The sequence below is a fragment of the Actinomadura sp. 1N219 genome (assembly GCF_044326405.1).
GTDB lineage: Bacteria > Actinomycetota > Actinomycetes > Streptosporangiales > Streptosporangiaceae > Spirillospora.
On record NZ_JBIRAY010000003.1, the window covers coordinates 1 to 56,883 of the forward strand.

The window sequence follows — 56,883 nt, forward strand, 5'->3', positions numbered from 1 at the left end:
GCGACGGGAAGCCCGTGACCGACACCCCTGAGCACCCCTCTGAACACGCCTCTGAACACGCCTCCGAACACGATGGCGCGCCGTCCGCGGCCGAGCGGGCGGCGCGCGCCGCGGAGGCGATGCGCGCCGCCGAGGCCGCCGCCGCTGCCCCGCCCGCCCCGCCCGGCGGGCCTGCGCAGGAACCGCCGCCGGTCCGGGCGGAGCCGACCGCGCAGGAGGGGCTGCGCGCCCTCACCGACCTGTTCTCCGAGACCGGCGTCCCCGCGCCGCTCACGGCCCGCACGGCGGCCCGCCTCGGACCCGGCGCCGCCGGGCGGCTGCGCGAGGACCCGTGGCGGCTGCTGCGCGTCCCCGGCGTCCGGCCGCGGCAGGCCGACCACTTCGCCCGCGCGCTGCTCGGCCCGGACGCGCGGCCCGACGACCCGCGGCGCGGGCGGGCCCTCGTCCTGCACGTGCTGACCGAGGCGGCGCGCGGCGGCCACACGGTCACGCCCGCCGCCGACGTGGTGTCGGCGCTGGAACGCGTCCAGGTCGCCGACCCGCAGGGCGCCGTGGAGGCCGCGCTGGACGAGGCGGAGGTCCTCACGCTCACCGAGGAGCCCGAGTTCGGCGAGGAGTCGTTCGAGGAGGACGCCGAGCCGCCCGAGCCGGAGGAGACGCTCGGCCCGGCGCGGTGGGCGCTCGCGGAGGAGGCCGCGGCCGAGGGGTTCCAGCGGCTGACGCTCACGGCCGTGCCGCTGCTGGACGACGCGGCGATCAAGGACCTGCGCGACGGCCTGCCCGAGGACCGCTCCCTCGCCCTCACCGCCGCGCTGCGCACCGGCGTGAGCGTCCTGCGCGGGACGCCCGGCGACCTCGCGGGCGCCGCGCTCGTGATCGCGTCGGCCGCCGCCGGCGAGGGCGTCCGCACCGCCGTCGCCGCGCCCACCGACCGCGCCGCCGCCGGCCTCGGCGCCGGTGACGGCGTCGCGGTGACGAGCCTGCACCGGCTGCTGGAGCCGCGGGACGACCCGTCCGCCGCGCCGGGCGCCGTCGTCTACGGGCGCGGCGAACAGAACCCCCTCGAACTCGACCTGATCCTGGTGACGGACGCGTCCGCGCTCGACGTCGAGCTGTGCGCCGTGCTGGTCGAAGCGTGCCCCGACGGCGCCCACCTGGTGCTGTGCGCCGAGCCGGACGCGCCGCCGCCCGCCGGGCCCGGCCGGCCGCTGGACGATCTGGAGGCGTCCGAGACGGTGCCCGTCGTGATGCTGGACGCGGCGCCGCCGTCCGAGCCGCTCGGCGAGCTGACCGAGGCGGTGCGCGGCGGCGAGCTCGTCGCCGTGGACGCGCCCGGACGCGAGGTCGTCATCGTGCCCGCCGAGGGCCCGGGCGAGGCGGTGCACCGCGCCGTCCAGCTCGTCACCGACTCGATTCCCCGCGCGCTCGGGATCCCGGTCGAGGACGTCCAGGTCGTCGCGCCCGCCTCCGGCGGCGACGCGGGCGCCACCGCCCTGAACGCGGCGCTGAAGGCGCGCCTGAACCCCGGCCCCGGGAAGTTCGGCGGGATGGACCCGGGCGACCGGGTGGTCGTCGCCGCGGCGCTGCCGCACGCCCCGCTCGGCGAGACGGGGACGGTCACCGGCGGCGGCGCGCACGGCCTGGACGTCGAGTTCCCCGGCGGCCCCGCCGTCGTCGCCCCGGCGGACGCGTCCCGGCTGCGGCACGGCTGGGCGCTGACGGTCGCGCAGGCCCGCGGGACGCGCCGTCCCGCCGTGGTCGCGGTCATGTCGCCCGAGGGCCTGTCCCGTTCGGTGGTGGCCACCGCGTTCGGGCTGGCCGGGCGGCACCTGTCGGTCGTGCAGGCGGCCGGGCCGGGGCTGGCGAAGGCCGTCCGCGAAGGCGGGACGCCCGCGCGGCGCACCAGGCTCGCGAGGCTCGTGATCCAGTGAGGGTCGCGACGGGGTAAAGAAACCGTCGTTTCACGGTTTAGGGACCCATCCGTATGGGACACGATGTCAACAACGGTGAGGACCGGCATCGGGTGGAGGAGCGACATGCCCCATCGGCTCAGGCGGCTCGGTTCGGCGTCAGCGGCGGTCACGGCGGGCGCGCTCGTCCTGCTCCTGCCCGCGCCCGCGGCGGACGCCGCCGCGGCGGACACCTGCAAGAAGGGCACGGACCCGGCGAGCACCATCGAGAACTGGACGTGCAACCTCGGCAACCTGCGCGAGGCGCTGCTCCCGACGAGCCCCGCCCCGAAACCGGAGCCCACCCCGCCGAAGACGCCCGACAAACCGGATAAGCCCGCGCCAGGGTCCGGGAACAAGGGCGCGAAGGCGCCGGAGAAGGCGCCCCGCGAGGCCCCTGCGGCTCCGGGCGGCCAGGTGTCGTTCGGGCCGTCCGGTTCCAGGGAGTTCACGCCGTACGCGGGCGGCCCGCCGCCCGAGTCGTCCCTGCCGCCCGGCACCCTGCCCGCACCCGAACTCGCCACCGCTCCGGACGCCCACGGGCCGCCGGGGACGGCCGCCGGGCCGCAGACGCGGCTCGTCTCCCCCGTCGCGGCGTCGGGGAGCGACAGCGGTCAAATGCTGTGGGTCGCCGCCGCGGCCGGCGCAGCGGGGGCCGTGGCCGCCCTCAACCTCAACATCGCCGCCCGCGCCCTCCGCCGCAGAGTCCGCTGACCGGCCCTTCCGGAGCGAGAGGCCCCTCCCGCGCGGTGGGACGGGCCTCTCCAAATGTCCGGGGAGGACGCGCTCAGCCCGCGGCCCCGACGGCATGCAGTCCGCCGTCGACGTGGACGATCTCGCCCGTCGTCGCCGGGAACCAGTCCGACAGCAGCGCCGCGCACGCCCGCGCGGTCGGCTCGCTGTCCTTGATGTCCCAGCCGAGCGGCGCCGCCTTCGGCCACATCTCCGTCATGCCCTCGAACCCGGGGATGCTCTTGGCCGCCATCGTGGCGAGCGGGCCCGCGGCGACGAGGTTGACCCGGATGCCCTGCGGGCCCAGGTACTTGGCGAGGTAGCGGGCGCACGACTCCAGGCCGGCCTTCGCCACGCCCATCCAGTCGTACACCGGCCACGCCTTGGTGGCGTCGAAGTCGAGGCCGACGACGGAGCCGCCGTCCTTCATCAGCGGCAGGCACGCCATCGTCAAGGACTTCAGCGAGTACGTCGAGGCGTGCACGGCGGTCGCGACGTCCTCCCACGGCGTCTCCAGGAACGTGCCGCCGAGCGCGGTCTGCGGCGCGAACGCGATCGCGTGGACGACGCCGTCCAGGTGGTCGAAGCCGTTGTCGCGGAGGTTCCCGGCGAGCGCGTCGAGCTGCGCGGTGTCCGTCACGTCCAGCTCGATCACCGGCGGCGGCGAGTCGGGACCTGACGGGAGCCGCTTCGCGGTCCGCGCCGTCAGCGACGGGCGCGGGTAGGCGGTCAGCGCCACCTCGGCGCCCTGCTCCTGCGCGACCCGCGCGATGTGGAAGCCGATGGAGGCGTCGGTGAGGACGCCGGTGACCAGGATCCGCTTGCCTTCGAGAATGCCCATGACCGTCAGTGCCCCATTCCCAGTCCGCCGTCCACGGGGATCACGGCCCCGGTGATGTAGGCGGCGTCCTCGCTCGCCACGAACCGCACCGCCTTCGCGACCTCCTCCGGCCTGGCGATCCGGCCGAGCGGGATCGAGGCGGTGATGGCCTTCTGCTGGTCCTCGGTCAGCACCGCCGTCATGTCGGTGTCGACGAACCCCGGCGCGACGACGTTCACGGTGACGCCGCGGGATCCGAGCTCGCGGGCCAGCGACCGGGCGAACCCGACCATGCCCGCCTTGGACGCGGCGTAGTTCGCCTGCCCCGCCGAGCCGGACAGGCCCACCACGGACGAGACCAGCACGATCCGCCCGGTCCGCTTGCGCATCATGCTCTTCACCGCGCGCTTGGCGACGCGGAACGAGCCCGTCAGGTTCGTGTCGATGACGGACGTGAACGACTCCTCGCTCATGATCGCCAGCAGGGTGTCCTTGGTGATCCCGGCGTTGGCGACGACCACCTCGACCGGGCCCTGCTCCGCCTCGACCTTGCCGAACGCGGCGTCGACGTCCTCGGCGCTCGTCACGTCGCACCGGACGCCGAACAGGCCGTCCGGGGGCTCGCCGGACCGGTAGGTGACCGCCACGGCGTCGCCCGCCGCGGCGAGCTCGCGGGCGATGGCCAGGCCGATGCCCCGGTTACCCCCGGTCACGAGGACAGAGCGACTCATCAGGACCCTCTCGTTCAGGCTGCGCGTTCCCGTTCAGGCTGCCGCGTTGGCTGCGGCACGACACTAGCGGCCGGGCGCCGCCCTGCGGATGTGCCGAACCGACAACTTCCGCCGACCCCGCTTTGTTCACGCGCGATGTTCACGCGTGATCGATCCGGCGTGTTCCGCGCGCGGAACCGGGGGCGGAACGCGGGCGGCGGCGGCGGTAGGTTGCGGAGGGTGCATGACATCGATCCCGCCTTCACCGCGCTGCCGCTCCGCGCGCTGGCCGACGCGGCCCTCACCCGGGCCCGGGAGCTGGGCGCCGAGCACGCCGACTTCCGCCTCGAACGCATCCGCAGCCAGACGCTCAACCTCCGCGACGCCGCGCTGGAGACCGCGCTGGACGCCGACGACGTCGGCCTGTCCGTCCGCGTCGTCAAGGACGGCACCTGGGGCTTCGCCGCCGGCATCGACCTGACCGCCGGCGGCGCCGCCCGCGTCGCCGCGCAGGCCGTGGAGGTCGCCGCCGTCGCCGAGCCCGTCAACCGCGAACCCATCGAGCTGGCCCCCGAACCCGTCCACGGAGAGCGCACCTGGGTCTCCGCCTACGAGATCGACCCGTTCGACGTCCCGACCGGCGAGAAGATCGCGCTGCTGGCCGGGTGGAGCCGCCGCCTCCTGGACGACGACCGCGTCGACCACGTGGACGCCACCCTCATGCAGGTCAAGGAGAACAAGTTCTTCGCCGACCTGGCCGGGACCGTCACCACCCAGCAGCGCGTCCGCCTGTACCCCGCGGTGGACGCCGTCGGCATCTCCGGCCCGCTGTTCGACACGATGCGGACGCTCGCGCCGCCCGCCGGGTACGGCTGGGAATGGCTGACCGGCGACCACTGGGACTGGGACGGCGAGCTGGCGCGGATCCCCGAGCTGCTGGCGGAGAAGCTCGCGGCGCCGTCCGTCGACCCGGGCGTGTACGACGTCGTCGTCGACCCGTCCAACCTGTGGCTGACGATCCACGAGTCGATCGGGCACGCGACGGAGCTGGACCGGGCGCTCGGATACGAGGCCGCCTACGCGGGCACCTCGTTCGCCACGCCCGACAAGCTCGGCGAGCTGCAGTACGGCTCGAAGGTCATGAACGTCACCGGGGACCGCACCGCCGAGCACGGCCTCGCCACCATCGGCTACGACGACGAGGGCGTCGAGGCCCAGGCGTTCGACATCATCGCCGAGGGACGCTTTACCGGGTACCAGACCGACCGGCGCATCGCCCGCCTCACCGGCGCCGGCCGCTCCAACGGGTGCGCGTTCGCGGACGCGGCGTCCAGCATGCCGATCCAGCGGATGGCGAACGTGTCGCTCCAGCCCGCCGAGGACGGCCCGTCCACCGACGAGCTCATCTCCGGCGTCGACCGCGGCGTCTACATCGTCGGCAACAAGAGCTGGTCGATCGACATGCAGCGCTACAACTTCCAGTTCACCGGGCAGCGGTTCTACCGCATCGAGAACGGGCGGCTCGCCGGGCAGCTCCGCGACGTCGCCTACCAGGCCACCACCACCGACTTCTGGAACTCGATGGAAGCCGTCGGCGGCCCGCAGACGTACGTGCTCGGCGGCGCGTTCAACTGCGGGAAGGGCCAGCCGGGCCAGATCGCGCCGGTCAGCCACGGCTGCCCGTCGGCGCTGTTCCGCGGCGTCAACATCCTCAACGCGCTGAAGGAGGCCGGGCAGTGACCGGGATGAGGCCGAACGAGGCCGTGGAGCGGGCGCTGGAGCTGTCCCGCGCGGACGACTGCGTCGTCATCGCCGACGAGGCGAGCACCGCGAACCTGCGGTGGGCGGGCAACACCCTCACCACCAACGGCGTGACGCGCTCCAGCCGCCTCACCGTCATCGCGCTGCGGAACACCGCGGGCGGCGTCGCCGCGGGCGTCGTGTCGCGGTCGGCGGTGGACGCCGGCGGCATCGAGGACCTGGTGCGCGCCGCCGAGGCCGACGCCGCCGGGAGCGAGCCCGCCGAGGACGCCCGTCCCCTCGTCGCCGAGGGCCCGGCCGCCGCGTCGGCGGCGTGGGACGAAGACCCGGCCGAGACCGGCATCGGCGTGTACGAGGGGTTCGCGCCCGCGCTGGGCGAGGCGTTCGCCGCCGCGGAGTCCGCCGACCGGCGCCTGTACGGGTTCGCCAACCACGTCGTGACCTCGACGTTCGTCGGGAACTCGGCCGGGCTGCGGGCGCGGCACGTCCAGCCGACCGGGCTGCTGGAGCTGAACGCCAAGGGCGCGGGCGGCTCGGCGTGGGCGGGCGTCGCCACCCGCGACTTCGCCGACGTGGACGTCCACGCGCTGACCGCCGACCTGGACCGGCGGCTGACGTGGGGCGAGCGGCGCGTGGACCTGCCCGCCGGGCGGTACGAGACGATCCTGCCGCCGTCCGCCGTCGCCGACCTGATGATCTACCTGTACTGGTCGGCGGGCGCGCAGGACGCCCTGGACGGCCGCACCGTGTTCAGCGCGCCCGGCGGCGGCACCCGCGTCGGCGAGAAGCTCGCGAGCCTGCCCGTCAGCCTGTCCAGCGACCCGGCCGCGGCGGGCCTGCAGTGCGCGCCGTTCGTGGTCGCGCACGCGTCCAGCCGCGAGGAGTCGGTGTTCGACAACGGCCTCGCGCTCGGCGCCACCGACTGGATCCGCGACGGCGACCTCGCCTCGCTGACCCAGACGCGGCACTCGGCGGAGCGCACCGGGCTGCCGCTCACCCCGCCCATCGACAACCTCGCGATGACGGGGCCGGACGGCGGCGCGTCCCTGGAGGAGATGATCGCCCGCACCGAGCGCGGGCTGCTGCTGACGTGCCTGTGGTACATCCGGACGGTCGACCCGCAGAGCCTGCTGCTGACCGGCCTCACCCGCGACGGCGTCTACCTCGTCGAGGACGGCGAGGTCGTCGGGGCCGTGAACAACTTCCGGTTCAACGAGAGCCCGGTCGACCTGCTGTCACGCCTCACCGAGGTCGGCGGGACCGTCCCGACGCTGCCGCGCGAGTGGTCGGACTACTTCACGCGCGCCGCGATGCCCGCCCTGCGCGTCCCCGACTTCCACATGTCGACGGTGAGCAAGGCGACGTGAGCCGTGCGGCACGGCCGCGCGCGTCACGCCGGCGCGCGGCCGTGCCGCTCAGGTGTCTTCCAGGCGGAAGCCGACCTTCATGGTGACCTGGATGTGGGCGACCTCACCGTCCTCGATCTGGCCGCGGACCTCGGTCACCTCGAACCAGTCCAGGTGCCGCAGCGTCTGCGCGGCGCGCCTGACGCCGTTGCGGATGGCGGCCTCGACCGACTCCGGCGAGGTCCCGACGATCTCCGTCACCCGGTACGTGCGATCGGTCATCTCGTTCCTCCCGAGCGTGCACGAGTCCCTGCCTTCTGACCCGTGCTGCCTTTTGACCCGTACTGCTGTCGCCTGCCGGTCCCCTTGGGCTTACCGTGGAAACGTGAGGGTCAATCACCATCGGGCGCCGGCGGTCTACACGGTCACCGACGCGCCGCTCCCACTGTCGGACGACATCGGGCACCGGCAGCGGCGCTATCTGATGTCCATGGGCGTCCGGACGGGCTGTTTCGTCGGCGCGGTGCTGGCCGCGGTGGCCGGCGCGCCGGTGTGGGTGGTGATCCTTCTCATCGTCGGGGCGCTCTTCCTGCCCTACATCGCGGTCGTCTTCGCCAACGGCGGACGGGAGCCGACCCCCTCCGCGACCTTCGGCGACCCGCAAGGGCGCGAACAGAAGCCGGTTTCCGGACAGCGACCAGAAATCGGGTCGTGACATTCTCTTGACTAACCGCGGGGGGTTTCGGTGTACGATTTGTACCGGCGCTCTGGTCCCCCGTCGGAGCGCCCGTGCCGGTGTTCCGGGCCCCCGTCGGAACACCGATGATGCGGCGCCGGGTGGATTGCCCCCGTATCCACCCGGCGCCGCTTTTCAATGTCCGGGGTATCTCCTGGGACTTCCACGGGTCGCGGATGACCCGCCCGTGACGCGTCCTTGAACGCCCCACCTCGGCCGTAGCGCATCCGCGGGAGAAGGCAAGCCCCGGCGGTGGCCTGGTCCGGCCAGGGCCCGAAATCCGGAACCGTCCGTCAGGACGGGACGCTCCTGGACCGATCCGATCCGGCCCGCGCTGCGTACTCCTGGGCACCGGCACCCGCAGTCCCCCGCCCGAGGGGAGGTCTCGTGGACCCAGGATTCCGGCTGGACGACCGCTACCGCCTGGAGCGCCGCCTCGAGCGGCGCGGCCCGGCGCAGGTGTGGGCCGCCCGCGACGATCTGCTCGCCCGCCGCGTCGCCGTGACGGTCGTCGGCGTCCGGCGGACCAGGCGGGACCTGCGGCGGCGGCTCAGGGACGCGGCCCGCGCCGCCGCCGCGCTCGCCCACCCCAACATCGTGACCACCTACGACTACGGCGAGGCGGAGGGCTCCGAAGGAGACGCGCTGGCGTACGCGGTGACGGAGTACCTCGGCGGCGAGTCCCTCGCGGAGCGCCTCACGCGGGGGCTGCCGGGCGCTCAGGAGGCCGTGGACGTGTGCGCGCAGCTCGCCGACGCACTGACCGCCGTCCACGCCTGCGGGATCGTGCACGGCGATCTGAGGCCCGCCCAGGTGTTCCTCACCGCGGACGGCGTGAAGCTCCTCGGCCTCGGCCTCACCGGCGCCCTCACCGAGGAAGCCGCGGAGGCCGGGGAGGCTGCGGACGCGCCGTCCGGGCGGGCTCAGGACGTGGTGGCATTCGGGCGGATCCTCGCCGAATGCCTCACCGGCGACCCGGAGGCCGCAGCGCCTGCCATCGACGCCGGGGACGTGCAGGCCGACCTGGTCGGCCTGGCCGCACGCTGCCGCGCCGGCGCCCCTGCCGAGCGGCCCGGCGCCGCCGACATCGCCCGGATCCTGACGGCCGAGGCCACGGACACGGCGTTTCTTCCAGCGGTGGAAATGCCCGGCTCCCCCGCCGCCGGACGAGGCGGATCGCGGTGGCGCGGGCTGGGACGGGCCGGGCGGGCGGCGGCGCTCGGCGGCGCGGCCGCGGCGGTGCTCGCGCTGGTCCTCGCCCCGCTCGGGGTGATCACGTCGCTGCCGGACGCACCGCGCGGCGTGGCGCTGCCGCCGCTGCCGAACCGGTCCGGCGCGGCGCCGCCGTCCGGTTCCGCGGGAGATCCGGGCGGACGCTCGCCCGCGCCGTCCGCACCGGCGGTCCCGCCCGGCCCGGCCGTCCCGGCGGCTGAGACGCGCGCCGTGACGGTCGGCGCGCTCGCGCGGATGCGGCGCGCGATCGACGTGGGCATCGCGGCCGGCGAGGTCGGGACGCGGTTCGGCGCCGACCTGGCCCGCGAGGTCAGCACGCTGCTGAACCAGGTGGACGGCGGCGAGCCGGTGGACCTCGGCGGGCGGGTGGAGCGGATCCGCGCGGCCATCGCCGGCCGGGCCCCCGGCGAGGTCTCCCCCGGACGCGCGGCGGGCCTCACCGCGCTGCTCGAAGAAGTCCCCGTCCGGTCCTGAACCGCCGGACCCCTTGACGGACGACACCGATGAGACGAACATCACACCTGCCCCTACTGAGACAGATCATCAATGTGTCTCATGGAGATCGGCGATGAACGGACGCGACGACATGCCCGAGTGGGCGCCCCGAAACCCGCCGGGAACGGGCGGGACCAGCAGCACTTACACCTTCCTGGGCACCTCCTACCTGGGCGGCTTCCCGTCGGGCACGGCAGTGGGCGGTGCGGGCGTGGCTGCGGGCGACACGTCCACCGCCGCTGGGGGCGCCGGGCGGACCGGCAGGCGGCCGGGGCCGGCGCACGCGGCCGCCAAATCGGCCTGGTGGCGCCGGCGCTCGTTCCGTCCGCCGAAGCGGGTCGGCGGCGAGCTGCTGGGGCCGCTCGCGGGGGCCGCGGGGCTGATGCTGCTGGCGGGCCTCGGCGTGTACGCGCTCGCGTCCCGCGCGGGCGAGTGCTCGGGCGACGGCGCGCTCACCGTCGAGGTGGCCGCGGCCCCGGACGTCGCGCCCGCGGTGATCCGGGCCGCGCGGCGGTTCAACGACGACCGCCACGAGGTCGCTGGCCGGTGCGCCCGCGCCCTGGTGCGGCCGGCCGAACCGGCCGCGGTCGCGACGCTGCTGTCCGGCCGGGGCAGCGCCGGGGTCACCGAGCCGCCGGACGTCTGGATCCCCGACTCGTCCCTCTGGACGAAGCTCGTCGAGGGCACCGGCCGGGACGGGACCGCCACCGGGCCGATCGGCACGGCGCCGACCGCCACGGGGCCGTTCGTCCGGCTCGGCGGGATGGCGTCGGCCCCGATCGTCCTGGCGATGCCGCGCGGGCTGGCGGCGCAGCTGCGGAACCTCGGGGCGCCGGCGCGGCCGACCTGGCGGGAGCTGCTGGCGGCGGCCGGGACGGCCGGGAACTCCGACCGGGGGCCCGGCGTCGGCGGGGGCGGCGGCGTGATCCCGCCGCGGCTGCTGCGGCTCCAGGTCCCCGACCCCGACCGCGACGCCACCGGGATGGGCGCGCTGCTCCTGGCCAGCGCGCTGCTGTCGGGCGACGCCGAGGGCCGGGCGCTGTTCACCGGCGTGGTGCGGACGTTCCGCGAGGGGGTCGTGGCGTCGGTGAAGGCGGAGTTCGACGCGTTCCGGAAGGCGGGCGGCGACGACCGCTATCCCGTCGCGCTCGCGCCGGAGCAAGCCGTGTTCGCCTACAACGCGCGGCGTCCGCCCGAGCCCGCGACCGCGGTGTATCCGGCCGAGGGGACCGTGTTCCTCGACCATCCCGTCACCGTCCTGTCGAAGGACCCGGCGACGGTGAGCGCGGGCAGGCTGCTGTGGGAGGCGCTCTCGTCCGGGGAGACGCGCGACGACGTCCGGAGCCTCGGGTTCCGGACGCCCGACGGCGCCGCGCCCGCCGCGTTCTCCGAGCGGACCGGCCTGAACCCGGGCGCGCCGAAGGCGCTGCCGCCCGCGCCGGCGGCGGAGGTGCGGCGCACCATGCAGCAGTGGGCGCAGCTGTCGCTGAGCATCCGGATGCTGAGCGTCATCGACGTCTCCGGGTCCATGAACGAGCGGGTCGCGCCGGGCGTGACGCGGCTGCAGTCGACGGTCCGCACCGCGCAGGGCGGGCTGTCGCTGCTGCCGGGCGACAGCGAGCTCGGCCAGTGGGTGTTCTCCACGAAGCTGGGCGGCGGACGCGACTGGCGGGAACTGGTGAGCGTCGGCCCCCTGGACGAGCGGCTCGGCTCCGCCACCCGCCGCCAGCTCGTGCTCAGCGCGTTCGCGCAGATCAGGGTCAAGAGGGGCGGCGGGACGGGCCTGTACGACACGGTCATGGCCGCGTTCGACCACATGAAGCGGACCTACAAGCCGGAGTACGTGAACTCCGTCCTCCTCTGGACGGACGGCAGGAACGAGGACCCGGAGGGCCCCTCGCTCGCCGAGGCCCTGGACCACATTCGCCGCGGGCACGACCCGGAGCGTCCCGTCCTGATCAACATGTTCGGGTACGGCCCGGACGTCGACGTCCGGGAGCTGAGGCGGATCGCGCGGCTGACGAACGGCGACGCCTACGTGGCCGAGACGCCGGGCCAGGTCCAGGACCTCTTCCTCAAGGCGCTGTCCAGGCGCGTCTGCGAACCGGAGTGCTGACCGACGAATCCGCCGGGTTCCCATCCGCGCCGCGATTGATTCTAGAATATGGTTCGAGTTAGGTTGTGCGTTCTGCCAGGCCAGGGAGCGAAAGGGGACCCGCGTGCGCCGCACCCTGTTCAACGAGGACCACGAGGCGTTCCGGGAGATGATCCGGGCGTTCGTCGAGGCCGAGGTCGCGCCGGTCTACGGCGAGTGGGAGGACGCGGGCCACCCGCCGCGCGACTTCTACCGGCGGCTCGGCGAACTCGGCGTGCTCGGCATCCAGGTCCCCGAGGAGTACGGCGGCGCGGGCGAGACCAGCTTCAAGTACCAGGCGGTGGTGTCCGAGGAGTGCGCCCGCGCCGGGGTGGGCTTCGGCGGCTACGCGGTGCACGTCAACCTCGTCCTGCCCTACCTGCTGAAATACGGCTCCGACGAGCAGAAGAAGCGGTGGCTGCCGCCGTTCGCGTCCGGCGAGATGATGACGGCCATCGCGATGACCGAGCCCGGCACCGGCTCCGACCTCGCCGGGATGCGGACGACCGCGCGCCGCGACGGCGACCACTACGTCCTGAACGGCGCCAAGACGTTCATCACCGGCGGCGTCCTCGCCGACCGGGTGCTCGTCGTCGCCCGCACCTCCCCCGCCGCGCCGGAGAACCGCCGCGCGGGCCTGTCGATCCTGGCCGTGGACACCGGGAGCGAGGGCTACTCCGTCGGCCGCAAGCTGGAGAAGATCGGGCTGCGCAGCTCCGACACCGCCGAGCTGTCGTTCACCGACGTCCGGGTGCCGGTGGACGACCTCCTCGGCGAGGAGGGCCGCGGGTTCGAGTACCTGGCGCACAACCTGGCCGAAGAGCGTCTCGGCATCGCGACCAGCTCCTACGCGTCCGCGGCGGCCGCCGTGGAGTTCGCCCGCAGGTACGTGCAGGACCGGACGGTCTTCGGCAAGACCGTCTCGTCGTTCCAGAACACCAAGTTCGTCCTCGCCGAGTGCGCCACCGAGGTCGAGGCCGCGCGGTCGCTGGTGGACCGCTGCATCGAGGCCCTCGACGCCGGGGAGCTGACGCCCGCCGACGCCGCCGTCGCCAAGCTGTTCTGCACCGAGGTGCAGGGCCGCGTGGTCGACAAGTGCCTGCAGCTGCACGGCGGCTACGGCTACATCCTGGAGTACCCGATCGCGCGGCTGTACGCGGACGCCCGCGTCACCCGCATCTACGGTGGCACCAGCGAGGTCCTCAAGACCATCATCGCCAAGGACCTCCAGGTCTGACCCGGGCCAGGACCTCCAGGTCCGACTCAGTAGGTCCGGGCGGCGGCCAGCTCCCGGGCCAGGGCGTCCGGGGCGTCGGCGAGGGACGGCCCGTACCAGGTGAGGCACCGTCCGTCGACGAGCGCGACGTCGACGCCCGGGAACGACTCGGGGCCGTCGTCCGCGGTGAACCGGTAGGGCTCGTCCGGCAGGACGACCAGGTCGGCGCCGGACGCGTTCAGCTCGCCGAGCGGGACCTTCGGGTACCGGTCGGCGTGGCCGGCGTAGACGTTGGACACGCCCAGGCGGGACAGGACGTCGCCGGTGAAGGTGTCGCGTCCGACGACCATCCACGGCCGCCGCCAGATCGCGATCACCGCGCTTCGCCGCTTGCCGGGCGTGACGCCGGACCAGGCGCGGGACGCCTCGTCCAGCCAGCCCGGCGCCGGGACGCGGCACGCCTCGGCGAGCATCCGGCGCAGCGACGCCAGCGCCTCGTCCACGGTGCGGATCTCCGTCATCCACACCGCGATCCCGGCGGCGCGCATCGCCTCGACGTCGGCCGGACGGTTCTCCTCGGTGTTGCCGAGGACGACGTCCGGCCGCAGCTCCGCGATCCTCTCCAGGTCGGGGTTCTTGGTGCCCCGGACGCGCGGCACGTCCAGGCCGGCGGGGTGGGTGCACCAGTCGGTGGCGCCCGCCAGCAGGCCGGGAGCGGTGACCGCGACCGTCTCCGTCAGCGACGGGACGATCGACACCACCCGGCGCACCCGGTCCGGAACCGGGACCGGGGCGCCGGTGTCGTCGAGCGGAGTCACACGTTGCGGCGGTATTGACCGCCGACCTCGAAGAACGCGTCGGTGATCTGCTGGAGGCTGCAGACGCGGGCGGCGTCCATCAGCACCGCGAACACGTTCTCGCCGGCCTGCGCCGCGTCCTTCAGCGCGTCGAGGGCCGTCCGCGCCTCGTCGCGGCGCGCGTCCTGGTAGCCGCGGACGCGGTCGAGCTGGGACCGCTTCTCGTCCTCGGTGGCGCGGGCCAGCTCGATCGTGTCGGGCGTCCCGTCGCCGGAGTCCGGGCTGCGGAACGTGTTGACGCCGACGATCGGCAGGGAGCCGTCGTGCTTGCGCTGCTCGTACAGCATCGACTCGTCCTGGATGCGGCCGCGCTGGTAGCCGGTCTCCATCGCGCCGAGGACGCCGCCGCGCTCGCTGATGCGGTCGAACTCCGCCAGCACCGCCTCTTCGACGAGGTCGGTCAGGTCGTCGATGATGTACGACCCCTGCAGCGGGTTCTCGTTCATCGCCAAACCCCACTCGCGGTTGATGATGAGCTGGATCGCCAGGGCGCGGCGCACCGATTCGGCCGTCGGGGTCGTGACGGCCTCGTCGTAGGCGTTGGTGTGGAGGCTGTTGCAGTTGTCGTAGATGGCGATGAGGGCCTGCAGCGTCGTGCGGATGTCGTTGAAGTCCATCTCCTGCGCGTGCAGGGAGCGCCCGGACGTCTGCACGTGGTACTTCAGCTTCTGGCTGCGCTCGTTGGCGCCGTACCGGTCGCGCATGGCGACGGCCCAGATGCGGCGGGCGACGCGTCCGAGGACGCTGTACTCGGGGTCCATGCCGTTGGAGAAGAAGAACGACAGGTTGGGCGCGAAGTCGTCCACGTCCATGCCGCGCGCCAGGTACGACTCGACGTAGGTGAACCCGTTGGCGAGGGTGAACGCGAGCTGGCTGATGGGGTTCGCGCCCGCTTCGGCGATGTGGTAGCCGGAGATGGACACCGAGTAGAAGTTGCGGACCTTGTTGGCGATGAACCATTCCTGGATGTCGCCCATCATCCGCAGCGAGAACTCGGTGGAGAAGATGCAGGTGTTCTGCCCCTGGTCCTCCTTGAGGATGTCGGCCTGGACGGTGCCGCGCACGGTGGACAGCACGCGCGCGCGGATCGCGGCGGCCTCCTCCCCGGACGGCGCGCGCCCGTGCTCCTCGTAGAAGGCGTCGAGGCCCTGGTCTATGGCGGTGTTGAGGAAGAACGCCAGGATCGTCGGGGCGGGGCCGTTGATGGTCATCGACACCGACGTCGTCGGCGAGGACAGGTCGAACCCGTCGTAGAGGGCCTTCATGTCGTCCAGCGTCGCGATCGACACGCCGGACGTGCCGACCTTGCCGTACACGTCGGGACGCTCGTCCGGGTCGCGCCCGTACAGGGTGACGGAGTCGAACGCGGTGGACAGGCGCGTCGCGGGCTGCCCTTCCGAGAGCAGCTTGAAGCGGCGGTTGGTGCGGAACGGGTCGCCCTCCCCCGCGAACATGCGCGCCGGGTCCTCGTTGTCGCGCTTGAAGGGGAACACGCCCGCGGTGTACGGGAACCGTCCGGGGAGGTTCTCGTTGCGCAGGAAGCGCAGCAGTTCGCCGTGTTCGGTGTAGCGCGGCAGCGCGACGCGCGGGATGCGGCTGCCCGACAGCGACTCGCGGGTCAGCTTGGTGTGCAGCTCCTTGTCGCGGATCCGCACGACCTGCTCGTCGCCGGAGTACGACTCCACGACCGCGGGCCAGCCCTCGATCAGGTCGGCGTTCTCCGGCGCCACGTCCCGGCGCGCCCCGGCCAGCAGCTCTTCGACCTCGGACGCGTCGGTCAGCTCGGCGCGGACCTCGTCCAGCCGCTGGACGCGCCGCACCGCCTCGATCTGCTTCACCGTGTCGGCGTGGTAGCCGCGGACGGTTTCGGAGATGTCCGACAGGTACCGCACCCGGCCGGGCGGGATGACGGTCGCCGCGCCGGTCGACACCTTCGACGTGATCTCGGGGAGGACGCCGTCCGCCAGCTCCAGCCCGTGCTCGCCGAGCAGCCCGCCCAGATGCTGGTAGAGCGCGGTGACGCCGTCGTCGTTGAACGTGGCGGCGCTGGTGCCGAACACGGGCATGTCCTCGGGCCGCTGCCCGAACGCCTCCCTGTTGCGGACGAGCTGCCGCGACACGTCCCGCAGCGCGTCGGCCGCGCCGCGCCGCTCGAACTTGTTGATCGCGACGACGTCTGCGAAGTCGAGCATGTCGATCTTCTCGAGCTGGGTCGCGGCGCCGAACTCGGGCGTCATCACGTACAGCGACACGTCGACCAGCGGGACGATCGCGGCGTCGCCCTGCCCGATGCCGGGCGTCTCCAGGATGACGAGGTCGTATCCGGCGGCCTTGCAGGCGCCGACGATGTCCTCGATGTTGTCGGGCAGCTCCCGCGCGCCGCGGGTCGCCAGCGAGCGGAAGAAGACGTGGTCGCCGTCCAGGGCGTTCATCCGGATCCGGTCGCCGAGCAGCGCGCCGCCGCCGCGCCGCCGCGTCGGGTCGACGGCCAGGACCGCGACGCGCAGCTTGTCCTGCTGGTCGACGCGGAGCCGCCGCACCAGCTCGTCGGTGAGGGACGACTTGCCGGAGCCGCCCGTCCCGGTGATCCCGAGCACGGGGACGGGCCGCTTGCCCGCCGCCTCGGCGAGCAGCGCCCGGTCGTCATCGGGCAGCTTCCCGGCCTGGAGGCAGGTGATGGCCCGCGCCAAGGCGTGCCGCTCCCCCGCCACGACGGCCTCGGCCGGGGCGGGCTCGGCGGCGAGGTCGACGTCGCAGTCGCGCACCAGCTCGTTGATCATTCCCGGCAGGCCGAGCCGCTGGCCGTCCTCCGGCGAGAAGATCCGCACCCCGGCGTCGGACAGCCGCGCGATCTCCTCGTGGACGATCACGCCGCCGCCCCCGCCGAACACCTTCACGTGCTCGGCGCCGGCCTCCTTCAGGCTGCGCGACAGGAACTCGAAGTACTCGACGTGGCCGCCCTGGTAGGAGCTGATCGCGACGCCCTGCGCGTCCTCCTCCAGGACGGCGTCGACGACCTCGCGGACCGAGCGGTCGTGCCCGAGGTGCACCACCTCGGCGCCCTGGGACTGCAGGATGCGCCGCATGATGTTGATCGCCGCGTCGTGGCCGTCGAACAGGGCCGCCGCCGTCACGAACCGCACCGGGTGCTCGGGCTTGTGCAGGTCCCCCGTCACCGCTCTCACCTCAACCCTTGGACATCCAATATTTGGAAGTTAAAGTAGTTTCCATGCGCGAGCCAGTCAAGACCACGTACGGTGGCCCGATGCCCGACATGCCCGACCCGATCGCGGAGGCCCGCCGGCAGTGGAGCCTCCGGTGGCCCGAGCACGCCGACCACATGGCGGCCGTCACGTCGGTCATGCGGGCCCAGCAGCTCCTGCTGAGCCGCATCGAGGCCGTCCTCAAACCGTACGCGCTGACGTTCGCCGCCTACGAGGCCCTGCGGCTGCTCGCCTTCACGCGCACCGGCACGCTCCCGATGGGCAAGATGGGCGCCCGCCTCATGGTCCACCCCGCCTCGGTCACCAACGTGATCGGACGCCTGGAGCAGCGCGGCCTCGTCGGCCGCGGCCCCTCCCCCGACGACCGCCGCGTCGTCCTCGCCACGATCACGCCCGCCGGACGCGAGCTCGCCGAGGAGGCGACCCTGGCGCTCAACGAGTCCGGCTTCGGCATCGCCGGGCTCCCCGCCGCGCAGGCCGCCGAGATCACGACCGCGCTCCACCCCGTCCGCCTCGCCGCCGGCGACGTCGACGTCGATTAACAAGGGCGTCCCATATGCTGCGGTTCTGTATCCGGTGTGCCGCGAGGAGGCTCAATGACGGATTCGCCGACGATGACGTACGGCGGCTATCTCCGGCTCGATGATCTCCTGTCCTGCCAGGAGCCCAGGACGACCGCCCACGACGAGCTGCTGTTCGTGATCATCCATCAGGTGTACGAGCTGTGGTTCAAGCAGATCCTGCACGAGTCGGCGCTGCTGCAGCGCCGGCTGGAGGAGGGCAACAGCGCGGGCTCGCTGCACACGGCGCGCCGCATCGCCAAGATCCTCAAGACGGTGGTCGGGCAGCTGGACGTCCTGGAGACGATGACGCCCCGCCAGTTCGCCGCGTTCCGCGGCGAGCTCGGCACGTCCAGCGGGTTCCAGAGCGAGCAGTTCCGCGAGATCGAGGCCGTCCTCGGGCGGCGCGCGTTCCCCGCCTCCGACCTGCGCGACGACGAGCGGCTCCAGGCGGCGGTGGCGCGGCCGTCGATGTTCGACTCGCTGCTGCGCTACCTGGACGGGCTCGGGTTCCCCGTCCCGCCAGCCGCGCTCGACCGCGACACGTCCCGCCCGTGGGAGCCGGACGCCGGGGTGCAGAAGGCGCTGGTCGCGGTCTACGCGGACGAGTCCGGGCCCGGCATGGAGGTCTGCGAGGCGCTCGTCGACGTGGACGAGGGCATCCAGGAATGGCGGTACCGGCACCTGAAGATGGTCGAGCGGACCATCGGCGCGAAGATCGGCACCGGCGGGTCGGCCGGGGCCGACTACCTGCGCAGCACGCTGTTCGCCCCCGCGTTCCCCGATCTCTGGGAGGTCAGATCCCAGACAGAGCCGGAAAGTGCAGGGGAGGTCCCCGTCCATGGGGCGTGATGAAGGCGGCGAGGAGCGGGTCGCGATCGTCGGCGCGGGACTGGCGGGCTGCCTGCTGGCCGTCCTGCTCGGACGCCGGGGCGTCCCCGTGACGGTGTACGAGCGGCGTCCCGACCCGAGGGTCGCGGGCGCCGAGCGCGGGCGCTCGATCAACCTGGCGATCTCGGCGCGCGGCCTTGCGGCGCTGGAGCAGGTGGGGCTGCGCGACCAGTTGCTCAAACAGGCGCTTCCCATGCACGGCCGGATGGTGCACCCGCTGCCGGGCGGGCAGAACTTCCAGCCGTACAGCGCGGACGGCGAGCGCGCGATCAACTCCGTCAGCCGGGCCGAGCTGAACCGGTCGCTGCTGGACACGGCCGAGGCCACGCCCGGCGTCACCCTGCGGTTCTCCCAGCGCGTCACCGGCGTGGACGCCGACGCCGGGACGATCCTCCTAGACGACACGGACTCCGAGCCAGCCGACGTCGTCCTCGCCGGGGACGGCGCCTACAGCGCGGTCCGCAAGTCCCTGGCCCTGGACGGCGACGACGCCGACTTCCTGGAGCACGGCTACAAGGAGCTGACCGTCCCGCCGAAGGACGGCGAGTTCGCGCTCGACCCGGACGCGCTGCACATCTGGCCGCGCGGCACCTCGATGATGATCGCGCTGCCGAACCTCGACCGGTCGTTCACATGCACGCTGTTCTGGCCCAAGGACGACTTCGCCGCGCTCGACACCCCCGAGAAAGTCGCCGCCTACTTCGAGCTCCACTATCCCGACGTCGCGCAACTCATGCCCGATCTGGCCGACGACTACGAGCACAACCCGGTCGGGTCGCTGGTGACCGTCCGGTGCTGGCCGTGGACGCGGTACGGGGACGGCGCGCTCGTGGCGCTGCTCGGCGACGCCGCGCACGCGATCGTCCCGTTCTTCGGGCAGGGCGCCAACTGCGCGTTCGAGGACTGCATCGAGATCGACCGCTGCCTGACCGAGGCGGGCGGCGACTGGGCCCGCGCGCTGTCGCTCTACCAGGAGCGGCGCAAGGCCAACACCGACGCGATCGCCGAGATGGCCCTCGACAACTTCGTCGAGATGCGCGACCGCGTGTCGTCGCCGGTGTACCGGGCGAAGCAGGCGGCGACGCACGCGCTGGAGCGGCGGCTGGCGGGACGCTACGTGTCCCGCTACGAGCTGGTGTCGTTCTCGACGCTGCCGTACGCGGAGATCCCGGCCCGGATCAGGCGGCAGAACCGCGTCCTCGCGGCGTGCGTGCTCGGCGGCGCGGCCGTCGTCGCCCTGGCCGCCCGCGCGCTCCGCCGCCGCTAGCTCAGCCGCGGCGGCGGGCAGCCTCGCGGACGGCGCGGCGGCCCGCGACGAGGTCGGCGACGGCCGCCGCCAGCGCCGCCAGGACGAACACCAGGATGACGATCAGCCCGTGCCGGAACGCCGCCGCCCAGTCCCCGCCCGCCCCGGCGACGGTGGCGAAGAACACCGACCCGACCGCGGCGATGCCCGTCGCGGTGCCGACCCGCTGGCCCGTCTGCAGGACGCCCGCCGCGCTGCCGCCCTCGGTGTAGTGCACCTCCGACAGGGTGATCGTCTGGTTCGGCGCGATGACCAGGCCGCTGCCGAGGCCCGCGATCAGCAGCGGCGCCGCCGTCCACCAGGCCACGCCGGACCCCGGATGCACCTCGACCGCCACCCACGCCGCGCCGAGACCGACCAGGACCACGCCGAGCCCCGCGGCGACCAGCGGGCGCCCGTACCGCGCCACGACCTGGCCGCCCGCCGCGGACGCGATGCCGGACCCGACCGCGAACGGGGTGATCGCCAGTCCCGCGCCGAGCGCGCTGTAGCCGAGGCCGTTCTGCAGGTAGAGCGTGAAGATGAAGAAGATCGCGGTGAACCCGGCGAAGTACAGCAGCGCGATCGCGGAGCCGAGCGCGTACGAGCGGAGCCGGAACAGGCCGAGGTCCACCATCGGCGTCCCCGCGCGGCGCTCCCACACGGTGAACAGCGCGATCAGGGCCGCGCCCGCGAGCACGAGCAGCCATTTCAGGTCGCTCTTCCACTGCTGCTCCTGGACGAGCGGCAGCAGCACGCACACCACGCCCGCGCCGAGCAGGATGACGCCGAGCGGGTCCAGGCCCTGCCGTTCCCCGTAGACGGGCGCGGGCAGGAGCCGCCACGCCAGCATCAGCGCCGCCACGCCTACCGGGACGTTGACGTAGAACACCCAGCGCCACCCCTCCTCGGACCCGGCGACGGCGATCAGCCCGCCGCCGAGCAGCGGCCCGACGGCCGTGGCGATGCCGATCACGGCGCCGAGCGCGCCGAACGCCCGCCCCCGCTCCGCGCCGTGGAACAGCTGCTGGATCAGCCCGGCGACCTGCGGGTTCAGGATCCCGCCCGCGACGCCCTGGACGAGCCGCGCCAGGACGAGGAGCGAGATCGTCGGCGCGATCCCCGCCGCCGCGCTCGCCAGCGTGAACAGCGCCAGCCCGAAAAGGAACACGGCGCGGCGGCTGCGGGCGTCGCCGAGCCGCCCGGCCGGGACGAGGACGAGCCCGAACGTCAGCGCGTACCCCGACAGGATCCACTGCAGCTCGGCGGCGGAGGCGTGCAGGCCCTCCCGGATCGACGGGAGCGCCACGTTGACGATGCTGACGTCCAGCAGCGTCATGAACGCCGCGACCAGGCAGACCGAGAGCGCCTTCCAGCGGCGCCGCCGCTCCGCCGCCCGGCCGCCGGCGTCCGCAGGCTCCGTCCGCACGGCAGGGTCCTATCCGGGGATCACCCGGCGAAACGCGCGTCACCGGCCGGAACGCGAGCCGGGCGCGCCGCGTCCGGCGGGCTGTGCCAGAGTTGCCGGATGACCGACTCCGCTCAGGGAACCGGCCCCGGCCCCGAGGAACTGCAGTGCTCCGCCAAGGGCTGCCGCGCCGACGCCGTGTGGGCGCTGCGGTGGAACAACCCGAAGATCCACACCCCGGACCGGCGGAAGATCTGGTTCGCGTGCGACGAGCACCGCGAGAGCCTGTCGGTGTTCCTCGACCGCCGCGACTTCCTGAAGGACGTCGTCCCCGTCGCCGAGCGGGACGCGCCCGCGAAAGAGGAGGGCTAGAGGGCTAGGCGTCGTCGAGGACCGTCTCGCCCGCCTGCCCCGGGACCTCGGGGGCGGGCGCGGGGACGTCGGAGGCGGGCGCGGAGAGGTCGGGGGCGGGCGCTGGGACGTCGGGCACGTCGGCGGCCGCGTTCCAGCCCTCGGCCATCTCGGTCAGACGGGCGGCGGCGTCCCGCGCGGGCGCGCCGCGCCCGACCGCGAGGCCGAGCAGGTACGCGGTGACCGGCGCGCCGGGCCGCGCGACGCCGTGCGCGACGTCGCGGGCGAGGTCCAGGACCAGGCCCTGGTCGATGTCGCCGCGCTCCAGGCCCAGTTCGAGGCAGGCCGCGTTGATCCAGTCCTCCAGCACCGGCATGGGTCCCCCTTCTCGCGTCGTCCCGCCGAACCTGCCCACTTTCACCCGATCAAAGCAGGTGCTCGGCGGCGGCCAGATCCTCGGGGGTGTCGCAGTCGTACCAGGCCGGGCGCGTGCCGGGCGGCGGCGCGACCAGGGCGGGTTCGAGCGGGCCGAGGAGCCCGCGCAGCGACGCGCCCGGGTAGGCGCTGAGAGCGTCCCGCAGCGTCGCGGCCCGCCAGCAGCCGGCGAGCCATTGCTCGCGGCCCTCGTCGTCCAGGAGGACGGCTCCGGCCCGCTCCCCCGCCGCGTCCAGCAGCCGGGCCACGTGGACGGGACGCAGGAACGGCAGATCCGCCGCCAGCAGCACCAGCCACGGCGACCGCACCTCCGCCAGCCCCGCCCGGAGCGCCGGGACCGGCCCCGCGCCCGGCGGATCCTCCCGCACGAAGACGGCCTCCGGCAGGACGTCCCGACGCGGCCCCACCACGATCAGCCGGGACGATCCCGACGCGGCCGCCGCAGCCCATTCGAGCAGCGTCCGCCCGCCGAGCGGCGCGGCGGGCTTGTCGGCGCCGAACCGCCGGGCCCGCCCGCCCGCCAGCAGCACCGCGTCGAACGGCACAGAGCCTCAGCCGCCGATCGCCGACATGGGCCGGGCCGGTTGCAGGAAGGACGGGTCGTCGATGCCGTGCCCCGCTCGCTTGGCCCACACCGCCTTGCGCCACCGCTCGGCCAGCTCGGCGTCGTCGGCTCCGGCGCGCAGAGCGTCCCGGAGGTTGGACTCCTCGGTGGCGAACAGGCAGTTGCGGATCTGCCCGTCGGCGGTGAGCCGCACCCGGTCGCACGCGCCGCAGAACGGCCGGGACACCGAGCCGATCACGCCGACCCTGTACGGGCCGCCGTCCACGGTGAACGACTCGGCGGGGGCGCTGCCGCGGTCATGCTCCTCGTCCGGGGCGATCGCGAACGCCGCGGACAGCCGCTCCAGGATCTCGTCGGCGGTGATCATGTCGTGGCGCGTCCAGCCGTGCTGGGCGTCCAGCGGCATCTGCTCGATGAAGCGGAGCCGGTAGCCGTGGTCGAGGCAGTACCGCAGCAGCGGGACGGCCTCGTGGTCGTTGATCCCCCGCATCAGCACCGCGTTGATCTTCACGGGTTCCAGCCCGGCGGTCCGCGCCGCCGCGAGGCCGGTCAGGACGTCGTCCAGCCGGTCGCGGTGCGCGAGCCGCTTGAACGTGTCCGGGTCGAGGGTGTCGAGGGACACGTTCACCCGGTCGAGCCCCGCCTCGGCCAGCGGCCCCGCGAGCCGGTCGAGCCCGATGCCGTTGGTGGTCAGCGAGATCTGCGGGCGCGGCGCCAGCTCCGCCGTCCGCCGGACGACGTCGGGCAGGCCGCGCCGCAGCAGCGGCTCGCCGCCGGTGTAGCGGACCTCGGTGACGCCGAGGTCCCGGACGGCCAGCCCGACCAGCCGGATGACCTCGTCGTCGGTGAGCAGCTCCGGCTTGGGCAGCCAGTCCAGGCCCTCCGGCGGCATGCAGTACGAGCAGCGCAGATTGCAGCGGTCGGTGAGGGAGACCCGCAGGTCCGTCGCGGTTCGGCCGAATGTGTCGACCAGCACGGGCACCCCTTCCTGCTGATTACGGTCGATCTCTCCACCCTATTGCGGTGGTTGACGATCCGTCCCTCACGAGAGACGGTACTCATCCGTCCGGCATCTGGGAGGCTGCGTGACCACGGTACGGAAGTGGGAGTTCGCGGGGACGCGGGGCGCCGTCGCGGCCAGGATCTGGACGGACGGCGACCCCTGGTACATCGCCGTCCTCGTGCACGGATACGGCGAGCACCTCGGCCGCTACGACCACGTCGCGGACGTCCTCGCCAGGCACGGCGCCGTCGTCTGCGGCCCCGACCACATGGGCCACGGCCGCTCCGCCGGCGACCGCGTGCTGGTCGAGGACTACGACGACGTGGTCGCCGACCTGCACACGGTCGTGGAGTCGGCGCGCGGCGACCATCCGGGGCTGCCCGTCGTCATGATCGGGCACTCGATGGGCGGGCTGATCGCGTCCCGGTACGCCCAGCTGCACGGCGGCGTCCTCGCCGCGCTGGTGCTGTCCGGGCCGGTGCTCGGCCGCTGGCACGTCGTGGACGAGCTGCTCCCCCTGGACGAGATGCCCGACGAGCCGATCGACACGTCCGTCCTGTCCCGCGACCCGGCCGTCGGGAAGGCGTACGCCGAGGACCCGCTCGTCTGGCACGGCCCGTTCAGGAAGACCACCGTCAAGGCGCTCGACACCGCGCTCAGGCGTGTCAGCGCGCACGGCTCCCTCGGCGACCTGCCGACCTTCTACATGCACGGCGCCGCGGACGAGCTCGTCCGCCCGCGCGACACGCGGACCGGGATCGACGCCGTCCGCGGCACCGACTTCACCGAGCGCCTCTACCCCGGCGCCCGCCACGAGGTCTTCAACGAGACCAACCGCGAGGAGGTCCTCGCCGACGTCACCGCCTTCGTCGACGGCGTCCTCACCTGACCGGCCGCCGCTCCCGACCGCCCGGCCGCCCCACCGCCCGGCCGCCCGCTCAGCCCTTGACGCAGATGAGCTGGCGGAGGTGGGCGACGACCTCGACCAGGTCGGACTGCGCCTCGATGACCGTCTCCAGGTCCTTGTAGGCGCCGGGGATCTCGTCGATGACGCCGCTGTCCTTGCGGCACTCGACCCCCCTCGTCTGCTCGATCAGGTCGTCCACGGTGAAGTTCTTGCGGGCCTTGTTGCGGCTCATCCTGCGGCCCGCGCCGTGCGAGGCGGAGTTGTACGCGGTCTCGTTGCCGAGCCCGCGGACGATGTAGGTGCCCGTCGCCATCGAGCCCGGGATGATCCCGAGGTCGCCGGCGCCCGCGCGGATCGCGCCCTTGCGGGTGACGAGCAGCTCGACGCCGTCGTACTCCTCCTCCGCCACGTAGTTGTGGTGGCAGGAGATGACCTGGTCCCACCTGCAGCGCTGCTCGCCGAACCGCCTGGTCACGACGTCCTGCGCGAGCGCCATCATGACGGCGCGGTTGCGGCGCGCGTACTCCTGCGCCCAGAACAGGTCGTGGCGGTAGGCGTCCATCTTGGCGGTGCCGGTGAGGAACACGGCGAGGTCGTTGTCCGGCAGGTCCTGGTTGTGCGGCAGCTTGCGGGCGGCCTCGATGTGCTGCTCGGCCAGCTCGTTGCCGATGTTGCGGGACCCCGAGTGCAGGACGAGCCAGATCGCGCCCTCGTCGTCCGCGCACAGCTCCAGGAAGTGGTTGCCGCCGCCGAGCGTGCCCATCTGCTGGCGGGCGCGTCCGTGGCGGGACCGCACCGCCGGGTGCAGGTCGTCGAGCGACTTCCAGAAGTCGTACCAGCCGCGCTCCTTCAGGTTCGGCAGCGCGGACGGGTCGACGGCCTGCCGGTGCGAGCCGCGGCCGACCGGGATCGCCTTCTCCAGCTTCGAACGCAGCACGGACAGGTCGTCGGGCATGTCCTCGACGGTGAGGGACGACTTCGCGGCGGTCATCCCGCAGCCGATGTCGACGCCGACGGCCGCCGGGGACACCGCGTCCTTCATCGCGATGACCGAGCCGACGGTGGCGCCCTTGCCGTAGTGGACGTCGGGCATCACCGCGAGGCCCTCCACCCACGGCAGGGCGGAGACGTTGCGGAGCTGGTCGAGGGCGAGGTCCTCGACGGTGCCGGGGTCGGTCCACATCCGGATGGGAACGCGGCCGCCCTTGATGGTCTGGTACGGCATTCCTTCTCCTTGCTCGACGGGAACCGAACCGTGATCTATGACGCCAGAGCCGGGGCCCGCGGTTCAACCGGTTTTCCCCGTATGGAGCGTCAGGAACGGCGGCGTTCGGTGAGGCCGAGGCCGTCCAGGTGGCGGAGCAGGGCGACGGCGACGCGGCGGCTCGTGCCCAGGGCGTCGGCCGCCTGCCCCGGCCTGAACGGCTGCGGCAGCCCGGACAGGACGCGCAGCGCCTCCTGGTCGGCGCCCGGCAGCAGGACGATCTCGTCGTCGCCGTCCGCGGCGATGCGCAGGACGGCGCCCGCGCGTTCGGCGGCGGCGAGGGCGTCGCCGGTCAGGCCCAGCTCGGCCAGCCGGTCAATGGCGGGGGCGTCGAACGGCGAGTCCGCCAGGCCGGCCTTGAGGCGCTTCACGGCCGCGGTCCAGACCGGCTGCGCGTCCGCGGGGCCGTAGACGCGTCCGGTCTCCACCCGCAGCGGCGGACGGACGAGCGCCTCCACGAGCTGCCGGGCGGGGAGCCCCAGCCGCAGCCGGACGGTCTCCAGCGGGATGCCGGGCGCGTGCGGGTTCTCGGCCGCGTGCACGGCCGTCTCCTCGGCCAGCCGCTCGAACAGCGCCTCCCAGTGCGCGGGGTCGGCGAGCCATTCGCCGTTCAGCGCGACGGCGTCGTCCGGCGGCGCGCAGCCCATCACCGACAGCTCGGCGCGGCGGAGCACGCCGTGGCGGCGCAGCACGATCGCGCCGTCCGGCCGGTCGGGCCAGGACGCCAGCTCCCGGGCGCGGACCGCCCCCGCGCCGCGCCGCACGAGCGTCGGCGGACGGACGTCCAGCACGCTCACCCCGGCGATCGAGCGGCGCTCCGGGTCGCGCAGGATCCCGGTGTCGCCGAGGTGCAGCGCGAGCCGGCTGTTCAGCGTGAGCCGGGCCGTGTCGGGGCCGAGCGGCCGCAGCCGCACCGGGACGGCCGCGGACCCGAGGTGCAGCGTCATCCGCCGCGCCAGCCTCCCGGACGCCTCCCCGAAGCGGGTGCGGACGTCGACGCAGGTGGTGTGGGTCCAGGCGCCGGCGGCGACGAGCGACATGCCGACGTCGACGCGTCCCGCGTCGCGCAGGGTCAGCACGACGCGGGAGACGCCGCCGACCGTCTCGTGCGGTTCGCCCGCGCAGCCGATCGTCCGGACGCGGACGCGCTCGGCCGCGGGCATGAGCAGCAGCTCGTCGCCGACGGCGACCGTCCCCGCGGTGAGGGTGCCGGTGACGACGGTCTGGCGCCCGGCGGTGAAGGCGTGGTCGATCCACAGCCGCACGGGCGCGTCCGGGTCGGGGACGGGCAGGCGCCCGGCGAGCCGGTCCAGCGCGGCGGCGAGCTCGTCCATCCCGGCGCCGGTCTCGGCGCTGACGGCGACCGCCTCGACGCCGCGCAGCGCGCTGCCGGCGAGCCGCTCGCGGGCCTGCCGCAGCGCGAGCTTCGGGTCGGCGGCGTCGGACCGGGTGACGGCGAGGACGCCGAACCGGACGCCGAGCGCGCCGAGGACGTCCAGGTGCTCCTGCGACTGCGGCATCCAGCCCTCGTCGGCGGCGACGGACAGCAGCACGGCGGGTGCGGGCGCGGCGCCGGCGAGCATCGCCGGGACGTCGCGTTCGCCGCCGGGGACGTCCACGAACGCGACGCGCCGCCCCGAGGGCAGCTCCGTCCAGGCGCCGGGCGCCTCGGTGTCCTTGCCGGTGAGGGCGCGCACGAGCGCGGACTTGCCGTGCCCACCGTGGCCGGCGGTGGTGACGACCTGCATCAGCGGCCTCTCCGTGCATGGACGCAGACGGCCGTGCGGGGGAATTCAACGCGGGGGTAGTGCAGACGAAGGTCCACGGAAGGCAACCCTATGGACGCCGGGGGCCCGCGCAAAACCAGATCCTGCACATACGGCGGATTCAGCCGCGCGCGGCATCGGTGTGGCCGGAATGGGCCTCGAAGTCGTCCACCATGCGGTGGACGAGGCCCGCGAGCCGCTCGCGCTCGCCGGGCGACCACTCGGCGAGGGCCTCGGAGATCCAGCGCCGCCCGGACGCGCGGATCGACTCGACCGCGTGCAGCCCGGAGCCGCTGAGCCCGACCCGCCTGCATCGCTTGTCGTCGGGGTCGGGCAGCAGCTCGACGTATCCGGCCCGCTCCAGCCGCTGCACCTGCCGGGTGACGTGCGGCGCCTCGACGGCGAGCCGGGCGGCCAGCTCCCCCGGGCGCATCGGGCCGTGCTCGGCGAGGGCGCGCAGCAGCGGGACGGCGGCGCGGTCGACCGGGACGCCCGCGGCGATCACCGTGCGGTCGTGCTGGCGGAACCGCGTCAGCATGTGCGCGACCCGGCTCAGCGCCCGCTCGATCTCCGCGACGTCCGACAGCCCGGCGACGTCCGGCGGCTCCGCGACGTGCTCCGGCGGCTCCGCGACGTGCGACGACTCCGTGGCGCCTCGCGGCCCGGCGACGCCCGGTGGCACCGGTGACGACATGCCGCTCACCCTACCCCTCTACAATCCTTAACTTAGGTAAGCAAACTAGTGGAGGTGTGCATGACGGGGGTCCCGACCACGGCGCGCGAGACGGCGGGGCGCCCCGCCGCCGATCCGCCGCGGACCGGCCGCACGCTGCTCGCGCTGGCGGCCGCCGGGATGGTCGTGTCCGTGCAGCAGACCCTGGTGCTCCCGCTCCTGCCCCAGCTCGGCCGTGCCTTCGACGCGCCGATCACCGACGTGACCTGGGTGTTCACCGCGTCCCTGCTGGCCGGGGCGACCGCCACCCCGCTGCTGACGCGGTTCGGCGACATGTACGGCAAGAAGCGGATGATCCTGTTCGCCCTCGGCATGCTGCTGGCGGGCTCGGTGATCTGCGCGCTGTCCGGGTCGCTGCCCGTGCTCATCGCCGGGCGCGCCGTCCAGGGCGTCTCGTCGTCGCTGATCCCGCTGGCCATCGGCATGATCAGGGACACCTTCCCGCGCGACCGGGTCATCATGGCGATCGGGATCGTCAGCGCCACGATGGGCGTCGGCGGCAGCGCCGGCATGATCGTGACCGGGCTGATCGCCGACCGCACCGCCAGCCACCACCCGGTGTTCTGGATCGCCGCCGCGATCGCGGCCGCCGCGCTGGTGCTGGTCGCCGCGGCGGCCAGGGACGTCGGCGGCCGGACCGGCGGGCGGCCCGACTACGTCGGCGCGGCGCTGCTCGCCGGGATGCTGCTCTGCCTGCTGCTCGCGATCAGCGAGGGCAACGCCTGGGGCTGGACGTCCGGCCGCGTGCTCACCCTGTTCGCCGCCGCCGCCGTCCTTTGCGTCGCGTGGGTGGCGATCGAGCTGCGGATCCGCGCGCCGCTGGTGCGGCTGGCCCTGCTGGTCGGGCCGCGGTCGCTGTCGGCCAACCTCGTCTCCGCCCTGCTCGGCTTCTCCATGTTCGCCGCGTTCACGCTGATCTCGGGCTTCGTGCAGGCGCGGCCCGGCGACGTCGGGTACGGCCTGGACGGATCGGTCCTCGACGTCGGCCTCTACATGCTCCCGAACACGGTCACGATGCTGGTGTTCTCCACCATGGCCGGGCGGATCGCCGCCCGCATCGGCCCCGCGTTCACGCTCGCGCTCGGGACGGTGTTCGTCGCGCTGTGCTACGTCTGGCTGGCCGTGTCGAACTCGCACGTGTACGACGTCCTCGCGTTCAGCTCCCTCCAGGGGACCGGGTTCGGGATCGCGTACGCGGCCCTCGGGACGCTCGCCGTCCAGCACGTCCCGATGGACCAGAGCGGCATCGCCAGCGGGATCAACTCGCTCGTCCGCGTCGCGGGCGGCAGCGTCGCCGGGGCGATCACCGCGTCGATCCTGGCCGGGCAGGTCATCCCCGGCACCGTCGAGCCGACCCTGGACGCCTACGTGCTGTGCTTCTGGATCGTCGCCGCGGGCGCCGCGCTGGCCGCCGTCGTCGCCGTCGTGCACGGCCTGCGGCACCCCGACCAGCTCCCCCGGGACGGCCGTCCCGGAGGGCTCCTCCGCCGGACGCGGGACGGCGCGGGCCCTTGACGAACCGGGCCCGCGCCATGCCCTATAGGGGGGCGGCCCGAATCGGAGCACGGGGCCGATCGCCGGAGGGCCGAACGCCGCTGAGCGGGACCAGGGACCCGCACCGGGAGGACGACATGGGCGCCTACGCGGCCGCGTACGAACGCAGCATCGCCGATCCGACCCGCTTCTGGGGACTGGCGGCGCGGGACGTCCGCTGGCTCGTCCCGCCGGACCGGGTGCTGGACGACGGCGCGCCCCCGTTCTACCGCTGGTTCACCGGCGGCGAGCTGAACACCTGCGACAACGCGCTCGACCGGCACGTCGAGGAGGGCCACGGCGACCAGCCCGCGCTGATCTACGACAGCCCGGTCACCGGGACCGTCCAGACCTACACCTACCGCGAGCTGACCGACCTCGTCGCCCGGTTCGCCGGGGCGCTGCGCGCGCAGGGCGTCGACCGCAGCGACCGGGTGGTCATCTACCTGCCGATGGTGCCGGAGGCCGTCATCGCGATGCTGGCGTGCGCCCGGCTCGGCGCGGTGCACTCGGTCGTGTTCGGCGGGTTCGCGGCGCGGGAGCTGGCCGTCCGGATCGACGACGCCCGGCCCAAGGCGGTCGTGTCGGCGTCCTGCGGCATCGAGGGCGGACGCGTCGTCCCCTACAAGCCGCTCCTCGACCGGGCGCTCGACCTCGCCAGGCACAAGGTGGAGCGGTGCGTGATCCGGCAGCGCGAGCAGCTCCACGCCGACCTCGTCCGGCCGCGGGACGTGGAGTGGGACGAGGCCGTCGCCGCCGCCGAGCCCGCCGAGTGCGTGCCCGTCGCCGCCACCGACCCGCTCTACATCCTGTACACGTCAGGGACGACCGGGCGGCCGAAGGGCGTCGTCCGCGACAACGGCGGCCACGCGGTGGCGCTGCGCTGGTCGATGGAGAACGTGTTCGGCGTCGGGCCCGGCGACGTGTTCTGGGCGGCGTCCGACGTCGGCTGGGTCGTCGGGCACTCCTACATCGTGTACGCGCCGCTGCTCACCGGCTGCACGACCGTCCTGTACGAGGGCAAGCCGGTCGGGACGCCGGACGCGGGCGCGTTCTGGCGCGTCGCCGCGCAGCACCGGGTGAAGGCGCTGTTCACCGCGCCGACCGCGATCCGCGCCATCAAGAAGGAGGACCCGGAGGGCGCGCTGCTCGCCGGGCACGACCTGTCGGCCCTCGACACGCTCTTCCTGGCCGGGGAGCGCCTGGACCCCGACACCTACCGGTGGGCGTCGCGCGTCCTGGACCGTCCGGTCATCGACCACTGGTGGCAGACGGAGACGGGCTGGCCGATCGTGGCGAACCTGCGCGGGCTGGAGCCGATGCCGGTCAAGCCCGGCTCCCCGTCCGTCGCCGTGCCCGGCTACGACGTGCGCGTCCTCGGCCCGGACGGCGCGTCCGTCCCGCCCGGCGAGGACGGCGACATCGCCCTCCGCCTCCCCCTCCCGCCCGGGACGCTGCCCACCCTCTGGCAGGACGACGAGCGCTTCGTGGAGTCGTACCTGACGACGTACCCGGGCCACTACCTCACCGGCGACGGCGGCCACGTCGACGAGGACGGCTACGTCTGGGTGATGGGCCGCACCGACGACGTGATCAACGTGGCCGGGCACCGGCTGTCCACCGGGACGATGGAGGAGGTCATCGCCTCCCACCCGGCCGTCGCCGAATGCGCGGTCATCGGCGTCCAGGACGCCCTCAAGGGCCAGGTCCCGCGCGGCCTGGTCGTGCTGAAGAGCGGCGTCCTCGCCGAGCCGGACGAGGTGTGCGCCGAACTGGTCGCGATGGTCCGCGACCAGGTCGGGCCCGTCGCCGCCCTCAAGGAGATCACCGTCGTCGCCGCCCTCCCCAAGACCCGCTCGGGCAAGATCCTCCGGGCCGTGATGCGCGGCATGGCCGACGGCCGGGAGGTCCCCGCCCCCTCCACGATCGAGGACCCCGGCGTCCTGGACGACCTGCGCCCCGTCCTCCGCAAGGCCCCCTAGGGCGCTCTGGGCGGCTGCGATCTCGGCGATCTCGGCGATCTGGGCGCGTGGACGATCCGCTTGGGCCAGCACACCGCCACGAGGAACACGCCGAGCGCGGCGATCGAGATCTGGAACAGCGTCTCCCAGAGGCTCCAGTTCCCGGACGCCAGGCCGAACAGGTGGGCGAGGCCCGTCCCGGCGAACGCCGCGACGATGCCGACCGCGATCGTGCACCAGACCGGCATGCTCTCCCGGTCGGGCGCGAGCAGCCGTCCCAGCAGGCCGACCACGGCGCCCAAGACAACGGCCGCCGCAAGCCCTCCAACAGTCATGTCCGGCCCCCCGTTTGCCAGGCCACGGCGAAGGCCCGGTCATGGGAGCCCCTACCCTCGTCAAGGACGCCGACACGAACCCCCCGGAACGGCCCGTATCGGGACGTTGAGATCAGCGGATATCGGGACGTCGAGGTCAGCGGACGACCAGCGTGCGTCGCCCGCGGGCGACCAGCTCGCCGATGACCGGGGCGCCGGGGATCTCGCCGGCGATCAGCAGCCCGCCGGAGATCTGCGCGTCGGCCAGCAGCAGCCGCTCCTCCTCGGCGATCCGGCGGAACTCGGTGTGCGGCGACACCCAGGACAGGTTGCGGCGCGTCCCGCCGGGGACGAAGCCGTGCCGGACCGCGGTCCGGGCGCCGTCGAGGTACCGGACGGCGGAGGCGTCCACGACGGCCGTGACGCCGCTCGCCCGCGCCAGCTTGTAGAGGTGGCCGAGCAGCCCGAACCCGGTGACGTCGGTGGCGCAGGCGATGCCGCGTTCCAACGCGGCGAGGCCCGCGTCCGCGTTCAGCGCCGTCATCGTCTCGACGGCGTGCGGGAACACCTGCCCGGTCGCCTTGTGGCGGGCGTTGAGGACGCCGACGCCGAGCGGCTTGGTCAGCGACAGCGGGACGCCGGGGCGCCCGGCGTCCAGCCGCAGCAGCCGGCCGGGGTCGGCGAGGCCGGTGACGGCCATGCCGTACTTCGGCTCGGGGTCGTCGACGCTGTGCCCGCCGGCGATCGCGCAGCCCGCGAGCGCGGCCACGTCCCGGCCGCCGCGCAGCACCTCGCGGGCCAGCTCGGCGGGCAGCAGGTCGCGGGGCCAGCCGAGCAGGTTGAGCGCCATCAGCGGCTCCCCGCCGATCGCGTAGACGTCGGAGAGCGCGTTCGCGGCGGCGATGCGGCCCCAGTCGTAGGCGTCGTCGACGACGGGGGTGGAGAAGTCGGCGGTGGACACCACGGCGCGGCCGCCGCCGATCCGCAGCACGGCGGCGTCGTCGCCGTCCGCTCCCCCGGCGAGCAGGTCGTCGCCGCCGCCGGTGAGCCCGGCCACGAACCGTTCCAGCTCGGCGGGCGGGATCTTGCTCGCGCAGCCGCCGCCGTGCGCGTACTGCGTCAGGCGGGCGACGGGGGCGAGGCGTGTCACCGCAAAATTTAACGCACAACTATCGCAAATGATCAACAAACGGACAGTACGGGTGCGGTCACCGAGGGCGGAGATCCCCGTCCGACCTGCACGGAAATGCGCGAAACCCCTTGTCCGGACACGGCCCCGCGTGATGCGATTCCCTCCTGCAAGTCATCACTTACATCAAGGGGCGAGATGGGGATCCAGGAAAAGCAGGCCGACCTTGACCGAGCCGTCGCCGGGCGGACGATCTGCACCGCCATCGCCGAGACCGCCGAGCGGCACGGCGCCAAGCCCGCCTACTCAGACCGGATCGGCGCCGAATGGACCACCCTCACCTGGGCGGATACGCGAACCCGGGCGCTGGAGACGGCCGCCGGGTTCGCCGCCCTCGGCCTGGAGCCCGGCGACGTCGTCGCGCTGATGATGCCGAACCGCTCCGAGCACGTCCTGGCCGACCTCGGCGCCGTCCACGCGGGCGGGATCCCCACCACCGTGTACGCGACGCTCGCGCCCGACCAGATCGCGTTCGTCGCAGGCCACTGCTCCGCGAGGTACGCCGTCCTGGACGGCAAGGACCAGCTCGACCGCTGGCTGCCCGTCCTCGACCGCCTCCCCGCCCTCCGGACGGTCATCGTCGTGGACGCCGCCGCCTGCCCGCCCGGCGACCGCTACCTCACCTGGGACGCCTTCACCGAACTGGGCCGCACGGCGCTCGCCGCCGACCCCGCCGAGATCGACCGCCGCTGGCGGGCCGTGAAGCCGGACGACACCGTCACGCTGCTGTACACGTCCGGGACGACCGGCGACCCGAAGGGCGTCCTGATCACGCATTCGATGGCGCTGCACGAGGCGGAGATGCTGCAGCGCAGCTCGGTCCGCACCGAGCATCCGTCCGGGATCTCCTACCTGCCGTTCGCGCACATCGCGGACCGCGTCCTCAGCTACTACCTGCCCGTCCGGCTCGCCGCGCACATCCATTTCTGCCCGGACCCGACCCAGCTCGCCGGCATGCTCGGCGAGGTGCGGCCGCACTCGTTCTTCGGCGTCCCGCGCGTCTGGGAGAAGATCATGGCCGGGATCCAGGCCGTGCTCGCCGCCGAGCAGGACAAGGCCAAGAAGCAGGCCGTCAGCAACGCACTCGACGCCGGTCGCGCCTACGTCGCGAGCCAGGAGTACGGCAACACCCCCACGCCCGAGATCACCGCCGCGTTCGAGGCGGCGGACGCGGCGGTCCTGACGCCCATGCGCGCCCTCCTCGGGCTGGACCGCGTCGCCGCCGCGTCCAGCGCCGCCGCCCCGCTGCCCGTCGAGGTCGCCCGCTTCTTCGCCGGCCTCGGCATGAAGATCTTCGACGCCTACGGGATGACCGAGACCACCGGCGCGATCACCGCCAACCTCTCCGACCGCTTCAAGCTCGGCACGGTCGGCCGCCCCCTCGACGGGGTCGAGCTGCGGCTCGCCGACGACGGCGAGATCCTCGTCCGCGGCGCGACGTGCACGCCCGGCTACCTGGACCGCCCGGACGCGACCGCCGACCTCATCGACCCCGCCGGCTGGATCCGCACCGGCGACGTCGGCCGCCTCGACGACGACGGCTTCCTCACCGTCGTCGACCGCAAGAAGGAACTGATCATCACCGCGGGCGGCGAGAACGTCGCGCCGTCGCTCATCGAGAACCGCCTCAAGGAGCACCCGCTCATCGGCCAGGCCCTCGCCTACGGCGACCGCCGCCCCCACGTCGTCGCCCTCATCACCCTCGACGGCGAGGTCGCGCCCGTCTGGGCCGCCGCCCACGGCGTCGACTCCGCCGACCTCGCCGCGCTGGCCGACCACCCCGCCGTCCTGGACGAGATCGCCAAGGCCGTCGCGGACGCCAACGCCCGCCTCGCCCGCGTCCAGCAGGTCAAGAAGTGGCGGCTGCTGCCCGCCGAGTGGACCGCCGAGAGCGAGGAGCTCACCCCGACCCTCAAGCTGAAGCGCCGCGTCGTCCACGCCAAGTACGCCGCCGCCATCGACGCCCTCTACAGCGGTTGAGATCATCCGCACCGGTTAAGATCACCGGCGGAGGCGTGCGAGCGCCTGGTGGCCTCCCCGGCCTTCAAAGCCGACGGTCCCGAGGACCTCGGGACGGCGGGTTCGATTCCCGCACGCCTCCGCCACTGCCGCCGCACCTGCGGTTTCCGGGTACGGTGACCGTTATGGGGCGGATCACGGTGCGCAGACCCGTGCTGCGGCTGAGCACGTCCGGGGCGCGGGGGCGCAGGCCCGACACGCTCGCGGTGGAGGAGCCGCTGGAGATCCGCGTCGCGGGCAAGCCGCTGACGATCACGATGCGGACGCCGGGGCACGACTTCGACCTCGTCGCGGGGTTCCTCGCGGCCGAGGGCGTGATCGCAGGCGCGGGCGACCTGGCGACGATGCGGTACTGCGCCGACACCGAGGAGCAGAACACGCTGGACGTGGTGCTCGCCCCCGGGGTGACGCCGCCGGACGACTCGATGACCAGGGCGTTCACGACGACGAGCGCGTGCGGGGTGTGCGGGAAGTCGAGCATCGAGGCGCTGCGCGCCGACCGGCCCTACGAGGTGGCGGACGATCCGCTGCGGCTCACGCCGGGCCTGCTGGCGGAGCTGCCGGGGCGGCTGCGGGAGGCGCAGCGGGTGTTCGACCGGACGGGCGGCCTGCACGCGGCCGGGCTGTTCGGCGCGGACGCCGGCCTGCTCGCGCTGAGAGAAGATGTCGGGCGGCACAACGCGGTCGACAAGGTAATCGGCTGGGCGCTGCGCCAGGGGCGGCTGCCGCTCGCCGGGACGGTCCTGATGGTGAGCGGGCGCGCGTCGTTCGAGCTGACGCAGAAGGCGATGACGGCGGGCGTCCCGGTGCTGGCGGCGGTGTCGGCGCCGTCGTCGCTGGCGGTGGAGCTGGCCGAGGACGCGGGCATGACGCTCGTCGGGTTCCTGCGCGGCGAGACCATGAACGTCTACGCGGGGGCCGAGCGCATCGTCCTGTGAGGGCGGCGCGGTGGCGAGCCTCACCTCCCCGCCTCTTGACCGGACGGGCGTTCGGCGATTTATTAACTCTGTGTCCAATAAAGTGGCGCTCGCTCGCGTGCACGATGCGGCGGAGCTTGAGCGATTCCGTGACGTCCAGCGCCTGTGCTACCGGTGCGCCGACGAGGTCGCCGCCACGCTCGAACCGGGCGTGACGGAGCGGGAGGCGTGCCGGCGGATGCGGCGGTGGCTGCGCGAGCGCGGCGTGGACGACTGGCTGCACACGCCGTTCGCGTGGTTCGGCGACCGGACGGCGTTCCGCGGCTTCAAGGTCCCGACGCAGTTCCTCCCCAGCGGGGCCCGGCTGGAGGAGGGGATGCCCTACATCCTCGACATGGCCCCGGTGCGGGACGGCTACTCCGCCGACATCGGGTACGGCGGCGTCCTCGGCGAGAACCGGATCTGGGAGCGGCTGGACGCCGACCTCGCCGCCTACCGGGCGCTCATCCTCGACCTCGTCCGCGAGCGCCGCGCGTTCGCCGACATCTACGCAGAGGTGGACGCCCTCATCGACCGGCAGGGATACCAGAACCGGCACCGCAAGTACCCCGGACGGGTCATCGGCCACCAGGTCGGGATCATCGGAGGGTTCCTCCCCAAGCGCGTCGGGTTCCCGTTCGGCGTGCGGTTCCTCCAGACCATCGGCCGCGAGCTCGTCAAGGAGCGCCTGGAAGGCCGCTCGCCGCTCTGGAACGGGGCCGCGCAGTCGCAGCACCCGCCGACGCCCGGCCTGTGGGCCGTGGAGCCGCACATCGGGTTCCGCGGCGTGGGCGTGAAGTTCGAGGAGATCCTCGTGGTCACCGAGGACGACGCGTACTGGCTCGACGACGACTTGCCCCACGTCCATCGGTGGGCGCGGCGGGACGCCCGATGATGGGCGTGACCGGGCGGCGCGTCCGCGGCGACGGCGTCGACCTGGCCGTTTACGAGCAGGGCGACCGGGCCCGGCCGACCGTCCTGCTCGTCCACGGTTATCCCGACACGCACGCCGTCTGGGACGAGGTGACCGGACGGCTCGCCGAGCGGTTCCATGTCGTCCGCTACGACGTGCGGGGGGCGGGGGCGTCGTCCAGGCCGTTCGGACGCAAGCACTACGCGTTCGAGTACCTCATGGCCGACATGCGGGCAGTGCTGGACGCCACGGCGCCCGGGCGCGAGGTGCACCTGGTGGGGCACGACTGGGGCTCGATCCAGGCGTGGGAGGCGGTCTGCACGATGCAGGAGCGCTTCGCGTCGTTCACCTCGATCTCCGGGCCGTGCCTGGACCACGTCGCGCACTGGACGCGGCGGATCCTGGCCCGTCCGACGCCGTCCAACCTGAAACGGGCCGCGGGGCAGGCCGTCAGGTCCTGGTACATCTACTTCTTCCAGACGCCGCTGCTGCCGGAGCTGCTGTGGCGGGCGGGGATGTCCCGGCCGTTCGCGCGGGCGCTGGAGGTGGGCGAGGGCGTACCGGCGCGCGAGGGCCACCCGGCCCGGACGATGGGGCGCGACGGCGCGTCCGGCGTCGGGCTCTACCGGGCGAACATGGTGCGGCGGCTGTCCCGTCCGCGCGACCGGCGCACGGACGTGCCGACGCAGGTCATCGTCCCCACCAAGGACCTGTTCGTCTCCCCGCACCTGGTCGGCGGGCTGGCCGGGCGCGTCCCGAACCTGTCGCTGCGGCCGATCGCCGCCGGGCACTGGGTGCCGCGCAGCCACCCGGACGCCGTCGCCCGCTGGATCGCCGAGCACATCACGGGCGTCGAGGGCGGCCCGCTCACCGCCGCCGAGGCGCGCGGCCTGCGGCGCGCCGAGGTCGGGCCGGGCAGGCGCCCGTTCGACGGCTCGCTCGTGGTCGTGACCGGCGCGGGCAGCGGGATCGGGCGGGCCACCGCGCTGGCGTTCGCCGAGCGAGGCGCCGAGATCGTCGCCGCCGACCTCGACCCGGCCTCCGCCCAGCGCACCGCGGAACTCGCCGGTCTGCTGGGCCCGGAGGGGCACGCGTTCAAGGTGGACGTGTCCGACCCCGCCGCGATGGAGGACTTCGCCAAGTCCGTCCTGCACGACCACGGGGTACCGGACGTCGTCGTCAACAACGCCGGGATCGGCATGGCCGGATCGTTCTTCGACCACACCGCCGACGACTGGCGGAGGGTCCTGGACGTCAACCTCTGGGGCGTCATCCACGGATCGCGGCTCTTCGCCGCGCAGATGGTGGAACGCGGGCACGGCGGCCACATCGTGAACACGTCGTCGGCCGCGGCGTTCACGCCGTCCCGCGCCCTGCCCGCCTACGCGACGAGCAAGGCGGCCGTGCTGATGCTGTCGGAGTGCCTGCGCGCCGAGCTGAAGGGCAAGGGCATCGGGGTCAGCGCCGTCTGCCCGGGCATCGTCAACACCAACATCACCCGGACGTCCCGCTTCGTCGGCCAGGACCGGGACGAGGAGGCGCGCAGCCGGAAGCGCGCCGCGCGGGCCTACGCGCGCCGCGACTTCGGCCCGGACGGCGTGGCGGAGCAGATCGTCGCGGCCGTCCGGCGGGACAGGGCCGTCGTCCCGGTCACGCCCGAGGCGCGCCTCGGCTACGCGGCGTCCCGGGCGGCGCCGGGCCTCATGCGGCTCCTGGCGCGGCTCGACGTCGGCCGGTGAACGGTTTACCGGCTCGGGGTTTCCCCACGGGCCGGAACATGCGACCTTTGCAGGACAGGCCCAGCGGCCCGGCCCCGCCCCGGCGGGGCCGTCCCCGCACGGACCCGGAACGGCACCGGAGCGTGAGGCATGCGGATTCGCGACATCCTGCGGAGGAAGGGAGACACGGTGGCCACGGTTCGTCCCGAGGCCACCGTGCGGCAGCTGCTCGCCGTCCTGGCGGAGCACAACATCGGGGCGGTGGTGGTCTCGCCGGACGGCGCGTCCATCGCCGGGATCGTGTCCGAACGAGACGTGGTACGGCGGATGCACGAGCGCGGCGCGGTGCTGCTCGACCGTCCCGTCTCCGACATCATGACCTCGGAGGTCCGCAGCTGCGGCCCCGCCGACAAGGTCGAGGACCTGCGCCGCACCATGACCGAGCACCGGATCCGGCACGTGCCCGTCGTCGAGGACGGGCGCCTCACCGGGATCGTCAGCATCGGCGACGTCGTCAAGAGCGCCATCGACGAGCTGGAGAGCGAACGCGAGCACCTGGTCGGCTACATCCAGAACGTCCAGTAGTCCCGTCTGAGCGGGCCGCCGGACCGGCCGTCCGGCGGCCCGCTCACACGTACGCGGGGAGCTGGCGGGCGGCAGGGGCGGCCTCGGCCTCGCGGAAGGCCAGCGCGAGCCGTTCGACGGCCGGGCGCAGCGTGTCCGGCGGCAGGACGTACGGCAGCCGGACGTAGTCCTCCAGGACGCCGTCCACGCCGAACACCGGCCCGCCGACGACCCGGACGCCGAGCCGCTCGGCCGCCTCCGCGAGTCGCGTGGCGACCGGCGCGCCGATCCGCGCCCACAGCGACATGCCGCCCGCGGGCAGCCCGAAGTCCCAGCCGGGCAGCAGCTCGCGCAGCGCGGCGGCGAGCGCGTCCCTGCCGCGCAGCAGGCTCTCCGCGCGCTCGGCCCTGACCTCCTCCACCCGCAGCAGCAGCTCCCGGACGATCAGCTGGTCCAGCACCGGGCTCGCCATGTCGAACGGCTCGCGGGCGATGATCAGGCGGCGGGCCAGCGGGGCGGTGGTGCGGATCCAGCCGATGCGCAGCCCGCCCCACAGCAGCTTGGACGCCGACCCGATGGTGACGACCCGTCCGCCCTGGTCGTAGGCGGCCAGCGGCGGCTCGCGCGGCGCGTCCGGGTCGAGGGCGAGGTCGGCGAACGTCTCGTCGGCGACGAGGAACGCGTCGGCGCGGCGCCCGGCGTCGACGAGCGCGGCCCGCTCGGCGGCGGGCATGAGGTGCCCGGTCGGGTTCTGGAAGTCGGGGATCGTGTAGGCCATCCGGACGGCGGCCTGCCGCATGGCGCCCGCGATCAGCTCGACGTCCCAGCCCTCGTTGACGCCGACCGGGACGAGCCGGGTCCCGCGGGCGCGGAGCGCGCCGAGCGCGTGCGGGTAGGTCGGGCGCTCCACCATCACGGGGTCGCCGGGCTCGACCAGCACCTGCGCCAGGAGGGTGAACGCGTGCTGCGCCCCGGTGGTGACGACGATCTGGTCGGGCCGGGTCGGGACGCCGCGCGCCGCGTAGCCGTCCGCGATGACCTGCCGCAGGCTCGCCAGGCCCGCGGGCTCGTATCCGGGGCCTGAGCTGTAGCGGGGCAGCTCGTCGACGGCGGCGGCGACGGCCTCGCCGAAGATCGCCGGGGCGCCGGGGGTGGCGCAGCCGAGGTCGATGAAGGACGGGTCGTCGGGCACGGGATGGGCCTTGCCGAACCGCCCGCCGTGGCGGCCGTCATGCCGGCCGTCATGCACCGCCGCGACGTGCGGCTCGGCGGACGACATCCGGACCGGGGGCAGCGCCGTCCAGCTTCCCGCGCCCTGCCGGCTCTCGACGTAGCCCTCGTCGCGGAGGCGGTCGTAGGCGGCGGTGACGGTGGTCCGGCTGACGCCGAGCGCGGCGGCGAGGTCCCGTTCGGCCGGGAGACGGGTGCGCAGGGCGAGCCGCCCGTCCAGGACGAGGCCGCGCACCGACCGGGCCAGTGCCGCGTAGACGGGCCGCTCCCCTGCGACGTCGCCCAGCAGCCGGGCCAGGTTCGGGCCGCTCACATACCGTGTGCTCACACAAGCCACTTTCCCACATTGGCCCTGTAATCACCAGTCCACTCTGCGGCAAGGTGGGCGAGGACGATGCCACTGATGGGTTTGGAGCGCGGCAATGGCCTTGATGGTGCGCCGGTTGGTGCAGCTGTACGTCGGATTGGCCCTGTACGGCCTGGGAATCGCCCTGCAGGTGTCGTCGGGCCTCGGGAACGACCCGTGGGACGTCTTCCACCAGGGCCTGTCCCGGCGCTTCGGCCTGTCGATCGGCGTCTGGATCATCATCATCGGCGCGGTGGTCATGATCGCGTGGATCCCGCTGCGGCAGCGGCCCGGCATCGGGACGATCAGCAACGTCGTCCTCGTCGGCGTCTTCGCGGACCTGTTCCTCTGGCTGCTGCCGACGCCTGACGCGCTCACCGCGCGCTGGGCGTTCCTGGTCACGGCCGTGCTGGTCGGCGGGTTCGCGACCGGCTGCTACATCGGCGCGGGCCTCGGCCCCGGCCCCCGCGACGGCCTGATGACCGGGCTCGCCGCGCGCGGCCGGTCCATCCGCGTGGTGCGGACGGGGATCGAGCTGACGGTGCTCGCCGCGGGCTGGCTGCTCGGCGGCACGGTCGGGATTGGAACGCTCCTCTACGCGGTGGCGATCGGCCCGCTGACGCACGTGCTCCTGCCCGCCCTGACGATCAAGCAGCCCGTCCCGGAGCCGGTCCCCGAGCCGGACCCGGAACCCGTCCGCGCCGGCTAGCGCGCGAAGAGGCGGACGGCCTGCTCGGCGAGCGCGGTGAGCAGGGGCGCGGCTTCGGATTTCAGCTCGTCCAGGGTGCGGGGGCCGTCGGCGAGGCTGAACGCGGCGGTGAGGCCGAGGGCGTGCAGGCCGTCCAGCGGCCCCGCGACGCCGCCCGCGAGGGCGACGCAGGGGACGCCGTGCTCCTTCGCGAGGGCGGCGACGGCGGAGACGACCTTGCCGGACGCGCTCTGCCCGTCCACCCGCCCCTCGCCGGTGATCACCAGGTCGGCGCCGGCGAGGGCGGCGGGGAGCCCGACGGCCTCCGCCACCAGGATGGCGCCGCCGGACGGTTCGGCGCCGAGCACGGCGACGAGCCCGCCGCAGGTGCCTCCGGCCGCGCCCGCGCCCGGCAGGTCGTGGACGCGGACGCCGTAATGCGCTGCGAGGACGTCGGCGAAGCTGGTGAGCGCGGCGTCCAGCTCCCGGACCTCGGCCGGGGACGCGCCCTTCTGCGGGCCGAACACGGCGGCGGCGCCGTCCGGCCCGGCGAGCGGGTTGGCGACGTCGCAGGCCACGCGGAAACGGGCGGCGCGCACGGCGTCCGGTACGCCGGAGTCGTCGATGCGCGCGAGGCGGGCGAGCGCCGCCCCGCCCGGCGGCAGGTCGCGGCCGCCGCCGTCCAGGAAGCGAACGCCGAGGGCGCGCAGCAGGCCGGTCCCGCCGTCGGTGCTGGCGCTGCCGCCGATGCAGACGAGCACGTCGCGGGCCCCGCGCCGCACGGCGTCCGCGATCAGCTCCCCGGTGCCGGTGGTGGCGGCGTTCAGCGGGTCGGGCGGGACGTCCTCGACCAGCGGCAGCCCGGACGCCGCCGCCAGCTCCACCACGGCGGAGCGCCCGTCACCGCTCAGGGCGTAGCGCGCTTGGACCGGGCGGCCGAGCGGGTCGGTCGCGGCGACCTCGACGGCGTCGCCCGCGCGTGCGCTGAGGAAGCAGTCGAGCGTCCCCTCGCCGCCGTCGGCCATCGGGACCGCGGCCACCTCGGCGCCCGGCACGGCGCGGCGGACGCCCGCCTCGACGGCCGCGCACACGGCGGCGGCGGGCAGGCCGCCCTTGAACGAGTCGGGCGCGACCACGACTCGCAGGCGGCTCACCGTTCGGCGGCGAGCGTGGCCAGGACGGTGGAGAACTCCCGGGGCAGCACCAGCGTGTCGCCCTCGTAGCGGGTCTCGAGGTAGGTCATCTCACCGGCGCGCCACCAGTACAGGTGCGGGCTGAGCGAACCCGGCCCCTCCTCGTAGGCGCGGTGGGCCTGCGCCTGCAGTTCCGTGGCGGCGGCCACGGCCGTGTTGTAGCGGGCCCTGGCGTCGCCTTCGGCGAGGCGGAGCGGGTGGGTGACGATGAGGCTGCGGTTGGGGGCGATGACCAGCGCGCCGTGCGGGCCGATCGGCAGGTACTCCTCCAGCCACGCCAGGTGGGTCGCGACGTAGAACGTCCAGCCGTGCAGGACGGAGACGCGGACGCCGCCGAGGTCCTGCTCGTCGACCTGGAGGGGCCCGTCGCCGCGGACGTTGGCGCGGCCGAGCATGAACAGCGCGTCGCCGGAGACCGGCCAGCCGTTCATCTCCTCCTTGCTGAGCGTCCGGACGGACGTCGGCGTGTCGACCACCACGACCTCGATCAGGCCGGGCGCGAACGGGCGGGCGGCCAGCCCGCCGTTGTCGGCCTCGTCCGGGTAGATCCGGGTGCGCAGCAGATGCTGGGCGAGGTCGAAGTCGCTGAGGTCGAGGGGCTCCTCCATCGAGGTGACGATGGTGGTGACGTAGTCGGACACGACGGCCGGCCAGTCCGTGCGGGGCACGAGCCGGGCGAGCTGCCGCACGTCCCGCATGTTGACGGGCAGGCGCTGCGGGCCCTCCAGCATGACGATCTCGCCGGGAGCCTTGTGGCAGGAGTAGCCGAGGCTTTCGGCGACGAGCACGACCAGCGAGTCGAGGGTGCCGTCGTCCCACGGATGGGGACGTGCATGGCGGCCGCTCATCGCGCACCTCCTGGGGGTGCTTCGAGGGTGAGCGCGCCGAGGTACGGCACGGCGGGGTCCGGGCCTGAATCGAGAACGGGAGCGGCGGCGTCGAGCACCGCGGTGGTGTCGAGCACGGCTGGAGCGCCGAGCTCCAGCGTGCGCTGGCGCGGGCCGTGGCCCGCCGGGACGCCCGCGAGGACGGGGACGCCGAGCGGCCCGAGCCGCGCGGCGAACACCGAGTCGAGCTCGGCGGGGTCGCCGCAGTCGCGCCAGGAGCCGAGCGCGATCCCGGCGGCGCCGTCGAACCAGCCCGCCTGGAGGAGCTGGACGAGCATCCGGTCGACCCGGTAGGGCGCCTCGGTGACGTCCTCCAGGAAGACGACGCCGCCGGCGGCGGGCGGCGGCGCGTACGGGGTGCCGAGCAGGGTGGTGAGGAGCGACAGGGTGCCGCCGGTGAGGGGGCCCTCCGCCCGTCCCGGCCGCAGCGCGTGCGTGCCGGGCAGGGCGACGGGACCGCCGAACAGGGCGGCGCGGAGGCCGTCGAGCGATTCGTCGGGCATGCCCTCCGATACGGCCGGGGCGAGGTCCGCGATCAGTCCGGCGGGCATGGGGCCGAAGGACGTGGTGACGCCGAGGCGCGTCCCGAAGGCGGCGTGCAGGGCGGTCACGTCGCTGGAGCCGTGCAGGATCTTCGGCCCGCGGCCGGACGCGGCGGCCGCCTCCGTCGCGGCGGCGAGGGCGTCCCAGTCGAGCAGGTCCAGGAGGCGGGTGGCGCCGTAGCCGCCCCGCGCGCAGACGACCGCCCGGACGCCGGGGTCGCACCAGGCGGCCTGGAGGTCGGCGGCCCGTTCGGCGTCGCCCCCGGCGAGCTGGTGCCATTCGTCTCGGAGCGGTCCAGAATGACCCAGATTGACACGGTCTAGGGCATGCTTGGCGACCACCGGGTCAAGACCGAGATCGCGGAGGGCGGCGCAGCCCGCCTCGAGGCGGGCGGGCTCGGCGGGACCGCTGGGCGCGATCACGGCGACCCGGTCGCCGGGCCGCAATCGCCCGTGCCTGCGGGCCCTCCGGGACCGCGCCGGGCCTCCCGGCAGGCCGGCGCCGGGCGCGTCGGACGGCTCCTCGGCCGCCTCCGCGCGGGCGCCCCCGCTGTTCAACCCGATCCCTCCTCGCACCACGACGGATAGAGCTTGTCAGGATCCGGACGCCAGCGGAAGAGGCGACCGGTCACGACCCCCCAACAGATCATCTCCCGGTCATCTCCCCGTACCGAGTGCGATTCGGGCGAGGCGCGGGAGCGTCTCGCCGATCGGCCGCCGCAGCACCGCGTCGGCCAGCCCATCGTACGGCGTCTCCGCCGCGTTGATGATCACCAGCCGGGCGCCGTGGTCGACGGCCTCCAGGCACAGCCCGGCGGCGGGCTGGACGGTCAGCGACGTGCCGACGGCCAGGAACAGGTCGCAGAACCTGGCCGCGGTGATCGCGGCGTCGAGGACGTCCTGGTCGAGCGCCTGCCCGAAGGAGATCGTCGCGGACTTCTGCACGCCGCCGCAGCCGGCGCAGGGCGGGTCGTCCTCGCCCGCGTCGACGCGGGCGAGGATCTCGGGCATCGGGGTGCGCAGGCCGCAGGACAGGCAGACGGCCTCGCGGGCCGTGCCGTGGATCTCGATGACCTTGTCGGCGGACGACCCGGCGCGCTGGTGCAGCCCGTCGATGTTCTGGGTGATCAAGGCGCGGAGCCGTCCGGCCCGCTCCAGCTCGACGAGCGCGGCGTGGGCGGCGTTGGGCTGAGCGTCCCAGATCGGGCTGTCGAGGCGGGAGCGCCAGGCGCGGCGGCGCACCTCCCGGACGGCGACGTAGGAGTCGATCGTGGACATCGCCTCCGCCGACGGGTCCTTCGTCCAGACGCCCTCGGGGCCGCGGAAGTCGGGGATGCCGCTGTCGGTGGAGATTCCGGCGCCGGTCAGCACCGTGATCGCCGCGGCGTGGGGCAGCAGCTCGGCGAGCGTCTGGGGAGCGTCCACCCGCAACATGTTAGGCCCCGAACGGATATCCGCCGAGCTCACGGAGCGTCACGGACGGAGCGGTCTTCAAAAGGTGACAAACTTGGCCCTGTATGAGGTCGACGCCGCACATCCTGGTGGTCAACGGCACCAAGGTCCGCCGCCCGGTGTTCATCCTGGGCGCTCCGCACTCGGGTGCGGAGCTGCTGGCGCGCGCGGTGAAACGGTCCCCCGGCTTCCATCTGACCACCGGCCGTCACGGCGTGCTGCGCGTCACCTACGCGTTCGCGCGGCGGCCGTCGATCGCGGCGGACCGGGAGAAGGGCGCGGCGCGGGTGCTGCGGGACGCCTGCGCCGAGGCGTGGCTGATCTCGGCCAGGGCCTGCGCGCAGTGCCCGGACGAGTGCCGTGAGCTGGCCGGACTCCCGCCGCGGGGGCGGGAGCGCGCGGGCCGCGGCGTCCGACCCGGCGGGGAGCCGGCGGAGCCGTGCGTGGAGCCGTCCGGGATCGTCCGGTTCGCCGACGCGTCGCCCGACCTGATCTACAGCGCCGACGTGCTCCTGGACGCCTTCCCCGACGCGCAGCTCGTCCAGGTCATCCGCGACGGCCGCGACGCGGTCGCCGACATGCTGGACGACGAGCGCTGCCTGGCCTGGTTCAAGCCGGGCCTCGCCAACCTCGACACGGTGTTCCCGAACCCGTTCTTCGGCGTCGAGGACCACACCGAGCGGAGCCGCTGGCCGTCCGCCGCGCCCGCCGTCAAGTGCGCGCTGCGCTGGCGGGGGTCGGTGCGGCTCAGCGCGCGGCTGCGGCGGCAGGTCCCGGAGGAGCAGCTGTTCACCGTCCGTTACGAGGATCTGGTGTCCAGGGCGCGCCGCGTCGGCGCGGCGCTGTCGGAGTACCTGGACGCGCCGATCTCCAGGACGGCGCTGACCGGCCTCGTCCGCGCCGGGGAGCTCGGCGCCGAGGCGGGCGCCGGGGTCGGGTCGTGGCGGGAGCGGCTGACCGCGCGGCAGCTCGCCCAGGTCGAGAAGGTCGCCGGGACGGAGCTGCGGCGCCTCGGCTACCCCCTCGGCTCGGACCTCTGAGCGGTCGTTCCGCGCCGGTCACTCGGCTCCGGTCACTCAGTTCCGGTCACTCGGCTCCGAGCGGCTCGGTCTGGCGCTCCTCGTCGCGCTGGTGCGAGAACTGCGTGCGGTACAGCTCGGCGTACAGGCCGCCCTGGAGCAGCAGTTCCTCGTGCCGCCCGCGCTCGGCGACCCGGCCGCCGTCGATCACCAGGATCTGGTCGGCCTCCCGGATCGTCGACAGCCGGTGCGCGATCACCAGGGACGTCCGCCCGGCGAGGGCCGTGCGCAGGGCCCGCTGGACGGCCGCCTCGGACTCGGAGTCCAGGTGCGCGGTCGCCTCGTCCAGGACGACCACCGACGGCGCCTTGAGCAGCAGCCGCGCGATGGCGAGCCGCTGCTTCTCCCCGCCCGACAGCCGGTAGCCGCGGTCGCCGACGACGGTGTCCAGGCCCTCGGACATGTCGGCGACCAGCCCGCCGATCTGCGCGGCGTCCAGCGCGGCGAGGATCTCCGCGTCGGACGCGTCCGGGCGGGCGTAGCGCATGTTCTCGCGGATCGTGTCGTGGAACAGGTGCGCGTCCTGGCTGACCACGCCGATCTCGGCGCGCAGCGATTCGAGGGTGACGTCGCGGACGTCCACGCCCCCGATCCGGACCGCGCCCTCGGACACGTCGTACAGCCGCGACACCAGGTGCGTGATAGTCGACTTGCCGGCGCCGGACGGCCCGACGAGCGCGACGAGCCGTCCGGGCGCGGCGGTGAAGTCGACGTCGTGCAGGACCTCGCGGCCGGGGGCGGTGTCGGTGCGCGCGATCGACTCCAGCGACGCCAGCGACACCTCCTCCGCCGACGGGTAGGCGAACCGGACGTGGTCGAACTCGATCGACGGCGCCTTCGGGGCCTTCGTCAGCGACGGGGCCTTCTCGTCGGACGCGCGGCGGCCCCCGTCGAGCGGGCGGGCCTTGTCGGACGAGCGGGCCTTGTCGAGCGGGCGGGCGCCGGCGCGGTCGCGGATCAGCGGCTTGAGGTCCAGGACCTCGAACACGCGGTCGAAGCTGACGAGCGCGGTCATCACGTCCACGTGGACGTTCGACAGCGCGGTGAGCGGCCCGTACATGCGGGTCAGCAGGGTGGCGAGCGCGACGAGCGTGCCGATCTCGAAGCTGCCGTTCACGACCAGGGAGCCGCCGACGCCGTAGACCATCGCGGTGGCGAGGGCCGCGACGAGCGTCAGCGCGGTGAAGAACACCCGCCCGTACATGGCCGCGACGACGCCAACGTCGCGGACGCGCGCGGCGCGCCCGCGGAAGTTCTCCTCCTCCTCGGAGGGACGCCCGTACAGCTTGGCCAGCATCGCGCCCGCGACGTTGAACCGCTCGGTCATCAGCGAGCCCATCTCGGCGTCCAGCACCATCTGCTCGCGGCTGACGCGCTGCAGGCGCTTGCCGACCCACTTGGCCGGCAGGACGAAGATCGGGAGCAGCAGCAGCGCGATCAGCGTGACCTGCCACGACAGGATCATCATGGTGACCAGCACCATGGCCAGGCTGAGCACGTTCGACACCACCGACGACAGGGTGGTGGTGATCGCGCGCTGCGCGCCGATGACGTCGTTGTTCAGCCGGCTGACGAGCGATCCCGTCTGGGCGCGCATGAAGAACGCGACGGGCTGCCGCTGGACGTGCGCGAAGACCTGGCTGCGCAGGTCGTAGATGAGCCCTTCGCCGATGCGCGCCGAGTACCAGCGCTGCGCGAGGCCGAGCACGGCCTCCACCAGCGCGAGCCCGGCGACGGCGACCGCGAGCCAGATCACCAGGTCCTGCCGTCCCGGCAGGATGCCGCGGTCGATGATCGCCTTCAGCAGCAGCGGGTTGGCGACGACGATCAGCGCGGCGAACGAGTTCAGGGTGAGGAACAGCACCAGCTCGCGGACGTACGGCCGCGCGTAGCCCACGATCCGCCCGACGGTGCCGGGCTTGAGCTTCTGCTGGGTGACGGAGCCGTCCTTGCGGAACGAGGCCATCACCTGCCAGCCGTTGCCCGGCATTCCCATCGAGCACCTCCGAGATCCGCCCGTACGCGATCAAGCCCGTGTAATCAAGTAAGCATCGCAGCGTCCGGTGGCACAACGCGCGCCTCGACGGCGGCCTTCCCGCGTCCGCTCACGGCGTAACCGCCCGGCACTGCGGGCGGCGCCGGGCCGGTGACGCCTTGGGGGCGGCCGGATGCGGGCAGAACGGCGTATGGACTTCACCGCCGCTCTGCGGGTTAATGATCTTTACAATTTCGGCTCGCACCCCCCAGGAGCCCCAGTGAACCAACGCCTCCCGCGCGGCGGCGCCGGCGTGAGCACCCTCATGGCCGCGCTGCTCGCCCTCACCGCGCTCCCAGCGGGGGCGGCCGGACCCACGAAGTCCGCGTCGCCCGTTCCCGCGCCAGCGGCCACGACCTCGGTGCAGAACGGCGAGACGAAGCCGATCTACTCCCGCGCCGACGCCGTCACCCAGACCGTGGACATCGAGACCACGGCCGACAGCGACCGCGACGGCGTCCGCGACCGCGTCCGGATGCGGATCATGCGGCCGAAGGAGACCGACACGGCCGGGCTCAAGGTCCCGACGATCCTGGAGGCCAGCCCGTACTGGGCCGGCACCCACGACGTGCCGATGCACCCGGTCGACATCGACGACGCGCGCAAGAAGGGCCTCGCCGCCCCGTTCCGCGGCCTCGCCGAGATCTTCCCGGGCTACTACGACAACTACTTCCTGCCCCGCGGCTACGCCATCGCGAACCTGGACAGCATCGGGACCGGCGGCTCGACCGGGTGCCCGACGTCCGGCGACCGCGACGAGCAGGCGGGCGCGAAGGCCGCGGTGGACTGGCTGAACGGCCGCGCCCGCGGCTGGGCGCCGGACGGCTCCCCCGCCAAGGCGTCCTGGTCCACCGGCAACGTCGGCATGATCGGCCAGTCCTACAACGGGACGCTGCCGAACATGGCCGCCGCCACCGGCGTCGAGGGCCTGAAGGCCATCGTCCCGATCGCGGGCATCTCCAACTGGTACGACTACTACCGCGCGGGCGGCGGCGTCGTCGCGCCCTTCACCTTCCAGGGCGAAGACCTGGACATCCTGGCCAAGGTGGTGCTGACCCGCAAGAACCCCGAGGTCTGCGCCAAGGTCATCGAGGACATCGCGGCGACGCAGGACCGCGAGACCGGCGACTACGGCAAGGTGTGGGCGCAGCGCGACTACGTCGGCCAGGCCAAGAAGGTGCGCGCCGCCGTCATGGTCGTGCACGGGCTCAACGACTGGAACGTCAAGGTCAAGAACTCCGTGCAGTGGTGGAACGCCCTGAAGCAGGCGGGCGTGCCGCGCAAGCTGTGGCTGCACCAGGCCAACCACGCGACGCCGTTCCGCTGGCGCGTCGAGGAGTGGCTGCGGCAGACGCACCACTGGTTCGACCGCTACCTGTACGGCATCCAGAACGGCATCGAGCGCGAGCCGCGGGTGGACGTCGAGCACCCGGACGGCACATGGGAGACGGCCCGCGACTGGCCCGTGCCCGGCACACGCACCGTCCCGCTCAGCCTGAACCCCGCGGGGCCGGACGGGCAGCCGGGAACCCTCGGCCTGTGGCCGCGCCCCGGCAGGACGCAGTCGTTCCTGGACGCGGGCAAGACCCGCACGGCCGAGCAACTCCTCGTCAACGAGAACCAGGCGGACCCGAACCGGCTCGCCTACCTGACGGGGCCGCTGCCGAAGCCCGTCCGGGTGAACGGCATCCCGTCGCTCTCGGTCCAGGCCGCGCTCGACGGGCGGTCGCCGTACCTGACGGCGCTGCTGGTCGACTACGGCACCGACACCCGTCCGACGGGCGCGCGGGTCAACACCGCTGAGCAGGTCTGCTTCGGGGAAAGCGTGGAAGGCGACCCCGGCTGCACGATCCGGCAGACGCTGAAGACGGAGACCGCCCCGTACAAGGTCATCACGCGCGGCTGGCTGGACGTGCGGAACCGGCACAGCTTCAGCCGCAGCGAGCCGATCAAGCCCGGCAAGACGTACACGTTCCGGTGGGACCTCGAACCCACCGACTACGTCGTCAAGCCCGGCCACCGGCTCGGCGTGATCCTGCTGTCCACCGACTACGACTACACGCTGCGCTACCCGGCCGGCACCGAGGTGGACGTGCGGCCCGGCGTCAGCAAGATCCTGCTTCCGCTCGCACGCGGCGGACGCGAGTCGCTCCAGTAACGAGGGACGCGGCACGGCTTGAAAGGACCGGCGGGCCAAGGGCACTTCCCTTGGCCCGCCGGTTCATTCGCTAAGGGTCTCTCCGGTCACCCGGCGGAGAGGTCCCGGATCATCTGGCGTTGAGGTCGCGGAGGCGGCCGATCTGCTCGCGGCGCTCGGCGGCGCTCTGCTGTCCGAGGGTGTTCCCGGCGGCCTGCCACAGCAGCCGCTTCGTCGCGGCGGCGGCGCCCGCGTCGACGGCGAGCAGCGCGTCCACCAGGTCGCGGACGGCGCCGTCCAGCCCGTCGCGCGGGACGAGGGTCTCGGCGAGCCCGATCCGGGCGGCCTCGCCGGCGGGCACGGTCCGGGCGGTCAGGCACAGCTCCAGGGCCCGGCCGATGCCGACGATCTCCACGAGCGGCTTGGTGCCGGTGAGGTCGGGGACGAGCCCGAGCGCGGGCTCCTTCATGCAGAAGGCCGCGTCATCGGCGATCACGCGGATGTCGCAGGACAGCGCGAGCTGGAACCCGGCCCCGATGGCGTGCCCGTGGACGGCCGCGACCGTGACGAGGTCGGGACGCCGCAGCCAGGTGTAGCCCTCCTGCAGTTCGGCGATGAAGCGGTCGGCGGCCTCGGCGTCGGAGCCGTCCGGGAGGCCCCCGCCCTCTCCGGAGAACATGCCGAGGTCGATGCCCGCGGAGAAGGAGGGGCCCGCGCCCCGCACGACGACGACGCGCACGGCGCCGGGGAGGGAGCGTCCGATCGCGGCGAGCCCGCGCCACGTCGCGAAGGTCATGGCGTTCCGCCGCTCGGGCCTGTTGAGTGTGACGGTGGCGACGGCCCCGTCCACGTCCAGGAGAAGGCCCGCCTCGTCGAGGCCGGGCGCCGCCGCGCCGGTTTCGGACCGTTCCACTCCGCCGGTCGTGCTCGCGTCCCCCATGCGTCTTCCTCTCGATGAGCGTGCGGGCCCGCCCCGCCGTCCACGGGGCGGGCCCGGAAACCCGTCCGCCGCCGCGACCGAACCTTACTCGGTCGGCCGCGGCGACGGTTCGGGCCGTGCGCTCATCCGGGGGCGGTGTCCGGTCAGGACTTCTTGCCCCGGGTCGCGCCACCGCGACCGCGCAGGTTGACGCCGGACTCGGTCAGAATCCGGTGGATGAAACCGTAGGAGCGGCCGGTGGCGGCTGCCAGGGCGCGGATGCTCTCGCCGGAGTCGTACCTCTTCTTCAGGTCCGCCGCCAGCTTGTCGCGCTCGGCACCGGTCACGCGGGTGCCCTTCTTAAGGGTCTCGGCCACGAGTACCTCCCGTAGTGATGTGGTGACCGCTGCGTTATCCCCCGCCATGATCAGTCATTCCCGGCTGTTCGGCTACCCACTCGGCCAGAAAAGATCTGTGGAACTCACCCCGCAGGTCACGCGAGCGCCACCAGATCGGCAAAGTCGTCACTCCAGATGTCTTCCACCCCATCCGGCAGCAAAATCACTCTTTCCGGCGCGAGCGCCTGCACCGCACCCTCGTCGTGGGTGACCAGGACGATGGCTCCGGCGAACGTCCGCAGGGCCCCGAGGATCTCCGCGCGGCTGGCCGGGTCGAGGTTGTTGGTGGGCTCGTCCAGCAGCAGGACGTTCGCGCTGGACACCACCAGCATCGCCAGCGCCAGCCGGGTCTTCTCGCCGCCGGACAGGACGCCCGCGGGCTTGTCGACGTCGTCGCCGGAGAACAGGAACGAGCCGAGGATCTTGCGGACCTCGACGGGCGCCATCCCCGGCGCCGCGGACTGCATGTTCTCCAGCACGGACCGCTCGACGTCCAGCGTCTCGTGCTCCTGGGCGTAGTAGCCGACCCGCAGGCCGTGGCCGGCGACGACCGTCCCGGTGTCGGCCTCGTCGACGCCTGCCAGCAGGCGCAGGAGGGTCGTCTTGCCCGCTCCGTTCAGGCCGAGGACGACGACGCGGCTGCCCCGGTCGACGGCCAGGTCCACGTCGGTGAATATCTCCAAAGATCCGTACGATTTCGACAAACCCTCCGCGGTGAGCGGAGTCTTGCCGCACGGAGCCGGATCCGGGAAGCGGATCTTGGCGACCTTGTCGGCCTGCCGCTCGCCCTCCACGCCCGCCAGGAGCTGCCTGGCGCGCCGGTCCATCTGCTGGGCCGCCTTGGCCTTGGTGGCCTTGGCGCGCATCTTGTCGGCCTGCGACAGCAGCGCGGACGCCTGCCGCTGCGCGTTGGCCGACTCGCGCTTGCGGCGCCGCTCGTCGGTCTCGCGCTGGTCGAGGTACTTCTTCCAGCCGACGTTGTAGATGTCGATCACGCAGCGGTTGGCGTCGAGGTGGAACACCCGGTTGACGACCGCGTCCAGCAGCTCCACGTCGTGGCTGATCACGACGAGGCCGCCCTGGTGCGACTTCAGGAAGTCGCGGAGCCAGACGATCGAGTCGGCGTCCAGGTGGTTGGTCGGCTCGTCCAGCAGGAGGGTGTCGGCGCCGGAGAACAGGATGCGCGCCAGCTCCACGCGGCGCCGCTGGCCGCCGGAGAGCGTCCCGAGCGGCTGGGTCATCACCCGGTCGGGCAGGCCGAGGCTGGACGCGATCGACGCCGCCTCCGACTCCGCCGCGTAGCCGCCGAGCACGTGCAGCCGCTCCTCCAGGCGCCCGTACCGGCGGACGGCCTTGTCGCGGTCGGCGCCCGTCGCGGCCGCCATCGCGTCCTCGGCGGCGCGCAGCTTGCGGATCACCTCGTCCAGGCCGCGGGCGGACAGGATGCGGTCGCGGGCCAGCTCGCCCAGGTCGACGTCGCGGGGGTCCTGCGGCAGGTAGCCGACGGTGCCGGACGACGTCACCGCGCCCTGCGCGGGCAGCGCGTCCCCGGCCAGCACCTTGGTGAGGGTGGTCTTGCCCGCGCCGTTGCGCCCGACGAACCCGACCCGGTCGCCGGGGTTCACCCGGAACGTGGCGGCCTCGATCAGCAGCCGGGGCCCGGCGCGCAGCTCGATGTCTTTCGCGATGATCACAGTGACAGGGCTCCCCTGACGGACGGCTCGGTGGACAGGCACGAAGAAGCGCGCCACTCGGTCGGCGTCAGGACCGGGGCGCGCTCGAAGCGGCCTGTCAGTTCGGGAGCGGAACCATCGCACCAGTGTACGTGACCCGAGTCCGGTGCCGGTCATGCCGGATCCGGCGCGGGCGATGTGTGAACGGCGCGGGCGGGGCCAGGATGAGGGCACGGGCGTGCGACGGAGACCGCAGGGGCCCGGAGGTCCCGGCACGAAGGAGTGTGAGACGTATGACCCAAGTCACGAGCAACCCACCCGAGGGCACGCCGAACTGGATCGACATCGGCGTCCCCGACCTCGACCGGGCCAAGACGTTCTACGGGACGCTGCTCGGCTGGCAGTTCCAGGACACCGGGCCGGAGGGCGGGCACTACAACATGTGCATGCTGCGCGGGGAGCCGGTCGCGGGGATGATGCAGAACCCCGACGACCAGCCCTCGGAGTTCTGGTGGAACGTCTACTTCGCCACCGACGACTGCGACGGCGCCGTCAAGCGCGCCACCGACGCGGGCGGCGAGGTCGTCTTCCCGCCCATGGACGTGATGGACCAGGGCCGCATGACCATCGTCAAGGACCCGGCGGGCGCCCAGTTCGGCCTGTGGCAGGGCCAGGCCCACCCGGGCTCGCGGATCGTGAACGACACGGGCTCGTTCACCTGGAACGACCTGTTCGTCCCCGGCGACGCCGGGCCCGCCCGCGAGTTCTACAAGGCGCTGTTCGGCTACCGGGTCGAGGCGATGCCGGACGGCGAGGGCATGGACTACACCACCATCGCCCGCCCGGACGGGCGCTTCATGGGCGGCGTCCTCGGCGGGGAGGGCCTCGTCATCGGCGGCGGCACGGCGCCGGTCGCGTCGTGGCTCACCTACTTCGCCGTCGACGACGCCGACGAGGCGGCCCGGCAGGTCCGCGCGGGCGGCGGAACGGTCGACGAGGAGCCGACCGACACCCCGTACGGGCGCATCGCCACCGTCCGCGACCCGTTCGGCGTGCCGTTCCGCGTGATGAAGCCCGCGCAGGGCCCGGAGTCGTGACCCGCGCGTGCGGGTGAGAGACCGCGGGGCCCGGACGCCGTCCGGGCCCCGCGGTCGTTCTCGCTCCGATCAGCTCCCGCGCTCGGCGGAGAGGCGCTGGGTGATGGTGCGCTGGAGCCGCTGCAGCCCGTTCGTGCCGACCAGCCCGATCTGCCCTTCGAGGTCGCGCAGCAGGACGTCCTCGTTCATCACGACCTCGGACGACTGCATCATCACCGTCCCCTGCCCGGTGAAGTCGAACTGGTGCTCCTCGCCCGACTGGCCGCCGATCCCGAACACCATCCGCGCCGCGCCGAACGCCCCGCGCATGTACGAGTGGTCGTAGTGGTGGCAGGGGGACGGGCAGTCGGCCCAGCCGAGCAGCGCCTGCGGGTCGACCCTGATCGGCGGCTCGACGAAGTGGACGGGCCCGTTGGAGGCGGCCACGAACCGTCCCGTGCCGATCAGCGTCAGGAACCCCGGGATGATCGACTGCTTGAGCTCCAGGCCCGGCTCGAACGCCAGGAGGTTCCCGGCCCGGACAGTGAGGTTCCCGTCCTCCAGGTCGAAGGAGTTGACGTCGAACCCGCGGTCGGCGAGGACGAGCTTCCCCTGCCCCTGCGCGACGATCCAGTCCTGCGCGTACAGCGGCGAGTTGAAGGTGTGCGCGACGAGCGAGTCGAGCGGCCCCGCCGACAGGGCCTCGAACCTGATCTGCCCGTAGTAGGCGATCATCTTGCCCTTCTGCGCGAACCACTGCCCGTTGAGGTCGACGCTGAAGGCGTACGGGTTGACGTTGTCGTTGGACGGCAGCGTCACCGGGTTCCAGGTCTGCGTCTGCGCGCCGTAGGTGCTCACGGTCAGATCTTCCTCTCGCTGGCCTGGACGTAGACGACGCCGAGACCGCTCAGTTCGAGCTGGAACGCCTCGCCGGAGCCGCGTCCGACCAGGTCGCGCAGCCCGACCGCCGTGGTGAGCTTGTTCTGCACCTGGCCGCGGTGCGCGACGTACGCCTGCGGGTCGACGTGCACGGGACGGTTCTGGCTGATCGGCAGCTCCATCACGCCGCCGTGCGACAGCACCGCGCACGAGCCGTGCCCCATGAGCGTCGAGGTGAACAGGCCCTGCCCGGTGACCGCGCCGCGGACGATGCCGCGCACGCCGCCCTGCTCGCCCATGAACATCGTCCCGACCTGGAGGGACGCGTCGTGCACCAGCAGCCGGTCGGCCTCCACGTAGAGGGTGTCGGCGCCTTGCAGGTCGATGACGGTGACGTACAGCCCGCCGTGCCCGAACAGGACGCTGCCCTGCCCGGTGACGTGCATCATCGCGCTGCGCTCGCCGGCGACGGCGCGTCCGATGGTGCCGCCGATGCCCTGCCCGGCCGTCGAGGTCGGCGCGAACGACACCGGCCCGGTGTAGGCGAGCATCGCGCCGCGCTTGCTGTAGACCTCCTGACCCGGCCCGATCGGCACCTGGAGCATCTTGGAGTTGATCGACTGGTATCCGGGCATCAGATCTCCAAGATTCCGCCGCGTTCGGACGGCTGGACGTACACCAGGCCGTGCCCCTGGTACCGGAACTGCACGCTCTCCCCCGATCCCTGGCCGATCACCGTCCGCCAGTTGACGTCGGTGACCACGTCCTGCTGGAGCTGCCCGTGGTGGCAGACGTAGGCGT

Annotated in this window: 50 protein-coding genes and 1 tRNA gene (1 of these 51 only partly in view); 25 read left to right on the top strand and 26 right to left on the bottom strand. The window is 73.5% G+C overall.

Features of this window, described 5'->3' with window-relative positions; genetic code table 11:
• Window positions 1–119 precede the first annotated feature (119 nt).
• A complete protein-coding gene (locus tag ACH35V_RS12140) occupies window positions 120–1,931 on the top strand; it encodes a helix-hairpin-helix domain-containing protein (RefSeq protein WP_395972724.1) in 1,812 nt (603 codons plus the stop codon).
• 105 nt (window positions 1,932–2,036) lie between these two features.
• Window positions 2,037–2,663, top strand: a complete 627-nt coding sequence (locus tag ACH35V_RS12145) for a hypothetical protein (protein ID WP_395972063.1) — start codon at window positions 2,037–2,039, stop codon at window positions 2,661–2,663.
• Between the two features lie 73 nt (window positions 2,664–2,736).
• On the opposite strand, the gene fabI is transcribed toward ACH35V_RS12145, so the two are convergent.
• Window positions 2,737–3,522, bottom strand: coding sequence for an enoyl-ACP reductase FabI (fabI, locus tag ACH35V_RS12150; protein ID WP_395972065.1), 786 nt, complete (start codon window positions 3,520–3,522; stop codon window positions 2,737–2,739).
• A 5-nt stretch (window positions 3,523–3,527) separates the two neighbouring features.
• Window positions 3,528–4,232, bottom strand: coding sequence for a beta-ketoacyl-ACP reductase (locus tag ACH35V_RS12155; protein ID WP_395972067.1), 705 nt, complete (start codon window positions 4,230–4,232; stop codon window positions 3,528–3,530).
• 219 nt (window positions 4,233–4,451) lie between these two features.
• Here ACH35V_RS12155 and ACH35V_RS12160 point away from each other — a divergent pair, with 219 nt between their 5' ends.
• Together ACH35V_RS12160 and ACH35V_RS12165 are read left to right on the top strand one after the other, a co-directional pair.
• Window positions 4,452–5,951, top strand: coding sequence for a TldD/PmbA family protein (locus ACH35V_RS12160; RefSeq protein ID WP_395972069.1), 1,500 nt, complete (start codon window positions 4,452–4,454; stop codon window positions 5,949–5,951).
• 5 nt (window positions 5,952–5,956) lie between these two features.
• Complete coding sequence (locus ACH35V_RS12165; protein WP_395972726.1) at window positions 5,957–7,339, top strand: metallopeptidase TldD-related protein; 1,383 nt, start codon at window positions 5,957–5,959, stop codon at window positions 7,337–7,339.
• 48 nt (window positions 7,340–7,387) lie between these two features.
• Here the strand turns inward: ACH35V_RS12165 and ACH35V_RS12170 are convergent, their stop codons facing one another.
• Window positions 7,388–7,600, bottom strand: a complete 213-nt coding sequence (locus ACH35V_RS12170) for a dodecin (protein WP_395972070.1) — start codon at window positions 7,598–7,600, stop codon at window positions 7,388–7,390.
• Window positions 7,601–7,703: 103 nt separating this feature from the next.
• Here ACH35V_RS12170 and ACH35V_RS12175 point away from each other — a divergent pair, with 103 nt between their 5' ends.
• From ACH35V_RS12175 to ACH35V_RS12190, 4 genes are all read left to right on the top strand, one after another.
• Window positions 7,704–8,033, top strand: coding sequence for a DUF3099 domain-containing protein (locus tag ACH35V_RS12175; protein WP_395972071.1), 330 nt, complete (start codon window positions 7,704–7,706; stop codon window positions 8,031–8,033).
• Window positions 8,034–8,441: 408 nt separating this feature from the next.
• On the top strand, window positions 8,442–9,761 hold the full coding sequence (locus ACH35V_RS12180) for a protein kinase (RefSeq protein ID WP_395972072.1): 1,320 nt from the start codon (window positions 8,442–8,444) through the stop codon (window positions 9,759–9,761).
• Between the two features lie 94 nt (window positions 9,762–9,855).
• Window positions 9,856–11,898, top strand: coding sequence for a substrate-binding domain-containing protein (locus ACH35V_RS12185; protein WP_395972074.1), 2,043 nt, complete (start codon window positions 9,856–9,858; stop codon window positions 11,896–11,898).
• 103 nt (window positions 11,899–12,001) lie between these two features.
• Entirely contained in the window at window positions 12,002–13,153 is a 1,152-nt protein-coding gene (locus tag ACH35V_RS12190) for an acyl-CoA dehydrogenase family protein (RefSeq protein ID WP_395972075.1), read from the top strand.
• A gap of 26 nt (window positions 13,154–13,179) precedes the next feature.
• Here the strand turns inward: ACH35V_RS12190 and ACH35V_RS12195 are convergent, their stop codons facing one another.
• Both ACH35V_RS12195 and icmF read right to left on the bottom strand, forming a co-directional pair.
• Complete coding sequence (locus tag ACH35V_RS12195) at window positions 13,180–13,950, bottom strand: helical backbone metal receptor (protein WP_395972077.1); 771 nt, start codon at window positions 13,948–13,950, stop codon at window positions 13,180–13,182.
• Complete coding sequence (gene icmF, locus ACH35V_RS12200) at window positions 13,947–17,165, bottom strand: fused isobutyryl-CoA mutase/GTPase IcmF (protein WP_395972079.1); 3,219 nt, start codon at window positions 17,163–17,165, stop codon at window positions 13,947–13,949. Before icmF ends, ACH35V_RS12195 begins: the two co-directional genes overlap by 4 nt.
• 53 nt (window positions 17,166–17,218) lie before the next feature.
• Between icmF and ACH35V_RS12205 the strand changes: the two genes are divergently transcribed.
• The 3 genes from ACH35V_RS12205 to ACH35V_RS12215 are packed head-to-tail and all read left to right on the top strand — an operon-like array spanning window position 17,219 to window position 19,931.
• Window positions 17,219–17,755, top strand: a complete 537-nt coding sequence (locus ACH35V_RS12205; RefSeq protein WP_395972080.1) for a MarR family transcriptional regulator — start codon at window positions 17,219–17,221, stop codon at window positions 17,753–17,755.
• Window positions 17,756–17,809: 54 nt separating this feature from the next.
• Entirely contained in the window at window positions 17,810–18,625 is an 816-nt protein-coding gene (locus ACH35V_RS12210; protein WP_395972081.1) for a tryptophan 2,3-dioxygenase, read from the top strand.
• A complete protein-coding gene (locus ACH35V_RS12215; protein ID WP_395972082.1) occupies window positions 18,615–19,931 on the top strand; it encodes an FAD-dependent oxidoreductase in 1,317 nt (438 codons plus the stop codon). The genes ACH35V_RS12210 and ACH35V_RS12215 overlap by 11 nt, the downstream gene beginning before the upstream one ends.
• 1 nt (window position 19,932) lies before the next feature.
• Here the strand turns inward: ACH35V_RS12215 and ACH35V_RS12220 are convergent, their stop codons facing one another.
• Window positions 19,933–21,378, bottom strand: a complete 1,446-nt coding sequence (locus ACH35V_RS12220) for a DHA2 family efflux MFS transporter permease subunit (RefSeq protein ID WP_395972083.1) — start codon at window positions 21,376–21,378, stop codon at window positions 19,933–19,935.
• Between the two features lie 99 nt (window positions 21,379–21,477).
• Here ACH35V_RS12220 and ACH35V_RS12225 point away from each other — a divergent pair, with 99 nt between their 5' ends.
• Window positions 21,478–21,729 (top strand): hypothetical protein, encoded by a 252-nt coding sequence (locus ACH35V_RS12225; RefSeq protein WP_395972084.1) that lies wholly within the window; start codon window positions 21,478–21,480, stop codon window positions 21,727–21,729.
• A gap of 4 nt (window positions 21,730–21,733) precedes the next feature.
• Here ACH35V_RS12225 and ACH35V_RS12230 read toward each other — a convergent pair whose 3' ends face one another.
• The 3 genes from ACH35V_RS12230 to moaA are packed head-to-tail and all read right to left on the bottom strand — an operon-like array spanning window position 21,734 to window position 23,684.
• The gene (locus ACH35V_RS12230; protein WP_395972085.1) at window positions 21,734–22,084 is read right to left on the bottom strand and encodes a DUF6457 domain-containing protein; all 351 of its coding nucleotides are present in this window, start codon (window positions 22,082–22,084) and stop codon (window positions 21,734–21,736) included.
• Between the two features lie 49 nt (window positions 22,085–22,133).
• Window positions 22,134–22,688 (bottom strand): molybdenum cofactor guanylyltransferase, encoded by a 555-nt coding sequence (locus ACH35V_RS12235; RefSeq protein ID WP_395972086.1) that lies wholly within the window; start codon window positions 22,686–22,688, stop codon window positions 22,134–22,136.
• 6 nt (window positions 22,689–22,694) lie between these two features.
• On the bottom strand, window positions 22,695–23,684 hold the full coding sequence (gene moaA, locus ACH35V_RS12240; protein WP_395972088.1) for a GTP 3',8-cyclase MoaA: 990 nt from the start codon (window positions 23,682–23,684) through the stop codon (window positions 22,695–22,697).
• Between the two features lie 109 nt (window positions 23,685–23,793).
• Here moaA and ACH35V_RS12245 point away from each other — a divergent pair, with 109 nt between their 5' ends.
• Entirely contained in the window at window positions 23,794–24,600 is an 807-nt protein-coding gene (locus ACH35V_RS12245; protein ID WP_395972090.1) for a lysophospholipase, read from the top strand.
• A 49-nt stretch (window positions 24,601–24,649) separates the two neighbouring features.
• On the opposite strand, the gene ACH35V_RS12250 is transcribed toward ACH35V_RS12245, so the two are convergent.
• The 3 genes from ACH35V_RS12250 to ACH35V_RS12260 all read right to left on the bottom strand — a co-directional run bounded on the left by ACH35V_RS12250 (window position 24,650) and on the right by ACH35V_RS12260 (window position 28,342).
• The gene (locus tag ACH35V_RS12250) at window positions 24,650–25,843 is read right to left on the bottom strand and encodes an RtcB family protein (RefSeq protein ID WP_395972092.1); all 1,194 of its coding nucleotides are present in this window, start codon (window positions 25,841–25,843) and stop codon (window positions 24,650–24,652) included.
• An 89-nt stretch (window positions 25,844–25,932) separates the two neighbouring features.
• On the bottom strand, window positions 25,933–27,630 hold the full coding sequence (locus tag ACH35V_RS12255) for a SelB C-terminal domain-containing protein (protein ID WP_395972094.1): 1,698 nt from the start codon (window positions 27,628–27,630) through the stop codon (window positions 25,933–25,935).
• A gap of 139 nt (window positions 27,631–27,769) precedes the next feature.
• Window positions 27,770–28,342, bottom strand: coding sequence for a MarR family winged helix-turn-helix transcriptional regulator (locus ACH35V_RS12260; protein WP_395972095.1), 573 nt, complete (start codon window positions 28,340–28,342; stop codon window positions 27,770–27,772).
• A 60-nt stretch (window positions 28,343–28,402) separates the two neighbouring features.
• Here ACH35V_RS12260 and ACH35V_RS12265 point away from each other — a divergent pair, with 60 nt between their 5' ends.
• Both ACH35V_RS12265 and ACH35V_RS12270 read left to right on the top strand, forming a co-directional pair.
• Window positions 28,403–29,896, top strand: coding sequence for an MFS transporter (locus ACH35V_RS12265; protein ID WP_395972096.1), 1,494 nt, complete (start codon window positions 28,403–28,405; stop codon window positions 29,894–29,896).
• A gap of 116 nt (window positions 29,897–30,012) precedes the next feature.
• The gene (locus ACH35V_RS12270) at window positions 30,013–31,896 is read left to right on the top strand and encodes a propionyl-CoA synthetase (RefSeq protein WP_395972097.1); all 1,884 of its coding nucleotides are present in this window, start codon (window positions 30,013–30,015) and stop codon (window positions 31,894–31,896) included.
• On the opposite strand, the gene ACH35V_RS12275 is transcribed toward ACH35V_RS12270, so the two are convergent.
• Window positions 31,893–32,168, bottom strand: coding sequence for a GlsB/YeaQ/YmgE family stress response membrane protein (locus ACH35V_RS12275; RefSeq protein ID WP_395972098.1), 276 nt, complete (start codon window positions 32,166–32,168; stop codon window positions 31,893–31,895). The genes ACH35V_RS12270 and ACH35V_RS12275 overlap by 4 nt on opposite strands.
• A 178-nt stretch (window positions 32,169–32,346) precedes the next feature.
• Entirely contained in the window at window positions 32,347–33,339 is a 993-nt protein-coding gene (gene selD, locus ACH35V_RS12280) for a selenide, water dikinase SelD (RefSeq protein WP_395972099.1), read from the bottom strand.
• A gap of 177 nt (window positions 33,340–33,516) precedes the next feature.
• On the opposite strand from selD, the gene ACH35V_RS12285 reads away from it, so the two are divergent.
• The 6 genes from ACH35V_RS12285 (at window position 33,517) to ACH35V_RS12310 (ending at window position 39,569) form a co-directional block, all read left to right on the top strand.
• Entirely contained in the window at window positions 33,517–35,358 is a 1,842-nt protein-coding gene (locus ACH35V_RS12285) for an AMP-dependent synthetase/ligase (RefSeq protein WP_395972100.1), read from the top strand.
• A gap of 29 nt (window positions 35,359–35,387) precedes the next feature.
• Window positions 35,388–35,483, top strand: a tRNA-Sec gene (locus ACH35V_RS12290).
• A gap of 39 nt (window positions 35,484–35,522) precedes the next feature.
• The gene (gene fdhD / locus ACH35V_RS12295) at window positions 35,523–36,335 is read left to right on the top strand and encodes a formate dehydrogenase accessory sulfurtransferase FdhD (RefSeq protein WP_395972101.1); all 813 of its coding nucleotides are present in this window, start codon (window positions 35,523–35,525) and stop codon (window positions 36,333–36,335) included.
• 97 nt (window positions 36,336–36,432) lie between these two features.
• Complete coding sequence (locus tag ACH35V_RS12300; RefSeq protein WP_395972102.1) at window positions 36,433–37,248, top strand: M24 family metallopeptidase; 816 nt, start codon at window positions 36,433–36,435, stop codon at window positions 37,246–37,248.
• Entirely contained in the window at window positions 37,245–39,005 is a 1,761-nt protein-coding gene (locus ACH35V_RS12305; RefSeq protein ID WP_395972103.1) for an SDR family oxidoreductase, read from the top strand. The genes ACH35V_RS12300 and ACH35V_RS12305 overlap by 4 nt, the downstream gene beginning before the upstream one ends.
• Before the next feature lie 129 nt (window positions 39,006–39,134).
• A complete protein-coding gene (locus tag ACH35V_RS12310; RefSeq protein ID WP_131965336.1) occupies window positions 39,135–39,569 on the top strand; it encodes a CBS domain-containing protein in 435 nt (144 codons plus the stop codon).
• 43 nt (window positions 39,570–39,612) lie between these two features.
• Here the strand turns inward: ACH35V_RS12310 and ACH35V_RS12315 are convergent, their stop codons facing one another.
• Window positions 39,613–41,106: a PLP-dependent aminotransferase family protein gene (locus tag ACH35V_RS12315; RefSeq protein ID WP_395972104.1), complete on the bottom strand. Its 1,494-nt coding sequence runs from the start codon at window positions 41,104–41,106 to the stop codon at window positions 39,613–39,615.
• Window positions 41,107–41,200: 94 nt separating this feature from the next.
• Between ACH35V_RS12315 and ACH35V_RS12320 the strand changes: the two genes are divergently transcribed.
• Entirely contained in the window at window positions 41,201–41,833 is a 633-nt protein-coding gene (locus ACH35V_RS12320) for a YitT family protein (protein WP_395972105.1), read from the top strand.
• Here ACH35V_RS12320 and ACH35V_RS12325 read toward each other — a convergent pair.
• From ACH35V_RS12325 to ACH35V_RS12340, 4 genes are all read right to left on the bottom strand, one after another.
• Window positions 41,830–42,966 (bottom strand): glycerate kinase, encoded by a 1,137-nt coding sequence (locus ACH35V_RS12325; RefSeq protein ID WP_395972106.1) that lies wholly within the window; start codon window positions 42,964–42,966, stop codon window positions 41,830–41,832. The two genes, ACH35V_RS12320 and ACH35V_RS12325, sit on opposite strands and share 4 nt — an antisense overlap.
• Window positions 42,963–43,853 carry a hypothetical protein gene (locus ACH35V_RS12330; RefSeq protein ID WP_395972107.1) on the bottom strand — a complete coding sequence of 297 codons (891 nt, stop codon included), beginning with the start codon at window positions 43,851–43,853 and terminating at the stop codon, window positions 42,963–42,965. Before ACH35V_RS12330 ends, ACH35V_RS12325 begins: the two co-directional genes overlap by 4 nt.
• The gene (locus ACH35V_RS12335) at window positions 43,850–44,992 is read right to left on the bottom strand and encodes an LD-carboxypeptidase (RefSeq protein WP_395972109.1); all 1,143 of its coding nucleotides are present in this window, start codon (window positions 44,990–44,992) and stop codon (window positions 43,850–43,852) included. Before ACH35V_RS12335 ends, ACH35V_RS12330 begins: the two co-directional genes overlap by 4 nt.
• A gap of 99 nt (window positions 44,993–45,091) precedes the next feature.
• Entirely contained in the window at window positions 45,092–45,868 is a 777-nt protein-coding gene (locus ACH35V_RS12340; protein ID WP_395972111.1) for an SIR2 family NAD-dependent protein deacylase, read from the bottom strand.
• A gap of 83 nt (window positions 45,869–45,951) precedes the next feature.
• Between ACH35V_RS12340 and ACH35V_RS12345 the strand changes: the two genes are divergently transcribed.
• Entirely contained in the window at window positions 45,952–46,926 is a 975-nt protein-coding gene (locus ACH35V_RS12345) for a sulfotransferase (protein ID WP_395972112.1), read from the top strand.
• A gap of 46 nt (window positions 46,927–46,972) precedes the next feature.
• Here ACH35V_RS12345 and ACH35V_RS12350 read toward each other — a convergent pair whose 3' ends face one another.
• Entirely contained in the window at window positions 46,973–48,961 is a 1,989-nt protein-coding gene (locus ACH35V_RS12350) for an ABC transporter ATP-binding protein (RefSeq protein WP_395972113.1), read from the bottom strand.
• 259 nt (window positions 48,962–49,220) lie between these two features.
• Here ACH35V_RS12350 and ACH35V_RS12355 point away from each other — a divergent pair, with 259 nt between their 5' ends.
• The gene (locus ACH35V_RS12355; protein ID WP_395972114.1) at window positions 49,221–51,158 is read left to right on the top strand and encodes a Xaa-Pro dipeptidyl-peptidase; all 1,938 of its coding nucleotides are present in this window, start codon (window positions 49,221–49,223) and stop codon (window positions 51,156–51,158) included.
• Between the two features lie 109 nt (window positions 51,159–51,267).
• Here ACH35V_RS12355 and ACH35V_RS12360 read toward each other — a convergent pair whose 3' ends face one another.
• The 3 genes from ACH35V_RS12360 to ACH35V_RS12370 form a co-directional block, all read right to left on the bottom strand.
• Window positions 51,268–52,077 (bottom strand): enoyl-CoA hydratase/isomerase family protein, encoded by an 810-nt coding sequence (locus tag ACH35V_RS12360; protein WP_395972115.1) that lies wholly within the window; start codon window positions 52,075–52,077, stop codon window positions 51,268–51,270.
• 143 nt (window positions 52,078–52,220) lie between these two features.
• Window positions 52,221–52,433 carry a helix-turn-helix domain-containing protein gene (locus ACH35V_RS12365; protein WP_021596738.1) on the bottom strand — a complete coding sequence of 71 codons (213 nt, stop codon included), beginning with the start codon at window positions 52,431–52,433 and terminating at the stop codon, window positions 52,221–52,223.
• A gap of 116 nt (window positions 52,434–52,549) precedes the next feature.
• Window positions 52,550–54,148 carry an ABC-F family ATP-binding cassette domain-containing protein gene (locus tag ACH35V_RS12370; RefSeq protein ID WP_395972116.1) on the bottom strand — a complete coding sequence of 533 codons (1,599 nt, stop codon included), beginning with the start codon at window positions 54,146–54,148 and terminating at the stop codon, window positions 52,550–52,552.
• A gap of 272 nt (window positions 54,149–54,420) precedes the next feature.
• On the opposite strand from ACH35V_RS12370, the gene ACH35V_RS12375 reads away from it, so the two are divergent.
• Window positions 54,421–55,224, top strand: coding sequence for a VOC family protein (locus tag ACH35V_RS12375; RefSeq protein ID WP_395972117.1), 804 nt, complete (start codon window positions 54,421–54,423; stop codon window positions 55,222–55,224).
• 69 nt (window positions 55,225–55,293) lie between these two features.
• Here ACH35V_RS12375 and ACH35V_RS12380 read toward each other — a convergent pair whose 3' ends face one another.
• The 3 genes in view from ACH35V_RS12380 to ACH35V_RS12390 are tightly spaced (at most 2 nt apart) and all read right to left on the bottom strand, a layout consistent with a single transcriptional unit that may run on beyond the window.
• On the bottom strand, window positions 55,294–56,061 hold the full coding sequence (locus ACH35V_RS12380) for an AIM24 family protein (protein ID WP_395972118.1): 768 nt from the start codon (window positions 56,059–56,061) through the stop codon (window positions 55,294–55,296).
• 2 nt (window positions 56,062–56,063) lie between these two features.
• Window positions 56,064–56,717 carry an AIM24 family protein gene (locus tag ACH35V_RS12385; RefSeq protein WP_395972120.1) on the bottom strand — a complete coding sequence of 218 codons (654 nt, stop codon included), beginning with the start codon at window positions 56,715–56,717 and terminating at the stop codon, window positions 56,064–56,066.
• A protein-coding gene (locus ACH35V_RS12390; RefSeq protein ID WP_395972121.1) for an AIM24 family protein crosses the window boundary here: on the bottom strand, window positions 56,717–56,883 show its 3' end. It continues 472 nt past the right edge of the window; 167 of the gene's 639 nt are visible here — the last part of the coding sequence; the start codon falls outside the window, past its right edge — the gene reads right to left on this strand; its stop codon occupies window positions 56,717–56,719. The genes ACH35V_RS12385 and ACH35V_RS12390 overlap by 1 nt, the downstream gene beginning before the upstream one ends.

Bases quoted from the DNA above. Each gene is read 5' to 3' on its own strand.
- fdhD (WP_395972101.1), top strand. From the start codon at position 35,523: ATGGGGCGGATCACGGTGCGCAGACCCGTGCTGCGGCTGAGCACGTCC.
- ACH35V_RS12250 (WP_395972092.1), bottom strand. From the start codon at position 25,843: ATGCCGTACCAGACCATCAAGGGCGGCCGCGTTCCCATCCGGATGTGG.
- ACH35V_RS12165 (WP_395972726.1), top strand. From the start codon at position 5,957: ATGAGGCCGAACGAGGCCGTGGAGCGGGCGCTGGAGCTGTCCCGCGCG.
- ACH35V_RS12375 (WP_395972117.1), top strand. From the start codon at position 54,421: ATGACCCAAGTCACGAGCAACCCACCCGAGGGCACGCCGAACTGGATC.
- ACH35V_RS12155 (WP_395972067.1), bottom strand. From the start codon at position 4,232: ATGAGTCGCTCTGTCCTCGTGACCGGGGGTAACCGGGGCATCGGCCTG.
- ACH35V_RS12265 (WP_395972096.1), top strand. From the start codon at position 28,403: ATGACGGGGGTCCCGACCACGGCGCGCGAGACGGCGGGGCGCCCCGCC.
- ACH35V_RS12260 (WP_395972095.1), bottom strand. From the start codon at position 28,342: ATGTCGTCACCGGTGCCACCGGGCGTCGCCGGGCCGCGAGGCGCCACG.
- ACH35V_RS12360 (WP_395972115.1), bottom strand. From the start codon at position 52,077: ATGGGGGACGCGAGCACGACCGGCGGAGTGGAACGGTCCGAAACCGGC.
- fabI (WP_395972065.1), bottom strand. From the start codon at position 3,522: ATGGGCATTCTCGAAGGCAAGCGGATCCTGGTCACCGGCGTCCTCACC.
- ACH35V_RS12345 (WP_395972112.1), top strand. From the start codon at position 45,952: ATGAGGTCGACGCCGCACATCCTGGTGGTCAACGGCACCAAGGTCCGC.
- ACH35V_RS12340 (WP_395972111.1), bottom strand. From the start codon at position 45,868: ATGTTGCGGGTGGACGCTCCCCAGACGCTCGCCGAGCTGCTGCCCCAC.
- ACH35V_RS12185 (WP_395972074.1), top strand. From the start codon at position 9,856: ATGAACGGACGCGACGACATGCCCGAGTGGGCGCCCCGAAACCCGCCG.
- ACH35V_RS12305 (WP_395972103.1), top strand. From the start codon at position 37,245: ATGATGGGCGTGACCGGGCGGCGCGTCCGCGGCGACGGCGTCGACCTG.
- ACH35V_RS12225 (WP_395972084.1), top strand. From the start codon at position 21,478: ATGACCGACTCCGCTCAGGGAACCGGCCCCGGCCCCGAGGAACTGCAG.
- ACH35V_RS12285 (WP_395972100.1), top strand. From the start codon at position 33,517: ATGGGGATCCAGGAAAAGCAGGCCGACCTTGACCGAGCCGTCGCCGGG.
- ACH35V_RS12210 (WP_395972081.1), top strand. From the start codon at position 17,810: ATGACGGATTCGCCGACGATGACGTACGGCGGCTATCTCCGGCTCGAT.
- ACH35V_RS12255 (WP_395972094.1), bottom strand. From the start codon at position 27,630: ATGCAGGTCGTCACCACCGCCGGCCACGGTGGGCACGGCAAGTCCGCG.
- ACH35V_RS12270 (WP_395972097.1), top strand. From the start codon at position 30,013: ATGGGCGCCTACGCGGCCGCGTACGAACGCAGCATCGCCGATCCGACC.
- ACH35V_RS12170 (WP_395972070.1), bottom strand. From the start codon at position 7,600: ATGACCGATCGCACGTACCGGGTGACGGAGATCGTCGGGACCTCGCCG.
- ACH35V_RS12215 (WP_395972082.1), top strand. From the start codon at position 18,615: ATGGGGCGTGATGAAGGCGGCGAGGAGCGGGTCGCGATCGTCGGCGCG.
- ACH35V_RS12230 (WP_395972085.1), bottom strand. From the start codon at position 22,084: ATGCCGGTGCTGGAGGACTGGATCAACGCGGCCTGCCTCGAACTGGGC.
- ACH35V_RS12205 (WP_395972080.1), top strand. From the start codon at position 17,219: ATGCGCGAGCCAGTCAAGACCACGTACGGTGGCCCGATGCCCGACATG.
- ACH35V_RS12140 (WP_395972724.1), top strand. From the start codon at position 120: ATGCGCGCCGCCGAGGCCGCCGCCGCTGCCCCGCCCGCCCCGCCCGGC.
- ACH35V_RS12320 (WP_395972105.1), top strand. From the start codon at position 41,201: ATGGCCTTGATGGTGCGCCGGTTGGTGCAGCTGTACGTCGGATTGGCC.
- ACH35V_RS12145 (WP_395972063.1), top strand. From the start codon at position 2,037: ATGCCCCATCGGCTCAGGCGGCTCGGTTCGGCGTCAGCGGCGGTCACG.
- ACH35V_RS12350 (WP_395972113.1), bottom strand. From the start codon at position 48,961: ATGGGAATGCCGGGCAACGGCTGGCAGGTGATGGCCTCGTTCCGCAAG.
- ACH35V_RS12330 (WP_395972107.1), bottom strand. From the start codon at position 43,853: ATGAGCGGCCGCCATGCACGTCCCCATCCGTGGGACGACGGCACCCTC.
- ACH35V_RS12385 (WP_395972120.1), bottom strand. From the start codon at position 56,717: ATGCCCGGATACCAGTCGATCAACTCCAAGATGCTCCAGGTGCCGATC.
- ACH35V_RS12310 (WP_131965336.1), top strand. From the start codon at position 39,135: ATGCGGATTCGCGACATCCTGCGGAGGAAGGGAGACACGGTGGCCACG.